At 68.5% G+C, this 41,243-nt stretch carries 37 protein-coding genes and 1 riboswitch; of the genes, 24 read left to right on the forward strand and 13 right to left on the reverse strand.

Translation table 11 applies throughout. The features are described 5' to 3' along the window. The 5 genes from AC1DSO_RS14900 to AC1DSO_RS14920 all read left to right on the forward strand — a co-directional run. Window positions 1-2,775 (forward strand): peptidoglycan-binding protein (locus AC1DSO_RS14900; protein ID WP_477069557.1); only part of this gene is annotated, 2,775 nt, incomplete at its 5' end. 193 nt (window positions 2,776-2,968) lie between these two features. Further along, window positions 2,969-3,892, forward strand: a complete 924-nt coding sequence (locus tag AC1DSO_RS14905; protein ID WP_477069558.1) for a sulfite exporter TauE/SafE family protein — start codon at window positions 2,969-2,971, stop codon at window positions 3,890-3,892. Further along, window positions 3,889-4,665, forward strand: coding sequence for a TIGR02186 family protein (locus AC1DSO_RS14910; RefSeq protein WP_477069559.1), 777 nt, complete (start codon window positions 3,889-3,891; stop codon window positions 4,663-4,665). The genes AC1DSO_RS14905 and AC1DSO_RS14910 overlap by 4 nt, the downstream gene beginning before the upstream one ends. 3 nt (window positions 4,666-4,668) lie before the next feature. After that, window positions 4,669-5,130: a DUF3429 domain-containing protein gene (locus AC1DSO_RS14915; protein ID WP_477069560.1), complete on the forward strand. Its 462-nt coding sequence runs from the start codon at window positions 4,669-4,671 to the stop codon at window positions 5,128-5,130. Window positions 5,131-5,202: 72 nt separating this feature from the next. Beyond that, window positions 5,203-5,544 carry a VOC family protein gene (locus AC1DSO_RS14920; RefSeq protein ID WP_477069561.1) on the forward strand — a complete coding sequence of 114 codons (342 nt, stop codon included), beginning with the start codon at window positions 5,203-5,205 and terminating at the stop codon, window positions 5,542-5,544. Between the two features lie 63 nt (window positions 5,545-5,607). Here the strand turns inward: AC1DSO_RS14920 and pdeM are convergent, their stop codons facing one another. Both pdeM and AC1DSO_RS14930 read right to left on the reverse strand, forming a co-directional pair. Next, on the reverse strand, window positions 5,608-6,315 hold the full coding sequence (gene pdeM, locus AC1DSO_RS14925) for a ligase-associated DNA damage response endonuclease PdeM (RefSeq protein ID WP_477069562.1): 708 nt from the start codon (window positions 6,313-6,315) through the stop codon (window positions 5,608-5,610). Further along, a complete protein-coding gene (locus AC1DSO_RS14930; RefSeq protein ID WP_477069563.1) occupies window positions 6,312-8,867 on the reverse strand; it encodes a ligase-associated DNA damage response DEXH box helicase in 2,556 nt (851 codons plus the stop codon). Before AC1DSO_RS14930 ends, pdeM begins: the two co-directional genes overlap by 4 nt. A 160-nt stretch (window positions 8,868-9,027) precedes the next feature. On the opposite strand from AC1DSO_RS14930, the gene AC1DSO_RS14935 reads away from it, so the two are divergent. From AC1DSO_RS14935 to AC1DSO_RS14950, 4 genes are all read left to right on the forward strand, one after another. Next, window positions 9,028-10,002 (forward strand): tetratricopeptide repeat protein, encoded by a 975-nt coding sequence (locus AC1DSO_RS14935; protein ID WP_477069564.1) that lies wholly within the window; start codon window positions 9,028-9,030, stop codon window positions 10,000-10,002. 67 nt (window positions 10,003-10,069) lie between these two features. After that, window positions 10,070-12,895, forward strand: a complete 2,826-nt coding sequence (locus AC1DSO_RS14940) for an ATP-dependent DNA helicase (protein ID WP_477069565.1) — start codon at window positions 10,070-10,072, stop codon at window positions 12,893-12,895. Between the two features lie 27 nt (window positions 12,896-12,922). Next, entirely contained in the window at window positions 12,923-13,393 is a 471-nt protein-coding gene (locus AC1DSO_RS14945; RefSeq protein ID WP_477069566.1) for a hypothetical protein, read from the forward strand. Window positions 13,394-13,470: 77 nt separating this feature from the next. Next, window positions 13,471-13,734, forward strand: coding sequence for a helix-turn-helix domain-containing protein (locus tag AC1DSO_RS14950; RefSeq protein WP_477069567.1), 264 nt, complete (start codon window positions 13,471-13,473; stop codon window positions 13,732-13,734). Window positions 13,735-13,750: 16 nt separating this feature from the next. Here AC1DSO_RS14950 and AC1DSO_RS14955 read toward each other — a convergent pair whose 3' ends face one another. Then, window positions 13,751-15,379 (reverse strand): pectate lyase, encoded by a 1,629-nt coding sequence (locus AC1DSO_RS14955; protein WP_477069568.1) that lies wholly within the window; start codon window positions 15,377-15,379, stop codon window positions 13,751-13,753. 550 nt (window positions 15,380-15,929) lie between these two features. Here AC1DSO_RS14955 and AC1DSO_RS14960 point away from each other — a divergent pair. After that, window positions 15,930-16,112 (forward strand): hypothetical protein, encoded by a 183-nt coding sequence (locus AC1DSO_RS14960; RefSeq protein WP_477069569.1) that lies wholly within the window; start codon window positions 15,930-15,932, stop codon window positions 16,110-16,112. Here AC1DSO_RS14960 and cuyB read toward each other — a convergent pair. The 3 genes from cuyB to AC1DSO_RS14975 form a co-directional block, all read right to left on the reverse strand. Further along, on the reverse strand, window positions 16,109-16,774 hold the full coding sequence (gene cuyB, locus AC1DSO_RS14965; protein WP_477069570.1) for a cysteate racemase: 666 nt from the start codon (window positions 16,772-16,774) through the stop codon (window positions 16,109-16,111). The genes AC1DSO_RS14960 and cuyB overlap by 4 nt on opposite strands. Before the next feature lie 10 nt (window positions 16,775-16,784). Next, on the reverse strand, window positions 16,785-17,786 hold the full coding sequence (gene cuyA, locus AC1DSO_RS14970) for a D-cysteate sulfo-lyase (protein WP_477069571.1): 1,002 nt from the start codon (window positions 17,784-17,786) through the stop codon (window positions 16,785-16,787). Window positions 17,787-17,861: 75 nt separating this feature from the next. Continuing rightward, the gene (locus tag AC1DSO_RS14975) at window positions 17,862-18,353 is read right to left on the reverse strand and encodes a hypothetical protein (protein ID WP_477069572.1); all 492 of its coding nucleotides are present in this window, start codon (window positions 18,351-18,353) and stop codon (window positions 17,862-17,864) included. Between the two features lie 177 nt (window positions 18,354-18,530). Here AC1DSO_RS14975 and AC1DSO_RS14980 point away from each other — a divergent pair, with 177 nt between their 5' ends. From AC1DSO_RS14980 to ypfJ, 3 genes are read left to right on the forward strand one after another with little or no spacing between them, the layout of a single operon-like run. Further along, on the forward strand, window positions 18,531-19,091 hold the full coding sequence (locus AC1DSO_RS14980; protein WP_477069573.1) for a tetratricopeptide repeat protein: 561 nt from the start codon (window positions 18,531-18,533) through the stop codon (window positions 19,089-19,091). A gap of 42 nt (window positions 19,092-19,133) precedes the next feature. Continuing rightward, complete coding sequence (locus AC1DSO_RS14985; RefSeq protein ID WP_477069574.1) at window positions 19,134-19,547, forward strand: hypothetical protein; 414 nt, start codon at window positions 19,134-19,136, stop codon at window positions 19,545-19,547. A gap of 7 nt (window positions 19,548-19,554) precedes the next feature. Further along, on the forward strand, window positions 19,555-20,403 hold the full coding sequence (gene ypfJ, locus AC1DSO_RS14990) for a KPN_02809 family neutral zinc metallopeptidase (RefSeq protein WP_477069575.1): 849 nt from the start codon (window positions 19,555-19,557) through the stop codon (window positions 20,401-20,403). On the opposite strand, the gene AC1DSO_RS14995 is transcribed toward ypfJ, so the two are convergent. Then, window positions 20,400-22,442 (reverse strand): hypothetical protein, encoded by a 2,043-nt coding sequence (locus AC1DSO_RS14995; RefSeq protein WP_477069576.1) that lies wholly within the window; start codon window positions 22,440-22,442, stop codon window positions 20,400-20,402. The two genes, ypfJ and AC1DSO_RS14995, sit on opposite strands and share 4 nt — an antisense overlap. Window positions 22,443-22,553: 111 nt before the next feature. Next, a riboswitch (TPP riboswitch) is annotated at window positions 22,554-22,659 on the forward strand. 73 nt (window positions 22,660-22,732) lie between these two features. On the opposite strand from AC1DSO_RS14995, the gene thiC reads away from it, so the two are divergent. From thiC to AC1DSO_RS15035, 8 genes are all read left to right on the forward strand, one after another. Beyond that, window positions 22,733-24,571: a phosphomethylpyrimidine synthase ThiC gene (thiC, locus tag AC1DSO_RS15000; RefSeq protein WP_477069577.1), complete on the forward strand. Its 1,839-nt coding sequence runs from the start codon at window positions 22,733-22,735 to the stop codon at window positions 24,569-24,571. Window positions 24,572-24,629: 58 nt separating this feature from the next. Next, window positions 24,630-25,217: a DUF6338 family protein gene (locus AC1DSO_RS15005; protein WP_477069578.1), complete on the forward strand. Its 588-nt coding sequence runs from the start codon at window positions 24,630-24,632 to the stop codon at window positions 25,215-25,217. Window positions 25,218-25,431: 214 nt separating this feature from the next. Beyond that, window positions 25,432-26,829: a S41 family peptidase gene (locus AC1DSO_RS15010; protein ID WP_477069579.1), complete on the forward strand. Its 1,398-nt coding sequence runs from the start codon at window positions 25,432-25,434 to the stop codon at window positions 26,827-26,829. Between the two features lie 38 nt (window positions 26,830-26,867). After that, complete coding sequence (locus tag AC1DSO_RS15015; protein ID WP_477069580.1) at window positions 26,868-27,221, forward strand: DUF1428 domain-containing protein; 354 nt, start codon at window positions 26,868-26,870, stop codon at window positions 27,219-27,221. Between the two features lie 329 nt (window positions 27,222-27,550). Further along, window positions 27,551-30,310: a TonB-dependent receptor gene (locus tag AC1DSO_RS15020; RefSeq protein ID WP_477069581.1), complete on the forward strand. Its 2,760-nt coding sequence runs from the start codon at window positions 27,551-27,553 to the stop codon at window positions 30,308-30,310. Between the two features lie 97 nt (window positions 30,311-30,407). Then, a complete protein-coding gene (locus AC1DSO_RS15025) occupies window positions 30,408-30,794 on the forward strand; it encodes a hypothetical protein (RefSeq protein WP_477069582.1) in 387 nt (128 codons plus the stop codon). Between the two features lie 78 nt (window positions 30,795-30,872). Continuing rightward, window positions 30,873-31,208, forward strand: a complete 336-nt coding sequence (locus AC1DSO_RS15030) for a GIY-YIG nuclease family protein (protein WP_477069583.1) — start codon at window positions 30,873-30,875, stop codon at window positions 31,206-31,208. Next, entirely contained in the window at window positions 31,208-31,813 is a 606-nt protein-coding gene (locus AC1DSO_RS15035; RefSeq protein ID WP_477069584.1) for a DUF2239 family protein, read from the forward strand. Before AC1DSO_RS15030 ends, AC1DSO_RS15035 begins: the two co-directional genes overlap by 1 nt. On the opposite strand, the gene AC1DSO_RS15040 is transcribed toward AC1DSO_RS15035, so the two are convergent. Further along, a complete protein-coding gene (locus AC1DSO_RS15040; RefSeq protein ID WP_477069585.1) occupies window positions 31,768-32,817 on the reverse strand; it encodes a ThuA domain-containing protein in 1,050 nt (349 codons plus the stop codon). The two genes, AC1DSO_RS15035 and AC1DSO_RS15040, sit on opposite strands and share 46 nt — an antisense overlap. 7 nt (window positions 32,818-32,824) lie before the next feature. Then, complete coding sequence (locus AC1DSO_RS15045) at window positions 32,825-33,211, reverse strand: VOC family protein (RefSeq protein ID WP_477069586.1); 387 nt, start codon at window positions 33,209-33,211, stop codon at window positions 32,825-32,827. Window positions 33,212-33,315: 104 nt separating this feature from the next. Here AC1DSO_RS15045 and AC1DSO_RS15050 point away from each other — a divergent pair, with 104 nt between their 5' ends. Then, window positions 33,316-33,816 (forward strand): PepSY domain-containing protein, encoded by a 501-nt coding sequence (locus AC1DSO_RS15050; protein ID WP_477069587.1) that lies wholly within the window; start codon window positions 33,316-33,318, stop codon window positions 33,814-33,816. A 118-nt stretch (window positions 33,817-33,934) separates the two neighbouring features. Here AC1DSO_RS15050 and AC1DSO_RS15055 read toward each other — a convergent pair whose 3' ends face one another. Continuing rightward, window positions 33,935-34,957, reverse strand: a complete 1,023-nt coding sequence (locus AC1DSO_RS15055; RefSeq protein ID WP_477069588.1) for an SDR family oxidoreductase — start codon at window positions 34,955-34,957, stop codon at window positions 33,935-33,937. Between the two features lie 130 nt (window positions 34,958-35,087). Between AC1DSO_RS15055 and AC1DSO_RS15060 the strand changes: the two genes are divergently transcribed. Beyond that, complete coding sequence (locus AC1DSO_RS15060) at window positions 35,088-36,500, forward strand: MATE family efflux transporter (RefSeq protein WP_477069592.1); 1,413 nt, start codon at window positions 35,088-35,090, stop codon at window positions 36,498-36,500. A gap of 87 nt (window positions 36,501-36,587) precedes the next feature. Here AC1DSO_RS15060 and AC1DSO_RS15065 read toward each other — a convergent pair whose 3' ends face one another. After that, a complete protein-coding gene (locus tag AC1DSO_RS15065; RefSeq protein ID WP_477069589.1) occupies window positions 36,588-37,490 on the reverse strand; it encodes a cobalamin biosynthesis protein CbiG in 903 nt (300 codons plus the stop codon). 81 nt (window positions 37,491-37,571) lie between these two features. After that, window positions 37,572-39,563: a glucans biosynthesis glucosyltransferase MdoH gene (mdoH, locus tag AC1DSO_RS15070; protein WP_477069590.1), complete on the reverse strand. Its 1,992-nt coding sequence runs from the start codon at window positions 39,561-39,563 to the stop codon at window positions 37,572-37,574. Window positions 39,564-39,815: 252 nt separating this feature from the next. On the opposite strand from mdoH, the gene AC1DSO_RS15075 reads away from it, so the two are divergent. After that, window positions 39,816-40,196 carry a copper-binding protein gene (locus AC1DSO_RS15075; protein WP_477069591.1) on the forward strand — a complete coding sequence of 127 codons (381 nt, stop codon included), beginning with the start codon at window positions 39,816-39,818 and terminating at the stop codon, window positions 40,194-40,196. Between the two features lie 6 nt (window positions 40,197-40,202). Here AC1DSO_RS15075 and AC1DSO_RS15080 read toward each other — a convergent pair whose 3' ends face one another. Further along, complete coding sequence (locus AC1DSO_RS15080; protein WP_477069593.1) at window positions 40,203-41,228, reverse strand: NADP-dependent oxidoreductase; 1,026 nt, start codon at window positions 41,226-41,228, stop codon at window positions 40,203-40,205. Window positions 41,229-41,243 lie beyond the last annotated feature (15 nt).

Consider the following 41,243-nt stretch of genomic DNA (forward strand, 5'->3'; position numbering starts at 1 on the left):
GGTTCCGACAGCGCGCCGAACCGCGCCTATCTCGAGATCGTCAAGGACGATGCTCCCCCGCGTATCGAAATCGCCGAGCACCCGGCGGACGAGGTCGGCCGCGTGGCCGTGGCCCTGGACCGCCTGACCCAACGCATCGAAGCCGCCGAGGGCCGCAGCGCCGCGGCCATTTCGGGCATCGACCACTCGGTCCGCGACGCGCTCACGCGATTGGGACAGTCGGAGCGTGAACAGATCGCCGTCGCCGCTCGTTTCGAAGGTGCTGTGGACGAGCTTAAGACCGAGCAGGCCCGCGCCGTGGAGCGTGTGCGCCGCATCGAGACCGAGGCGGCTGGGCCGCGTTCGGCGGAAGCTCTGCGCGCCCTGGAAGGCGCCTTGGGCAAGGTCGCCAGCCACCTCTATGACGGCGAGGCCCGCACCCGCGAAGCGATCGCCGCGCTGGAAGCCCGTATCAACGAACAATCGGCGACCCCGGCCGCCGCCCCGCAAGATCCCGCCGCCCTGGTCGACGCCGTCGTGGCGCGGCTGGGCGAGCGCCTGGAAGCCGCCGAAACCCGCACCAGCGAGGCCCTGCGCGAGCTCGGCTCGTCGTTCTCGGCCCTGGACCAGCGCCTGGGCGCCGTCGAAGGCGCCAACCCGACCGCCGGCGTCCAGGAACGCCTGGACAGCCTGGCCGCGGACTTGGCTCAGCGCATGGAAGCCGCGCGCGTCGAGATGGCCGCCAAGCTGCGCGAAAGCGCCGATGGCCGCTTCGACCGCATGGAGCGCAAGCTCGGTGAAATGGCGGCCCACGTTCAGGCCGCCGAGCAACGTTCGGCCCAGGCTATCGAGCGCATGGGCCGCGAGGTCGTTGGCGTCGCCGACGCCTTCAATCGTCGGGTCCACGCCGCCGAGAGCCGCAACGCCGCCGCCATCGAGCAGGTCGGGGGGGAGGTCGCCCGCATCGCCGCCACCGTCGAGCACAAGTTGAACCGCGCCGACAGCGTCCAGGCCCAGGCCTTGGAAAAGCTGGGCGGCGAGATCGCCCGCATCACCGAGAAGCTGGCCGAGCGCATCGGCAGCGCCGAGCGCCGCAACGCCCTGGCCATCGACGATGTCGGCGAACAGGTCGCTCGCGTCACCGAGCGCCTGAACCAGCGCCAAGAACGCTCCAGCCAGGAGCTGGTCGACCGCATCCGCCAGAGCGAGGAGCGCACGCTCCGCATGCTGGAGGAAGCGCGCGAGAAGATCGACACCCGCCTGCACGACGCCCAGCGCAAGCTGGAAACGCCGGCGCCGGTCGCTCCGGCCCCCGCGCCCGTTCGCGCCGCGCCGCCGCCCGTTTCGCCGTTCGAAGACAGCTATTTCGGCCAATCCGCTTCGTTCAGCGGCCATGACACGCACGACGAGGACGATGTCTTCGAGGCCCCGCCGCCGCCTTCGCGCGCGCCGGCCTTCGAGGTCGCCGAGTTCCCGGCCGAAGAGCCGGAAGAGCCTGGCTTCGCCCACGACGACTACGCGATCGCCGACGGCTTCGAGCCCGAAGCGCCGCGCTATGAGGTCGAGTCTGAGGTTTCCGACTTCGCCCCGGCCGAACCGGCGCGCCCGTTGTCGACCCGCGACATCATCGAACAGGCCCGCGCCGCCGCGCGCGCCGCGGCCGCCGCCGACGCCAAGGGCGCCGGCAAGGCCAAGCCGGAAAAGAAGGCCAAGGGCGAAAAGTCCGGTTCGCTATTCAGCGGTTTCGGTGGTTTCGCCGCCAAGAAGCAAAAGCGCCGCCTGGGCGCGACCGTGGCGACCGCCATCACCGTGTTCGGCGCGGCCGGCGCCCTGGGCGCGGGCGTGGGCGGCTTGCTGCTGCTCAATACCGATGGTTCCGGCGCCGCGCCCACCCGCGTGGCCGCCGCCATCGCCGGTCGCCAGGCTGACGTCGAGGTCACCCGTCCCGAAGCCGACACCACGCCGGGCTTGCCGCGCGCCGCCGTCGCCCTGACAGCCGGTCAGGCGATGCCGGTCGACGCCGTGACCCCGGCCCAGCCCGCCGACAACGCCAAGGCGCTGTTCGAGGACGGCGTTCGCAAGATCGAGACCGGCGACCGCTCGGGCCTCGACGCCCTGAAGCAGGCCGCAAATGGCGGCTATCCCGCCGCCCAGTTCTACCTCTCGAAGATGTACGAGAGCGGCAAGGGCGTGAAACAGGACATGCCGGAGGCTCGCCGTTGGAGCGAGCGCGCGGCCAATGGCGGCGACGCGCGCGCCATGCACAACCTGGCGCTCTACTATTTCAAGGGCGAGGGCGGTCCGCGCAACGTGACCACCGCCGCCACCTGGTTCCGCAAGGCCGCCGACCTCGGCCTGGTCGACAGCCAGTTCAACCTGGCCCAGCTCTATGAAGGCGGTTTCGGCGTCAGCCAGAATCCGGCCGAGGCCTACAAGTGGTACGTGATCGCCGGCCGGGCCGGTGACGCCACCGCGCGTGGTCGCGCTCAGGCCCTGCGCGCTCAGCTGACCGCCGAGGCCCAGCAGACCGCCGACCGCTCGGCCCTGGCCTTCCGTCCGCAGACCCAGGTCCAGACGGCCAGCCTGTCGACCTCGACCGCTCCCGCCGCCAACGCCAATCTGGGTCTGGCTCAAAAGGTGCTGTCGCAACTGGGCTACTACCAAGGTCCGCGCGACGGCGTCGCTTCGCCGGCCCTGCGGATGGCCATCGCCGCCTATCAACGCGACCAGGGCCTGCCGGCCTCGGGCGCCATGGACGGCGAGACCCTGAATCGCCTGGCGGTCTACGCCCGGTAAGATGGTCCTCCCCCGCGAGCGGGGGAGGTGGCCCGGAGGGCCGGAGGGGGCCAACTCGGCCTACGTCCAGCTAGCCCCCTCAGTCGCTCCGCGACAGCTCCCCCGCGACGCGGTGGAGCATCTATCGCGTTGACCCCCTGGTCCCCACCCGGCAATCAGGGATCTCCCTGACGCCGCGAAGGCCGCGCGAGCTTTGCACTTCTACCTTCCCATCGCCGAGGTGTCGGTGAACGCGCTGCTGCTGGTGGCGCTGGGCGGGCTCGTGGGCTTCATTTCGGGGCTGTTCGGCATCGGCGGCGGCTTCCTGATGACCCCGGTGCTGGTGTTCATGGGCATCCCGCCGGTCGTGGCCGTGGCCAGTGAGGCCAACCACGTCGCCGCCTCCTCGGTCTCCAGTGTTATCGCCTACAGCAAAAAGCGCGTGGTCGACTTCCGCATGGGCGGTGTCCTGGCCTGCGGCGGGGCGATCGGCTCGTTCGCCGGGGTCGAGGTGTTCCGCTGGCTGCGGCTGATCGGCCAGGCCGATTTCGCGGTCTCGGTCTCGTACCTGGTGTTCCTGGGCGTCATCGGCGGACTGATGCTGACCGAGTCGGTCGGGGCGATCCTGCGCCGCCGCCGGGGCCAGCCGCCCAAGCCGCGCCGCGACCGCCGGCCGCTGCTGTTGTACGCCCTGCCGTTCAAGGTGCGATTTCCGCGCTCGCGCCTCTATATCAGCGTCATTCCGCCGATCCTGCTGGGTGTGTTCGTCGGGATCCTGTCGGCGGTCATGGGCGTCGGCGGCGGCTTCATTCTGGTGCCGGCCATGATCTACCTGCTGCGGATGCCCGCGCCGGTGGTGGTGGGCACCAGCCTGTTCCAGATCGTCATCACCACCTCGCTGACCAGCGTGCTGCAGGCCGGCCGCAACCAGACCGTCGACATCGTGCTGGCGACCCTGCTGCTGATCGGCGGGGTGATCGGGGCCCAGCTGGGAGCGCGCGCCTCGGGCCGCTTCCGCGCCGAGGAGCTGCGGGCGCTGCTGGCCCTGCTGGTGCTGCTGGTCGGCCTGCGCATGGGCGCGGGCCTGTTCCTGAAGCCTGAGGAGGCGTTCGTACTGATGACGGGGACGGTGCGATGACCCCGCCCGCTCAGGTCCCGTTGGTCCAGGCCCCGCCCGCGCCGGCGATCTCGGCCGCCCTGACCGACACCGAGATCCGGGTCAGCTCCGGTTTTCGGGGCGCGCGCATCGTGTTGTACGGCGCGGTCTTCGATCCCAAGGACCGGCCCAGCGACATCGTCGTCATCGTGCGCGGCCCCGAGACCCCGATCCGCATCGCCCGCAAGACCCAGGTCGCGGGCCTGTGGCTGAACAGCCGGCCGGTGGTGTTCCGCGGCGCGCCGGGCTTCTACCGCGTGGCCTCGACCCGGCCGCTGACCGACATCGCCGGCTTCGCCCCGCTGCGCCACCTGGGCGCGGGCCTGGAGCACCTGGCCATCGCTGCGCCGCTGGAGCAGCGGGTCGAGACGACCTATGGCGTGCGCGACGTCGTGGTCAGCCGCCTAGGCGCCGACTACCTCGATTGGCGGCGGGCCGTACTGCGTCTGAAGGAGAAGGCGGGCCTTTACGCCGCCGACCCGCGTGGCGTCCGCTTCGTCGACAAAGGTCTGTTCCGCGCCCAGCTCAACCTTCCCGCCGAGGCCCCGATCGGCCAGTACACCGCCCGCATCGTGTTGTTCCAGGACGGCAAGCCAGTGTCGATCCGCGACCGCGTCCTGGTGGTCGAGAAGGCGGGCGCCGAGCGGGCGCTCTACCTGTTCGCGAAAGATCGTCCGTGGACCTATGGGCTCGTGTCGGTAATAGTCGCGCTCGGGGCAGGGTGGGCGGCTTCGGTCGCCTTCCGAAGGAGTTGAGTCATGAACGAGTCCGCGGCGGGGCGGACGCCGGTGCCACCGGCGGTATGGGTCTTTGGTCTATCGACCCTCATTCCCTTCTTCATAGCATCGGGGCTGTTCTGCTACGGCCCGGTCGGCATTCAGAAGTCGTCGCTGCTGGGCCTGCTGGCCTATTCGGCCGCGATGGTTTCGTATTTCGGCGGCGTGCGCACGGGGCTCGAGATCGAGCACCCCAGCCCGCGCTGGTCGGTGCTGGGCATTTCGCTGCTGTTCCCGCTGGCGGGATTCGGCCTGCTGCTGGGCGAGCTGAAGTTCGAGCCGGCCTGGCAGCTGTCGGGCTTCCTGCTGGTCTTCCTGCTGCAGTGGGTCTGGGACGTGACCGACCACGACGGACCGACCTGGCGTCCGCGCATGCGCACCCTGATGACCGCCGGCGCCGCCATCTCCTTGGCGTTTTCGCTGGAGCAGGCGCTGCATATGTGACCGGCCCGTCGGGCTTGTTAAAATAAATGCGGCCCGCTCTTTGAGGTCCAGGCACCCCTTATCGGAGCGGACATGGACCTCATTCTCAAGCGAATCACCCTCTTTTCCCCCGACGTGACTCGGCTGGCGGCCTTCTATCGCGACGTGATCGGCCTGTCGGTCGTGGGAACGGAGGAGGGGTGGGCCGAGCTGAACGCGGGAGGCTGCAACATCGCCATCCACGCCGGCGCATCCAAGGTCGGCAATCGGCCGCCGAAGATCGTCTTCCATGCCGCCGATGTCGGAACGACGCGGGCCAATCTGATCTTGCGAGGCTTCAAGGGCCTTGGTCCGGTCAAGTCCACGCCCGTCTTCGACATGTGCGACGGCCGCGATCCCGACGGCAACGCTATCCAGATCTCCAGCCGGCCCTAGAGCCTTTCTAGAGCTAGAGCGCGCCCGGGCGGGTTAACCGCACACACTTAACCCTGGCGCGCTCTAGTCCGGCCGCAGCGATTTCCGGCCCACGGCGTGGACCCGCTTGGGTCCTAATGCGCCGGCCAGCAGCGGGCCGGCGAACAGGTTCGAGAACGCTTCGTCCAGGATGTTCAGCCCGCCGGTGAAGGCGCCGAACGCCGGCAGCACCAGCCGCTGGCCATCGGTGACGAAGCAGCGGCGGCGGATCGTGGCGCGACCGCTGGTGACCTTAGCGGCGGGATGCAGGTGACCGGCAACTTCGCCCAGTTGGACGCCGGGCAGGGGCTCGTGGCGCAGGGTCAGGCCGGCGATCACGGCTTCGTCGATGATCTCGCCGGGCAGGACCTTGGGGCCGTCGGAGTCGTGGTTGCCCACCGCCCAGACCAGCTCGCGGCCCACGGCCAGGCCCTCCAGCCGCCGGGCGTCGTCATGCGCCAGCCGCGCCTCGCCGTCGCCGTCGTGGAAGCTGTCGCCCAGGAAGATCAGGCGATCCGGAGTGAGCAGGGCGATCTCGCGATCCAGCCGGTCCAAGGTTTCGCGCGTGTCATAAGGCGGCAGCATCTGGCCGAAGCGGGCGGCGTAGCTGCTGCCCTTCTCGAAGTGCAGGTCGGCGACCACCAGGGTGCGCTCGGCCTCCAGCCACATCGCGCCGGACCAGCGCAGCATCACCTCGACATTGGACAGGGCGATTCGCAGGCCGCCGCAGGCGGAGGGGGAGAAACGCGTCACGACATGGCCTCGGCGATCAGGTCTTCCTCGGCCTCGGCCAGGATCATCTCGCCGGCGGCGTCGCCTGGCGCGCGCTCGCGGCCGATCTCCAGCATGATCGGCACGGCGAGCGGCGAGACACGGTCCAGCGGCATGTGGCGGATGTTTCCGTGCACGCGGGTCAACATGTCGCCCAGTCGGGCGATGTCGAGCATGCCAGTGGCCGCGTCGTGGCGGGCGCAGCGCAGCATCAGGTGGTCGGGTTGGTGTTTGCGCAGCACGTCGTAGATCAGGTCGGTCGAGAAGGTCACTTGCCGCCCGGACTTCTCGGCGCCCGGGTGGCGACGCTCGATCAGCCCAGCGATCAGGGCGCAATGCTTGAAGGCTCGCTTCATCATGAAGCTTTCGTCGAGCCAAGCCTCGAGGTCGTCGCCCAGCATGTCCTGGGCGAACAGTTCGTCGAGATCCAGGTCGTCCATCGGCCGCAGCGACCACAGGTTCAGGGCGTAGTCGTTGCAGACGAAGCCCAGCGGCCCGACGCCCAACCGGTCCAGCCGCCGGGTCAGCAGCATAGCCAGGGTGGTGTGGGCCAGGCGGCCCTCGAACGGGTAGCAGACCATGTGGAACCGCTTTCCGTTCGGAAAGGTCTCCAGCAGCATCTCGCCATCGCCTGGAATGGCCGAGCGGATCTTCTGCCAGGCCAGCCATTCCTGGACGTCGGGGGGCAGGGCGGTCCATTCGCGCTCGTCGTGCATCATCTGGCGTACGCGGCTGGCCAGATAGGTCGACAGCGGGAACTTCGAGCCGCCCCAGCTGGGCATCTTAGGATCGTCGTTTGGCGCAGGGGACACGAAGGCGTCGGCCCCGACCATGCTGTTGTAGCGCCAGACCTGGCCGGCGAAGATGAAGGTGTCGCCCGGCGTCAGCTGCTCGAAATAGCCTTCCTCGGCCTCGCCGATCTTGCGACCTCCCATTGGCCGTCGTCCGCCGCCGATCCGGATGTTGATCATGCCCGGCGAGACGATGGCCCCGACGTTCATCCGGTGTTGCAGGCGGGCCTGGGCGTTGCGGGCGGTCCACAGGCCCTCGGGCGTGTGCACGATGCGGCGGAACTTGTCGTAGGTGCGCAGCGCGTAACCGCCGGTCGAGACGAAATCGACGACCGTTTCGAAGTCCTCCCACGACAGCTCGGCATAGGGACCGGTCGAACGGATTTCCTCGTAGAGGGTGATCAGGTCGAAGGGCTCGGAGCAGGCGCAACCCATGATGTGCTGGGCCAGGGTGTCCAGGGTGCCGATGCGCGGCGGGTCGCCGTCCAGATGGTTTTCCAGGATGGCGTCGGCGGCGGCCCGACACTCCAGCATCTCGAAGCGGCTGGCGGGTACGAACAGGGCCCGACTGGGTTCGTCCAGCCGGTGGTTGGCGCGGCCGATCCGCTGGACCATCCGCGATGCCCCCTTGGGCGCGGCCAGCTGGATGACCAGATCGACGTCGCCCCAGTCGATGCCCATGTCTAGGGTCGAGGTGCAAACCACGGCCCGAAGCGCGCCTTTGGCCATGGCCGCCTCGACCTTGCGGCGCTGTTCGGCCGACAGGCTGCCGTGGTGCAGAGCGATGGGCAGGTCCGCCTCGTTCAGCTCCCACAAGCGCTGGAACGCGAACTCGGCCTGGAACCGGGTGTTGACGAAGATCAGAGCCGTTTTGGACGACTTGATGATCTCATAGACCTCGGCCATGGCGTGCTCGGCCGTATGGCCGGCCCATGGCACCCGGCCGCCAGAGACGAGGACTTCCACCACCGGTTGGGCGCCGCCGGAGCCGAGCACGAGGTCGATGTCATGCGCCGTCGAGCCCCTCCCCCTTGCGGGGAGGGGGTGGGGTGGGGGAGCAAGCTCTGACGCCGCGGGGCTGACACCCCCACCCCCTGCTCCCTCCCCGCAAGGGGGAGGGGAGTTCCATCCCAACCACTTCCGCACCAGGTCCGGATCGTCCACCGTCGCCGACAGGCCCACCCGTCGCATCGTTGGCGCGAACCGTTGCAGCCGCGCCAAGCCCAGCGCCAGGAGGTCGCCGCGCTTGCTTGGCCAGATCGCGTGGGCTTCGTCGATGATCACGCAGCGCAGGTCGACGAAATATTCGCGCGCGCCTTCCCAGGCGCAGAACAGGGCCAGCTGCTCGGGCGTGGTCAGCAGGATGTCCGGCGGCCTGATCTTCTGGCGGGCCTTGCGGGCCTCGCCGGTGTCGCCGGTGCGGCTCTCGGCCACGATCGGGAGACCCATCTCGCGGATGGGAGTGAGCAGGTTGCGCTCGACGTCGACGGCCAGGGCCTTCAGCGGCGAGATATAGAGGGTGTGAACGCCGGCTGGCGTGTTGCGCGGCGGCCGTTCGGTCAGCTCGATCAGGCTGGGCAGAAAGCCGGCCAGGGTCTTGCCGCCGCCTGTCGGGGCGATCAGCAGCGCGCCGCGCCCTTGGCGGGCCTTCTCCAGCATGGCCAGCTGATGTTCGCGCGGGCTCCAGCCGCGGGCGGCGAACCAGTCTCGGAACTTGGGGGGAAGGGCGTCAGCCGCGAGCATTGTCCGCGATATAGCATGTTCCCCTTCTGTTTCACCCGTCTTTTGCGCGCTTCTCCTTTCGCTAGCGCCTCTGGGGCGAGTCCGGTTGCGCATGGTCGAGCTTGCGGTTGTCTGCCTTGACACCCGCCCGTCGAAGCGACGATTGGCGGGCGGTGGGGACATGATGCGGAGCAGGCTGCTACCTGTGCTGGTGGGCTTGGCGCTGTCGATGGGCGGCGCGGCTGGCGCGTGGGCGGACACAGGCGGCGAGGCCAGGGCGACCTTCGAGGCCGCGCTCAGCCAGGCCAAGCGCGGCGACGCCGCCCGTTATGTCGACTTGGCCATGCTGTACCTGGAGGGCGAAGGCGTCGGCCGCGACGTGCCCCAAGCCCTGTTCTGGCTGCGCAAGGGCGTGGCTGGCGGCGACACCGACGCCATGGTCGAACTGGGTAACGTCTATTTCGACGGTACGGATGGCGTGAAGGCCGACCGCCGCGCTGCGCTGAAGCTCTATGCAAGGGCGGCCCAGCTGGGCGATCCGAACGGCATGTACAATGTCGGGGTGACCCACGAAGGCGGCGGCGGGATCGCCGAGACCCCGCGCTTGGCGCTGACCTGGTACCTGAAGGCCGCCGCCGCGGGCTCGGCGCGGGGCGCCTATAGCGCGGGCGAGGCCTATCTCGACGGCTACGGGACCAAGGTCGATCTCGCCCAGGGCGTCCTGATGCTGCGCCGGGCGATCGAGATGGGGTCGGCCGACGCCATGAACGCCATGGGCCGCCTGCACTCGGAAGGCAGCGGCGTGCGGGCCGATCACGCCGAGGCGCTGCGCCTGTACGCCGCCGCCGCCAGCAACGACCTGCCCGCCGGCATGTCGAACCTGGGCGTCGTGCACCACAACGGCGAGGGCGTGCCGGTCAACTACGTCGAGGCGATGCGCTGGTTCCAGCTGGCGGCCGACCGGGGCTATCTCGAGGCCTGGTACGATCTCGGCGTCATGTGCGAGCGCGGCCAGGGCATCAAGGCCGACGATGAGCTGGCTTTGCTGATGTATCGCCGAGCGGCCGAGAGCGAGGACGCCGACCTGCGCCAGAAGGCCCAGAAGGCGGTCAACCGGCTGGAAGGCCTCGACGACGACGAAAGCCCGATCGGCTGAGCCGAAAGTCGTCTCGAAACCGTCTGTTCCCATTCTGTTTCACGGCGGTTTTTGCTAACAGACTCGCGTGACCGCTTTCCCGCCGACTTTGGACCTGGCTCCCGCCCTGGTCGTCCTGCCCGGGCCGCGCGCCGGCATGGCCGACGGCGGCGGCGAAGGCCGAATCCTGCGTGCGCCCGACGCTCGCGACCTGTTCGAGCATGGCCCGGTGCTGGTGGCCCACGCGGCGATGACCGCACGCCGGCTGAACCTGTCGCCGCCCTCGCGCGGACCGCGTCTGTTCGACGTGCTGGAGCTGCACGCCTTCGTCCGCCCGGCCGCCTTTTGCGCGCCGTCGGCGGTGGGCCTGGCCATGGCGCTGGGTCTGGCCGAGCCGCACGGGGCGGCGGAGCAGGCCCAGAGCCTGCGCGAGAGCGCCGACGCCCTGCTGCGCGAGCTGACCCTGACGCCCGTCCCCTCGCGCGAGGAGGCCCTCGCCGTCGCCGAGACCCTGGCCAAGGCCGGCTGGTCGTGGGGCTCGGCCGTGATCGGCGCCCTGCGCTCGGTCCAGGCTGGTAACCAGTTCCGGGGTTCGGGCCTGGATGTCTGGGCTCGATTGCCGGAGTGGGAGGATCAGGCCCCGCCCGGCGAGGCCGGCTCGCGGCCGATCGATCCGGAACGAGTCGGCGAGCGCCTGACCGAGCTGCTGCAGCGCTCGGGCCTGGAGGAGGTGCGCGAGGCGCAGATGACCTTCGCCAAGGAGGCCGCCTACGCCTTCCAGCCGCGCGAGCGCGAGGGCGAGCCGCGCATGATGCTGGCCGAGGCTGRCACCGGCGTCGGCAAGACCCTGGGCTATCTGGCCCCGGCGTCGCTGTGGGCCGAGGCGAACGGTCCGGCGGTCTGGGTCAGCACCTACACCCGCGCCCTGCAGCGCCAGATCGAGCGCGAGAGCCGTTCGATCTATCCCGACCTCAAGGAACGCGCCCGCAAGGCGGTCGTGCGCAAGGGCCGCGAGAACTATCTGTGCCTGCTGAACTTCCAGGAGCAGATCAACGGCGCCCAGCTGGGCAACGGCGACCTAGTCGGCCTGGCCCTGACCGCCCGCTGGGCTCGGGCCACGCGTGACGGCGACATGACCGGCGGCGACTTCCCGGCCTGGCTGCCGACGCTGTCCGCCGTGCCGCCCTCTGCCCAGGCCAGTCCTTCGAACCTGGTCGATCGGCGGGGCGAGTGCATCCACGCCGGCTGCCAGCACTATCGCATCTGCTACATCGAAAAGGCCGTGCGGGCGTCCAAGCGCGCCGACATCGTCATCGCCAACCACGCCCTGGTGCTGACCCAGGCCGCCTTCGACGGCGCGCGGACGGCGCGGGGCCTGAAGGGCGACAACGAGACCACCAGCCTCAAGCGCATCGTCTTCGACGAAGGCCACCATTTGTTCGAGGCGGCCGACAGCGCCTTTTCCGCGGCCCTGTCGGGCGCAGAAGCCGCGGAGTTGCGTCGCTGGATCCGGGGACCCGAAGGTCGTGGACGGCGCGGGCGCGGGCTGGAGGCGCGCCTGCTCGACATCCTGGGCGACCGCGAGGGCGCGCGGGGCGCCATGACCCAGGCCATCCACGCCGCCGCCGCCCTGCCGGGCGAGGGCTGGTCGGGGCGGGTCGCGCCGCCCGACGGCCAGATCAATCCGATCGGCCCGATCGAGAACTTCCTGGTCGCGGTCATCGAGCAGCTGCGCGCCCGCACCAGCGACCGCGGCGGGGCGGATCTGGGCCTGCAATGCGACGCCCGGCCGGCCACTGAACTCGTCCGCGAACGCGCGCCCGAGGCCGCCAAGGCCCTGGCCGCCATCGAGGCGCCGCTGCTGGCCTTGGCCCGCGCCTTGGAGGATACGCTGGACGAGGAGGCCGAACACCTGGCCCCGTCCGAACGCGCCCGGATCGAAGGGGCGTTGCGCGGTCTCGACCGCCGCGCCCGCATGACCTTGCCGGCCTGGCGCTCGATCCTGAAGGCGGTCGAGGACGACGACGTCGATCCGACCGCGACCGATCCGGACTTCGTCGACTGGTTCGAGGCGACCTTCCTCTATGGCCGGGTCGTCGACGCCRCCTGCCGCCGCCACTGGGTGGATCCGACCGAGCCGCTGCGCGCGGCGGTGCTGTCACCGGCCCACGGGGTGCTGGTGACCAGCGCCACCCTGGTTGACCCGGCCCTCGAGGACCCGTTCGCCCTGGCCGAGATGCGCACCGGCGCGGCGCGCCTGCCGACCGCGCCCAAGGTGCTGCGCCTGGTGTCGCCGTTCGACTACGCGAACCACGCCAAGGCCTATGTCGTCACCGACGTGAACAAGGAAGATCCGCGCCAGGTCTCGGCCGCCATGCGCGAGCTGTTCCTGGCCGCCGGCGGCGGGGGGCTGGGCCTGTTCACCGCCATCCGCCGGCTGAAGGCGGTGCACGAGCAGATCGCCGCGCCGCTGGCCGACCAGGGCCTGGCGCTCTACGCCCAGCACGTCGACCCGCTGGAGGTCGGCGCCCTGGTCGACATCTTCCGGGCCGAGGAGGACGCGTGCCTGCTGGGCACCGACGCCATCCGCGACGGGGTGGACGTGCCGGGGCGGTCCTTGCGGCTGCTGGTGTTCGACCGCGTGCCGTGGCCGCGCCCCGACGTGCTGCACAAGGCCCGGCGGCTGCGCTTCGGCGGCAAGGGCTATGACGACGCCGTGGCTCGCGCCCGCATCAGCCAGGCCTTTGGCCGCCTGATCCGCCGCGCGGACGACCAGGGCGTCTTCGTCATGCTGGACGCGGCCGCGCCGACGCGGCTGTTCTCCAGTCTTCCGGAAGGGGTGACCATCGAGCGGGTCGGACTTGTCGACGCTATCGAGGCCACCGCCGCATTTTTGTCGAAGACGCAGACTTAACAACGCTTCAGTTCCTCTGGAGAAGCCTTGTTGGTTCGTCTCGCCAATTCCGTTCTCGTAGCGCCGATCCTTGCTGCGGCTCTGCTGGTCGCCGGCGCCGCCGACGCTCAGGACTTCGTTCGTGAGGACTGCCGGGCGTTTGTCACGCCCAGCGAGGGTCTGACCTATGACACACCCCTCCATGCCCGCTGGTACAAGCGCTTCTGGACCGGAACCTGCGACCACCTGCCGTTCTGTTTCGCGGGATCGCCGAACTGGAACGACATCGTCGGCAAGCTGATGATCAAGGGCGGCGCCAAGGAGCAGCCGGCCCTGCTGCCCAAGGCGTGCCGGCTGGGCCAACTGATCGGTCTGGAATGGTCGCGCGACAAGAAGATCCGACACATCACGACCAATGACCTTCGGGCCTTCAACCGCATGCTGGAGGCGTCGGGCGATCCGCTGCGCGGTGTCGAGGAGGTCGAGGCCAAGGCGCGGGCCATGGCGACGCAGCGTTGACTCAAAGCCGTCGAATTTCTGCAATCGATGCGGTCTAGAAGACCCTCGAGGGGTGGCCAGTGCCCAGGAGCGTACCGATGATGACCCGACCCGCCGACCCCGCGATCGACGAAGCCGCCACGCCCGCCCGCTCGCGATCCGCCCGCGCCCTGGTCCAGGCCGTCCGCTGGCGCACCGGCCTTTCCCAGGCCGAGTTCGCCGACGCCTTCCGCATCGACCTGACGCTGCTGGAGGACCTGGAGCGCGGCGACGCCCGACCGGACGCTGCCCTGACCGCCTATCTGCGGGTCATTGACCACGCGCCCGAAGTGGTGCGCGCGGCGCTGGGGCGCGCCTCCTAGAAGACGTTCGCCTGACCTAGGCCGTCACATACTTGATCAGCGCCGACATGTTCTCGACGAACGCGCCCGTCGAGATGCCGATCTTGGGCGTGTCGGTGATGTAGGGCGAGGTGTCGGTCGCGTCGCCGACCCGGGTCTGGCTGAAGTCGCCGGGCGCGGGCGTGGGCGAGCCGTCGCTGATATAGGGGTTGCTGGTCGCCTTCAGCTCGGTCGGCCACCAGCCTTCGCCGTTCAGGGCCGCGATCAGGCCGGCGGCCTTGTCGGGCGCGGCTTGGCCGGCGTCAGCCTTCAGCACGCCGACGTTCAGGTCCGAGACCGAGATGTCGCCGGTGGTGAAGTACTTGGGCAGCGCCTTGCGGCCGCCCTTCAGCGGCGAGTCCTTGCTGGCGACCTCGGGCGGCGTCGCCTTCAGCTTGGCCAGGCGCTTGCGCAGGCCCTCGACGTTCACGCTCCGGAACGACGAGTAGTGGATGACCGTCTTCTCGGGGTTCTGGTCGTTGTAATACGCGCCGTTGACGACGTTGCTGCCGCGGCGGTGGATGTATAGCGGCTTGCCCGTGCCGATCTCGATGAAGGTCGGGTAGGGGCGGCCCTTCTGGATCTCGGGCGTGATCTTGACGCTGTCCAGCCAGTCCAGGGCCTCGCCCAGGCGCGCCAGATATTTCGGGTCGCCGGTCAGTTCATAGAAGTCCATGCACGCGGCGATGTTGGCGCCGGTGGTGTGCGAGGCGAAGGCCTCCGGCTCATAGGTGCGGGCGCCGGCCGGCTTCAGCGTGTCGACATGGTGCTGCAGGCCCCAGGCGGGCTGCGGCTGGGGCTGCTGGCAGACCACGAAACAGTCCATGGCCTTCTTGATCGCGGGCAGGGTGCGCGGATCGCCCAGCGCCTGCCAGACCATGATCAGGAACTTGATGTTCTCGCCGGCGACGTCGTCGTTGAAGGTGATGAAGCCGGTGTAGTCCTCGTGGCCGTGGTGGTGGAATTCGTTCTTCAGCGGAAAGCGCTGCGGCCAGCCGCCGACCGGATACTGACTGTCGAGGACGAACTGCAGGGCCTTGTCCAAGGCCGGCTTGAAGCGCTTGTCCTTCTTCTCGACGTACAGGCGCAGCAGGAATTGCGAGCTCTCGGCCGTGCCGGCGTCGTCGAAGGTGGCGTTGCCGTAGTAGTGCTGGAATTCCTCGAGCCGCCAGCCGTTCTTGCCGATGGTGTCGTACCATTTGCGGATCGAGGCCTCGCCGGCCAGGTCGCCCAGGTAGTTCCAGCCGCCGGCCGGGTGCTGGATGGCGATCAGGGCCTCGGCGGCCTTGCAGGCGGCGTCGTAGTAATAGTCGTCGCCGGTGGCGTGATAGGCGTCCAGGAACAGGTGGCCCATGGTGCCGGTGCCCGGCGGTTGGACCCAGATCATGGTCGGGAAGGCTTCCATCTCGCCCCAGCGGCGCGAGAAGTCGGGCAGGTAGCTCCAGACGTAGCCGCCTTTGTAAGCCGCCTTCTCCACCATGAAGCGGGCAGCCTTCTTCATCGTGTCCAGGGCCTGCGCCTTGCTGGGGGCGGCCAGGGCCTTCAGCGGGGTCAGGGCGCTGGCTGCGGCGAAGGCGGCGGCCGAGGTGGCCATCAGGCGGCGGCGAGAGATCGGGCTGAGCGGCATATGGGACTCCGGGCGACGCGAGGCGGTCGTCGAGCCGGAAGGGGCGTGTCTTGGATCCTCCCGGGCTTGCGAGGGCCCTGTCGTCTTGCAGTGACGATTTTCCCTAACTTGCTACCGGTGTCATCGATTTGGCCATCCATTTTTGCGACCGGTCCCATTTCTGGGCCGATCGCCTGCGGCCGCTCGTCGCGGGCTATGGAGCCTCTCTGGATGAGCCCGTTGATCGCAAACGTTTTCTAGCTTGGCCTTATCCCCGAAATGGGGCCTGCGACAGGCGGACGCGTTGCCTGTCGATCCCCGTTCGGCGAAAGGAGGGTCATCAGTTTTGAGGCGACGCCGCCGCGCTCGAGTTTCAGCGCAGCCGACGCCGTCCTGTTGGGGAACAGGACGACACCCCCGGACCAGCAGGTCCGGGGGTGTTTTCATTTTCCGCTATATTCTGACTTTAACAATCTGTGACAATTGGGCGCGCGGTATTCCTCGAACAACGTGCGGTGTGCGTCCAGCGGTCACATGGCGGGCGCGTTCATCTCCTGTAAACGATTGCGCCATGGGCAGCCGCAACGACCATCTCTATGAAGCGGAGCATCTCGAGYGCCAGGCCGARATCGCCGACAACGCGCATGCGCGCGCGGCGCTGCTCCGCATGGCCCAGGCCTCGCGCAGCGCGGCGGCCCTGATGGGGATGTTCGACGCCTGCCACGACGAAGCGCGGCCGACGCTGACCCGCTAGGTTAGGCAGACGGCCACGCAGCGCCGGGCCAGCTCTTCCGTCGCGTCCAGGAACGGGACCGAYAGGTCCGCCGCGCCCAGCACCAGCGGCACTTCCGTACAGCCCGCCACCACGCTCTGCGCGCCCTTGCCGACCAGGCGATGGGCCAGGGCGGCCATGGTCTCGCGCGAGGCCTCGCCGACATCGCCCTGCTTGATGCGATAGAGCAGGGCCATGAACTCGACCTGCTCATGGTCGTCCAGTGTCACCACCTCCAGCCCCATGGTCGAGAAGCGGTCGCGATAGAGGCCTAGCGCCAGGCTGGTGCCCAGCACGCCGACGATCGTCGCGCCCTTGGCCTTGGCGGCCAGGCCCGCCGTTTCCAGCATGTCGACCAGAGGCAGGCCGCTAGCCCGAACGTCCTCCGCATAGGCATGGGCGGTGTTGCAGGCGATCGCCAGGACCTGCGCCCCGCCGTCGCGCAGGCCGGCCGCCATGGCCGCCAGCACTGGGCCCGGATCCGAGTCGCCGAGGTTTCGGTCGGGAACCTTGGGATTGATGTCGACCAGCACCCGCAGATGGTCCTGCTCGCGTTTGGCCGGCGTCGACGCCTGCAGCTTGGCCAGGAAGTCCAGGGTGGCGGCCGGGCCCATGCCGCCGAGGACGCCGAGAACCTTGCTCATGACTGCTCCTTCAGGCCAGCGCCGGTTCCAGCACGCTCTGATAGCCGAACAGGCCCTGAGCGCCGCCGGTGTGCAGGAAGACCACCCGCTGGCCCATGAAGGCGCCTTTGCGGGCCTGGTCGATCAGGCCCTTCATCGCCTTGCCCGAATAGACCGGGTCCAGCAGCAGGCCCTCGGTGCGGGCGGCCAGGGCCAGGGCGTCGATCACGGCCTGGTCGACCAGGCCATAGCCTTCGCCGACATAGTCGCAATCGGCTGCCACCATCTTGCGCGTCACGCGGCCGGCCGCGCCGATCGTCTCGGCGGTGGCGACGGCCAGGTTGAAGACGTTTTCCTCCTGCTTGGCCTGGGGCGCGCGCACGCCGAAGCCCAGGATCGGGATATCCACGGAGAGGGCGGCAAAGCCCGCGACCAGGCCGGCATGGGTGCCGGCGCTGCCGGTGGCCGTGACCAGGCGGTCGATCTTCAGGTCCATCTGGTCGGCCTGGACCATCAGTTCGCGGGCGCAGTCGACATAGCCCAACGCCCCGACCGTGTTCGAGCCGCCGCCGGGAATGACATAGGGTTTGCCGCCGCGCTGGCGGACGCTCTCGGCGGTGACCTCCAGCTCGGCGACCATGTCGCTGCCGCCGGATACGTAGCGGATCGCCGCGCCCATCAGCTTGTCGAGCAGCACATTGCCGTTGCCCATGTAGTCCGACGTCTTGGAGCCGGTGCGCTCTTCCAAGATCACCTCGGTCTTCAGACCGAAACGGGCGCCGGCGGCGATGGTCTGGCGTACGTGGTTGGACTGCACCGCGCCCTGGGTCACCAGGGTGTCCGCGCCCTGCGCCAGGGCCTCGCCGAGCAGGAACTCCAGCTTGCGGGTCTTGTTGCCGCCGCCGGCCAGGCCGGTGCAGTCGTCGCGCTTGACCCAGAGGTCGATGCCCAGCTCGGCGCCCAGGCGGGGCAGCGGCTCCAAGGGCGTCGGCAGGTGAGCGAAGCGGGCGCGGGGAAAGCGGGCGAGGTGCATTTGGCGACGGTCCCTGACAGAGTCGCCGCCTCTGTTAGCACGGTCAGCGCCCGTCGCGATCGGGAAGGCGCGTGTCTAAGGGTTCGAGGTCAGCGGGTCCGCTGGCGAGCGCGCGGGGGCGAGGCGCGTCTTGGCCCGCTGAGCGGCTTGGGCGCGGGCCGCGGGGCTGCGATAACGGTCCTTGATCATCTCGATCAGTTCGTAGGGCGCGGCCCCAACCCTGGCGCCGACCTCATCGCCGCCGCGCGAACTGTGCTTGAGGGTGGCGATGACGTCACGGACCTGGCCCTCCTTGCCTCGGCCGGTCTCGAAATCGTACCAGCCGCGCAAGGTCTTGCAGGTCTCGTGGGGCAGCCGCGAGCCTCCTCGAACAAGGCGGACGCAGATCACCTTCTCCGGCTGGTCCTTCAGCATAAGGTCAAGCTGCCGTTCGATCTCCAGGTCCGAGGGAACGGCGCCGCCCCGACCCTTGCGCGGCTGGATGATCGCCGGGGCAACCTCGTTGGTCTGGAAGGTCTCCTGCGGCGTCGCCGCGACGGCCAGAGCAAATGCGGCGAACAGGATCATGGGCCACATCCAAATGTGAAGCTGTCGGAATGTTGAGGGCGGTCGGCTCGCTCTGCAACCTTGAATTTCGCGACTAAGTGATCGCGCGCCGGCCGTCTGCGCGCGTGAGCATTGGAGGCGGTGGTGGTATGATGGGCGTAGAGGGCCGGCGGATATGATCGGCCCAGGGAGGAAGACATGACCCGAACCATCCCGCTCGCCGCCCTATGCGCGGCGGCTCTGCTGGGCGCCGCCGGAACGGCTGGCGCCTCGACCCTGGTGATCGGCAGCGGCTCGGCCCAGGAATGCTCCGACGCCGCCTTGAAGGGCCGCACCGACGATCGCGCCGTGCTGGCCTGCACGACGGCGCTGGAGGTCGAGAACCTGAACTTTCGCGACCGCGCCCGCACCTATGTGAACCGCGGCGTCCTGCAGCTTCGGCAGCGACAGTTCTCGGCCGCGCGGGCTGATTTCGACCAGGCCGCCAACATCGATCCGAACCTGGGCGAGGCCTATGTGAACCGCGGCGCGACCTTCGTCGGCGAGGAGCGCTATCAGGAAGGCGTCGAGCAGATCGACAAGGGCCTGACCCTGGGCGTCAAGGATCCGGAAAAGGCCTGGTTCAACCGTGGCCTGGCCAACGAGGGCCTGGGTGACGTGAAGTCGGCCTATAAGGACTATTCGAAGGCCGCCGAGCTGAAGCCCGACTGGCCGGCGCCGAAGACCGAGCTCGCGCGTTTCACGATCAAGCGGCCCTAGGCGCCTGGCGCGTCGTCGGTCGTTCCTGTTGAGGAGTTTCCGATGACGCGCGCGGTTCTTCTGCTGTCGGTCAGCCTGGCGGCGCTGGGCGTCGCCGGCGCGCACGCCCAGGACCTGCGCGACATCCAGGCCCGCAACGCCGCCGCCCACGCGGTGGAGGACGCGCGGCGCGACCTGCTGTCCAACCAGATCGAAATGTCCAACGCCAATGAGCGGGCGCGGACCCAGGCGGCCCTGCGCGATCTGGACGCCCAGCGCGCGGGGACGCCGAATCTGCGGCCGCTGACCGCGCCGCCCGTCCGGCCGATCGACGAGCCGGCCCGGCGAGAGGCCGAGCTCTCGAGGTCCATGGACCGGATGGAGCGCTTGACGCAGGATGCGCTGGCGCAAAGCAATGCTCGCATGCTGGCCATCAGGCCCGCCAGCGAACCCAAACAACCCGGCAAGAAGGATTGAGGATCTCATGGAGTGGGAAGGCGGTCGCCGGTCCGGCAACATCGAGGATCGGCGCGGGCTCGGGCCGGTCGGTATCGCCGGCGGCGGCGTCGGCGCGGTGGTGCTGGCCGCCATCGGCTATTTCGTGTTCGGCATCGATCCGCGCACCACGATGGAGGCGACCCAAGGCCTGCAGCAGCCGGCCCAGCAGGAGGGCGCGCGCGGCGAGGTCTCCGACAAGGAAGGCCAGTTCGTCGATGTAATCGAGACCTCGAACCGCGAGGTCTGGGGGCCGATCTTCCAGCGCGAGGGCGTCGACTACCGGCCGCCCCAGGCGATCGTGCTCTACAAACAGGCCACCGGCACCGGCTGCGGCACGGGCCAGTCGGCCATGGGGCCGTTCTATTGCCCGGCCGACCAGAAGGTCTATCTGGACCTGTCGTTCTGGAGCGAGCTGGAGGGACGGTTCGGGGCCCAGGGCGAGTTCGCCCGCGCCTATGTGATCAGCCACGAGATCGGCCACCACGTGCAGCACCTGCTCGGCGCCGACCAGCAGGCCCGCCGCCTGGGCGCGCGAGGCGAGGAGAGCGGCTCGGTGCGGCTGGAGTTGCAGGCCGACTGCTATGCCGGCGTCTGGGCTTCGCATGCGAACGAGGCCTCGGGCGGCCGGATCGTCATCAACCGCGCTGACATCAAGGACGGCCTGGGCGCGGCGGCGGCGGTCGGCRACGACACCATCCAGAAGCAGACCCAAGGCCAGGTCGTGCCCGACAGCTTCACCCACGGCAGCGCCGCCCAGCGCATGCGCTGGTTCACGCGCGGCTACGACCAGGGCGACCCGTCGGTTTGCGACACGTTCTCGGCGTCGCGACTCTAGGGCGTCTTCGGTGTGGCGCCGTCTTTCATGGCGGCGGTTCGGCGTTTGAGCGTTTCCCGCGCGGTTCCCCAGATGTCTTGAGCGAACACCGCTCCGATGAAGCAGGCCAGCAGGAGGCCGACCGCGCTAGTCTCCCCGCCGTCCGACAGGAGCTGGACGCCGGCCTCGCCAACCAGGAAGACAGTGAATGCAGCGCCCAGTCCGTGGACCACAACGCGGGCTGGCGCGCCGCTGATCGTGTACTCGGTGGCGCGTTCGCCCGTCTGGGCGTTGGTCACGGCGCGTCCGACGACGATGCTATTGCGGTCGTCCACTAGCGCCCGCCGCTTTGTGTCCAGCATGGTCTGGGCGGCCTCGTGACGCCGGGCCGCCTCGGCGAGCTTGGCCTCTTCGCCTCGCGCGAAGGCGTCCTTCTCGGTCGCCAGTTTTTCCGCCTGCTCCACCGCGCCGGCCCCGGGCGGAGTGTTGCTTTCCTTGAGCGCCTTGAGGGTTGCGTTGGCCTTGTCGGCTTCTTCGCGAGCGACCTTCGCCTCCCTTCGGCTGTTCTCAACCTCCCTTAGATTGCGGTTGACGTTGTCCTCGTCGGCGATGAGGTCCGTGAAGTCGTAGGGCGCCTCGTCAGGACGGCCCATCATGCTGATGGCCGCGCCGAAGAGGCCAAAGCCGATCAGGCCGACGATGCGGACCGCCGCCGGAGGCGCGTTGGAGAGCCAGCCGTACATGCCGGCGTAGAATGCCTTTTGTGGCTTGGCGACACGGCCGCCAGCCTCATCGTTGCCAGGCAGCGGCATCTTCGTCGCGTCGTCGCATTGCTTCTTCGCCCTGGCGATCAGCGAAGCGGTGTCGGGCTGGGTTTTGGAGGTCACGGCGTTGGTGTTGAGGACGCCAATGTCGCCGAGGGTCTGAAGGCACGTTCGTATTGCGGTTCGGTTCTTGACGATCGTCGAGGAGAGCTGGCTTCCGAGGAGGTTCGCGTAGTTCTGGAACTCTCCCGCGGTAGTGTCCTTCTTGTTGTCCTCCGCGACCTGGACCGCCAGGTCCTTGTAACCCGCGCGCCAGGCCTCCAGGCGCGTGAGGGCGGCGCGAGCGCTTACGACCGCCGATTCGAAATCGTCTTTCGCCGTATTGTCCTTGGCGCCGAGCGGCGGCTGGAACCCGGCGACCAAGCTGGTCGTGTTGATGTCGACCGGTGGAGAAAGGCCAAGGGCGCTGGCCTCGTCCCGGTCGAGGGTCTGCCGCAAGGCGTCCAATCCGCTTTCATGCCTGTCCAGGCTCAGGAACAGCAGGGAGCCGATCGCACAGTAAGTGGCCGGCGCTAGGATCGCGGCATATACGCAGGCGGCGACCCATTTGGGATAGGGAATGATCGCGAACGGCTCGCCCTTCCGCTTGGCGATCATGGCGGCCCGCGCCTCGGCCAGGGCGCGCGACAACAACAACGAACCAGTGCCGATGATGACGAACCAGAAGCCGTTGCCGCCGGTTGTGGGTAGGGTCCGCGCCACGCATCGGCCATCCTCGATTGGATAGCAGCCGTTCGAGGGAATAGTCGTCTTGCCGGTGGTCAGGAAATTGTAGACGGTGGTCACTGCGGTCGCGCGCCGACGCAGCGTGTCGGCGATGGCGGGCGATCGGGTCGGGTTTTCCAGGCCGGTCACCGCCTGAGGCGTGACGACAAAAGCGCCTTCCAGCACGCGCCCGACGACGGCCGTGGCGTTACCGACGGCGTAGGGCACGCAAATGCAAGCCACCAGCAGCGAGATACAGACCGCGACCGTGCGGTAGTAGGGCAGATGCCGGTTCTTGCGGCCCACCATCGCTAGGGCCAGCCGACCCAGGCTGATCAGGCAAAGCCCAGCGATCGCGAAGAAGGCGAGCCACGCGCCAAAAATCTGTAACGAGAGGCTGGAGACGAGCCCATAGAGGAGAAAGCCGACCATCGCGGCCATGCACGCGATAGTCGCTGTGATCACGTACGGCCTGCGCTTGAGGATCCGATAGAGACGACCCGGAAACGCATAGGCAACCACCCTCGCCATCGACCCACCTCCACCCTCTTGTATTGTATTAAGTATCAATACAACTAAAAAGGCAAAGCTTCTGAGCGCCGCTCACCCTTGACCTGCCCGTCAACCGGCCTAGTGTCCGCCTTCTGTTCACCGGGGGGTCGCTCGCGCGGCTGAGATTGGGCTTTGGCCCTGACCCGTAGAACCTGATCCGGGTCATGCCGGCGAAGGGAGGGAACGCGGACGGAGCTTGGTTTTCCGTCCGTCAGACCGATCCAAGCACGACACGTCCGGGTCTCCTTATCGCTTGAGGAGCGCCCGATATGAACGTCCAGACCACCATCAAGGCCGTCGCCGAGACCATCTCGACCGGCCCCGTCCCCGGCTCGCGCAAGGTCTATCAGGCCGGCGAACTGTTCCCCGAGCTGCGCGTGCCGTTCCGCGAGGTGGCCGTCCACCCGTCGGCCAACGAGCCGCCCGTGACCATCTACGACCCGTCCGGCCCCTATACCGATCCGTCGGTGGCCATCGACATCGAGAAGGGCCTGCCGCGCACCCGCGAGGCCTTCGTCGTGGCCCGCGGCGACGTCGAGATCGTCGCCGATCCCCGCCAGGTGAAGCCCGAGGACAACGGCTTCGCCCAGGGCAAGCACCTGGCTCCCCAATTCCCGGACACCAGCCGCACGATCTACCGGTCCAAGCCGGGCAAGCTGGTCACCCAGCTGGAATACGCCCGCGCCGGGATCATCACGGCCGAGATGGAATATGTCGCTATCCGCGAGAACCTGCGCCGCGAGCAGGACCGCCCGTGCGTCCGCGACGGCGAGGACTTCGGCGCCTCGATCCCCGACTTCGTGACCCCCGAGTTCGTGCGTCAGGAAATCGCCCGCGGCCGGGCTATCATCCCGGCCAACATCAACCACGGCGAGCTGGAGCCGATGGCGATCGGCCGCAACTTCCTGGTCAAGATCAACGCCAACATCGGCAATTCGGCGGTGCTATCGACCGTCGCCGACGAGGTCGACAAGCTGGTCTGGGCCACGCGCTGGGGCGCCGACACGGTCATGGATCTGTCGACCGGCCGCAACATCCACAACATCCGCGACTGGATCATCCGCAACTCGAGCGTCCCGATCGGCACGGTGCCGATCTACCAGGCGCTGGAGAAGGTCAACGGCGTGGCCGAGGACCTGAACTGGGAAGTGTTCCGCGACACCCTGATCGAGCAGTGCGAACAGGGCGTCGACTACTTCACCATCCACGCCGGCGTGCGCCTGCCGTTCATCCCGATGACGGCCAAGCGCGTCACCGGCATCGTCTCGCGCGGTGGCTCGATCATGGCCAAGTGGTGCCTGGCGCACCACAAGGAGAACTTCCTCTACGAGCGCTTCGAGGACATCTGCGAGATCATGCGCGCCTATGACGTGTCGTTCTCGTTGGGCGATGGCCTGCGCCCGGGCTCGACCGCCGACGCCAATGACGAGGCCCAGTTCTCGGAGCTGCGCACCCTGGGCGAACTGACCAAGGTGGCGTGGAAGCACGGCGTCCAGGTGATGATCGAAGGGCCGGGCCACGTGGCCATGCACAAGATCAAGGCCAACATGGACGAGCAGCTGAAGCACTGCCACGAGGCCCCGTTCTACACCCTCGGCCCGTTGACCACGGACATCGCGCCTGGCTACGACCACATCACCTCGGCGATCGGCGCGGCGATGATCGGCTGGTTCGGCACGGCCATGCTCTGCTACGTCACGCCCAAGGAGCACCTGGGCCTGCCGGACCGCGACGACGTCAAGACCGGCGTCATCACCTACAAGCTGGCCGCCCACGCCGCCGACCTCGCCAAGGGCCACCCCGGCGCGGCGATGTGGGACGACGCCATCAGCCGCGCGCGGTTCGAGTTCCGCTGGGAGGACCAGTTCAACCTAGGTCTCGACCCAGAGACGGCCCGCAAGTTCCACGACGAGACCCTGCCGAAGGAAGCGCACAAGACCGCCCACTTCTGCTCGATGTGCGGTCCCAAGTTCTGCTCGATGAAGATCAGCCACGAGGTCCGCGACTTCGCGGCCGGCCTCGCGCCGAACAACGCCGAACTGGGCATGGCCGAGATGAGCGAGAAGTTCCGCGAGCAGGGCTCGGAGATCTACCTGAAGACCGAGTAGAGTTGCGAGTTCCCTCAAAGGCTGTGTAGCCTGCGTGCGCACAGCTTTTGGGGAAATTGTGGACGGCATTCCAGACACGGAAAAGCTGAAAGCCCTGGCCAGTCTTCTGGCGCCGGGGTTGATAATCCTGACGGTGCGCTCTTCCGTTCAAAGCGGTCCGAAGCCCGGCTTCAAGGACCGTATCGTCCACTACGCGGCGCTTTCCGCGATCTACTATGCGGTCGCCTTTCCGCTCTTCAATTGGAAAGGCGGCGTTGAGATCGACATAAGTCTGTGGCGGATTTTGCAGTATTGCCTCGTCCCTTTGGCGATCGGGTTGATCCTGGCCTATGAGGCGCAAGGCGAGTGGCTTTCTCGCTTGGCGGGTCTCGCAGGACTCACGCTCGCGCATCCCACCGCGGCGGCGTGGGATTTCGCGTTCGAGAAGATAGAGAGCGGGACTTTTGTCCTGGTCACCTTGAATGACAATTTAGAAGTCGCGGGTCTGATTGGCGCATCGTCCTTCGCCTCCTCCAGCAGAGAGGAGCGGGATATATTGATCGAACGCGTCTGGTCCATCGATGCGAATGGGCAATGGAGTCAGGCGACGCCAGCGCGCAGTATCCTGCTGTGTGGTAAGGACATACGCCACGTCGAGATTTTCTAGGAGCTCTCATGGCCGAAGAAACCGGAAGAAGGACGGTCGCTATGGATGGCCACAAGCCGCGTCCGGCCAACAGCGGACCGGCGAAGGTCCAGGGCGGATATAAGCCAACGACCAGCCAGCATGGCGCCCCGCCTTCGGGCGGCAGCGCGGTACGGCCGAAGCCCTAACCGCGATTTCGCTGGCGTGGCGGTGGGGAGCGCTTCACCGTCGCGCCATGAAACGCTTGAGTCTCCTGGCGGCGGTCGCCGTTCTCGCCGTCGCCACGCCAGTTCTGGCCGAAAGCCCGTTCTGGCCCGTGCAAGCCAAGGGCGGCGCGGTGGCGACGGAGCTGCGCGGCGCCTGGAAGTCGCGCGGCTACGGCTGGATCGTGCAGTTCGGATCGGACGGCTCGCAGCTGTTCCACACCACCGGCGAGGCCTGCTATCCCGATCCGCGGCCGCAGTCCGATCCCGACGAGATCCTGAAGGTCTGGCGTTCGGAGGGGCAGGGGACGATCACCCTGGCCGGCGATGCCTCCGCCACGCGCTACCTGTTCGACCGCCTGCCCAACCTCCCCACCGCCTGCATCGGCGCGGCCGCCTGGACGCCCGACCGGATCGTCGCCTTCGCCGCCGACACCTTCGCCGAGCTCTATCCGCGTTCGGCCGAACGCGGCCTGGACTGGAAGGCGCGCAAGGCCGCGGCCCTGGCCCAGGTCGGCCCGACCGCGACCGACGTTCAGCTATGGACGGGGCTGTCGGGCCTGATCGCGGGCCTGGATGATCCTCATGTCGAGCTGCACGGCATGGTCGGTGGCGCGCAACGTGATCTCGAGCCCGGCGCTTCGCCCACCCTGGCCCGCGTCGCCGCCGCCGATCCGGTCGGCGGTGAGAAGGCCTGGCTGCAGGCCTATCGCGAGGGGGTCCTGACCCAGATCCTGGCGGGGCGGGGCCGTCAGGCCGCCAACAACCGGATCTTCTGGGGGCGGAACGAGGACATCGGCTATCTGAACCTCGTGACCATGGGCGGCTTCGCCCGCAACGCCGCGCCGGATGATCCCCGGCCGCTGGACGCGGTGCTGGACGAGGCGATGACGGCCTTCGCCGGCGCGCGGGCGGTGATCGTCGACGTCAGCAACAACCGCGGCGGCTACGACACCATCAGCCAGCGCATCGCTAGCCGCTTCGCCGAGCAGCCGGTCCTGGCCTATTCGAAGGTCGGTGTCGGGGCCAAGGCGCCGCTTCAGCCGGTCCGCGTCGAGCCAGCCAGCGGCGCGCGCTTCACCGGACCGGTCTATCTGGTCACCAGCGACGTCACGGTCAGCGCCGGCGAGACCTTCACCCTGATGATGAAGGCTCTGCCGAACGTCCGCCAGGTGGGCGGGACGACCCATGGGGCGTTCTCGGACCAGCTGCCCAAGCCGCTGCCGAATGGCTGGGCACTGGCCTTGCCGGCCGAGCTCTACAAGGGGCCGAAGGGCGAGGACCTGGAGGGCCGTGGCCTGGTCCCTGATGTTCCGATGACGATCTTCCCGGACGGCGACCTGGCTGGCGGCCACGCCAAGGCCGTTCTGGAGCTGATGAAGGAAATTCGCGGCGGCGCGATCGCGGCTGTCGGAACATCGAGCCGCTGAACGTCCTTGTGTCGTCAACGACGAACAAGGAGGACGTCATGGCCTATGTCGATGGTTTCGTGGTTCCCGTGCCCAAGGACAAGCTGGAGGCCTACAAGGCCTTGGCCAAAAAGGGCGGCGACATCTGGATGGAGCACGGGGCGCTGTCTTATGTGGAGTGCGTCGCTGACGACGTACCCTACGGCGAGCTCACCTCTTTCCCACGCGCGGTGCAGGCGACCGACGACGAGGTCGTGATCTTCTCGTGGGTCACCTATACGGACCGCGCCAGCCGCGACGCGGTGATGGCCAAGGTGATGGCCGATGAACGCATGAAGGCCGACATGGCCAGCATGCCGTTCGACGGCAAGCGGATGATCTTCGGCGGCTTCCAAGCCTTCATCGAGCGCTGACGCTCTAAGGTTGTGTCGCTCGCGCGAGCGACCGCCGAGCGGCGCGGAATCCCGTCATTTGGGATGGGCCGCGCCGCGTGTGCGAGCTTTGTTTCCGGCTCGCAACATCGTTTCCGGCGCCACACGCCCACGTCGAAAATGTGACGTAATTTCAATGGTCGAGCGGTCTAGAAGCGCTCAAACACACACCCGTGTGCGGTTTATGCCGCATTGCCTTTTCTTAATTCCTGGGAGCGTTGCGGTGAAGCTCGGGGGCCCGTAAGGAGGATCAACCCAGCGTTGGCGCCGCGAAGCGTCGGCGTCCCGCCACTCCGCTTCCGTGGGCCTGCATGACCCTTTCGACCCTGCTTCTGTACGGCTTGACCGCTGTCGCGTTCGACCCGGTGACGGCCGGCGCGGCCGCGCCGCTCGCGTCGCCGACCGAGGCGGTCGCCGAGGACGACCAGAAGACGTCGCGGGTCAAGGACGAGGCTCCGACCGAGGTCGACAGCCTCGTCATCGAGGCCGAGAAGCGCGGCAAGGTCGACAGCGACATCCCGCCGGACCTGGAACTGAGCGCCGAGGAGATCCAGGGCCTCGGCGCGGCGAACATCGCCGAGCTGATGACCATCCTGGCCCCCCAGACCACCAGTACGCGCGGCCGCGACGGCGGCGGCGGTCCGGTGATGCTGATCAACGGTCGGCGCATGTCGGGCTTCCAGGAAATGCAGGGCATCCCGCCCGAGGCGATCGAGAAGTGGCAGGTGTTCCCCGAGGAGGTCGCGCTCAGCTACGGCTACAAGGCCGACCAGCGGGTCGTGAACATCATCCTGAAGAAGAACTACAACGCCCTGATGGCCCAGGCGGCGGCCACGGTCGCCACCGACGGCGGCCGGGTGGTACCCAACCTCAACGGCAACCGCCTAAATATCAACGGCGACAAGCGCTGGAACATCGACGTCTCGCTGCAGCATGACCCGTACCTGCTGGAGACCGACCGCGACATCGTCCGCACGCCCAACGGCCAGCCGTTCGACCGGCTCGGCAACATCAGCGGCGTGGGCGGGACCGAGATCGACCCGGCGCTGTCCGCCCTGGCGGGGAGCACGGTCACCTTCGCCGGCGCGCCGAGCTCGGCCCTGGTCGGCCGAGCCAGCCTGGCCGACTTCGCCTCGGGGGCGGGGCGCTACAACACCGGTGACCTGACCGCGTCGCGCACGCTGATGAACAAGGTGGACCGCGGCACGCTGCGCGGCTCGGTGACCCGCGACATCAACAAGAAGATCCAGCTGACCCTGACCGGCAATCTCGAGGACACCAGCAGCCGGGGGCTGCTGGGCCTGCCGGGGGTGGCCTTCACCCTGCCGGCGGGTAGCCCGTTCTCGCCGTTCTCGAAGGCCGTGACCGGCTATCGCTACATCGACGCGCCGGGGGCCATGACCCGCGACGTCGACGTGCTGCGCACCCAGGCCAGCATGGCGGCCAACGGCCGGATCAGCGACTGGCGCTGGAACTTCACGGGCGACGTCGACCGCATCAAGACCGACACGACGACCGGGCGCGGCCTGGACGCCTCGGCCTTCCAGGCCGCGGTGGCGGCCGGCGATCCGACCGTCAATCCGTTCGGGGTGATCCCGGCCAACCTGTACAAGCCCGCCGCAGCCGATACGGCCCATTCGGTCTCGACCTCGGCCAGCGCCGAGGTCGTCCTGAGCGGCGCCCTGTTCCAGTTGCCCGCCGGCGGCTTGCAGACGACACTGAAGGTCGGGGCCGACACACGCACGCTCGACTCCAGGACCGTCCGTTCGGGCGTGACCACGACGCGCGACATCACCCGCAACCGCGAGAGCGTTCAGACCAGTTTCAACCTGCCGATCACCAGCACGCGGCAGAACTTCCTGGCCAAGGCGGGCGACCTCTCGGCCAACGTCAATCTCGGCTACGAGGACCTATCGGACCTGGGCGGGCTGACCACCCTGGGCGGCGGGCTCAACTGGTCGCCGTTCAAGCCGATCAGCTTTATCGTCAGCTACACCGAGGAAGAGGGCGCGCCCTCGACCAACCAGGTCAACGATCCGGTGGTGGTGACCCCAAACGTCTCGGTGTTCGACTTCACGACCGGCCAGACGGTGATCATCTCCCGCACCGACGGCGGCAACGCCGCGTTGCGCAACGACAACCGCCAGGTCCAAAGGCTGGGCGTGAACTACAAGCCGTTCGAGAAGGTCGAGCTGACGTTCAACGCCACCTACACGCGGGCCCAGACCAAGAACATGATCGCCTCGTTCCCGTCGATCACGCCGGACCTGGAAGCCGCGTTCCCGGATCGCTTCACGCGCGACGCCACCGGGCGCCTGCTGTCGATCAACGCGCGGCCGGTCAACTTCGCCAGGGCGGAGTCCGAGAACATTCGCTGGGGTTTCAACCTATTCAAGCCGGTCGGCACGCCGACCCCCGGCGCCGTGGGCGGTCCCGGCGGCGGTCGCCCCGGCGGCGGACCCGGTGGGAGTGGTCCGGGCGGCGGCGGGATGATGCGCTTCGGCGGACCGGGCGGTGGCCCCGGCGGCGGCGGGCCTGGCGGACCGGGTGGCGGAGCTCCGTCCTTCAGGGTCCAGCCCGGTCAGGGCATATTGCAGCTGTCCGTCTATCATACCTGGCGCCTGACCGACGAGATCACCGTCCGCAAGGGCCTGCCGGTCCTCGACCAGCTGGACGGCTCGGCGATTGGCGCGCGCGGCGGCCAGGCGCGCCACGAGGTGCAGGTCAACGGCAGCTACTTCAAGAACGGCCTTGGGGCGCGCGTCAACGCCGCCTGGAAGGCCTCGACCTGGGTCAACGGCGGCGCGACCGGCGGCCAGACCCTGTACTTCTCGGACCTGGCCGTCGTCGGCGTGAACGTCTTCGCCAATTTCGGCGTCCCGGCCCGCAAGAAGGCGGTCGAGCGGTTCCCGATCCTGAAGGGCGCGCAGGTGTCGCTGGGCTTCGACAACCTGCTCGACGCCAAGCAGACGGTCCGCGACCAGAACGGCGTGACGCCTCAGGCCTACCAGCGCGACTACCTTGACCCGCTGGGCCGCACGGTGCGCTTCAGCTTCCGCAAGCTGATGTAGGGCTCGGCTCCCCACCGCATCATCCTAAACCCGTCCTTAAGCTGTGAGGCGCACGCTCCTTATCGAGCGGCCGCTATCGGCCGGATCGGAGGCCGTCATGGCGATCATGACTTCCAGCACCCGCCGCACCGGCGATCACTTCGAACCCAACGACGGCGATCCCCAGGTCCAGCGCCGGCTGCGCGGCTATCTGGAGCAGATCGACTACACCGCCTTCGCCTCGAACAAGGCGGTGCTGGGCGCGACCGTGCCCCATATCGACGGCGAGCGCTTCCAGCGCCTGGCCGTCGCGGTCGCCACCGCGCGCGCCAAGTGGGTGGCGGAGGCGGCGTCGATCGCCGACGCGGGCGCCAGCCTGTCCGAGGCCCAAGTCGCCCAGCTGACCCATCTGCGCTCGGCCTTCGAGGAGCTATCGGCGGTCTATGAGGCCATGCGGCGAATGGTCGAGCGCGACTACGTGGCCTATCGGCCCAGTCAAGGGTAATTTACCCGGATATTATTGACTTCAGATTTCATCCGGGTAAAAGGCGCGCCGGGAGGTTCGCCCCCAGAGGAGATTTGCATGTCCGAACGCAAGGCGCTGCTGCGCACCTACAAGGAACGCAAGGTCGAGGCCGGTGTCTACGCCGTGCGCTGCGCGGCGACCGGCCAAGTGTGGGTCGGCGCGACGCCGGACCTCTCCACCCGCCAAAACGGCGTCTGGTTCTCGCTGCGCCTGGGCTCGCACCGGGAGCCGACCCTGCAGGCGGCTTGGAACGCCCATGGCGCCGACGCCTTCGCCTTCGAGCCGGTCGAGACAATCGACGCCGACGGGCTGGACCGCTTCGGCCGCGCCGCGCGGTTGAAGGATCGCCGCAACCACTGGATCGAAACATTGAACGCCAAGGGGCTGAACTGATGGCGGGCGACGAAGGCGAGACCGGTTATGTGGTCTTCCACGGTCCCGCGCGCGTGGCGGCGGGATCGCGGCTCGACGCGGCCCTGGCGGCCCAAGCGCTGGCGGGCGAAGGCGGGGTGCTGATCTTCGGCCCAGACGGCCGCTCGGTCGATTTCGACCTCAGCGGCGGCCCGGAGGCTTTGGCCCGGCGCCTGTCGCCGCCGACCGAGGCCCCACGCGGTCGTGGCCGGCCCAAGCTGGGCGTGGTGGCGCGCGAAGTCACCCTGCTGCCGCGCCACTGGGACTGGCTGGCGAGCCAGCCGGGCGGGGCCTCGGTGGCGCTGCGCAAGCTGGTCGAGGCCGCCCGCCGGGCCGGCGAGGGGCCAGACCGCATCCGCGCGGCCCGCGAGGCGGCCTACCGGTTCGCCTCGGCGATCGGCGGAGACCTGCCTGGCTTCGAGGAGGCCATGCGGGCTCTGTTCGCCGGCGACGACACGGGCTTCGAGGCGCGGATCCAGGGCTGGCCGGACGATATCGCCGCCCAGCTGAGGACCTACGCCGCCGAGGCCTTTGGTCCGGATCAGCCGCCGGACTTGGCCAGCACCTCGGCCAGCACCGCCGTGTAGGCCGCCTCGAACGGCGCCTTGTCGCTGTCCGGCTTGGCGGGCCACAGCGAACGCAGGGCGGCGGTGCGGACGGCGGCGTCGCGCAGCCAGGCGGAGTCGGCCTTGGCCAGCTTGGCGACGCGGGCCTCGACCTCGGCCTTGGGGCGACCGTCATAAGCCAGCAGCGAACGCAGCGCCCACGAGGCCTGTTCGTCCGGATTGGGCTTGGCCGTCCCCGGGGCCCGGTGGGCGGTCCAGCGCACCGCCTCGACGATCTGGGCGCGATAGCGCGGGTCGTCCCAGGTGCTGGGCGTGTGGCCCAGATTGGTGAAGAACATCCGGCCCTGGCCGATCTGGCGCGTCCAGGTGATCGGCACGAACCACGGGCGCTTCAACGCCATGTCGGAGAAGTCCAGGGCCTGCAGCACGCGGACCTTGGCCGGGTCGTAGTCCGAGTACTGATAGATCTCCTCGGCATAGGCGAACCGCGCCGGCCAAGCCTTGTTGACCGGGTCCTTGCCGCCCAGCGCCTGGACCGTGATCGGCGTGCCTTGCGTCCACGGATGGCCGGCGAACTTGCCGTTGATGAAGGCGGTGTAGGTCTGGCCGGGGCCCGCATAGTCCCAGTGGGTGTCGGTGGCGCTGTGCAGGCCGACAAAGCCGCCCTTGCCGCTTTCGATCCATTTTTGGATCGCCGCCCAGGTCTCGGCCGGGATCGGCAGCTCGCCGGTCGTGTAGAAGGCGAGGACGTCGATGTCCTTCAACTTTTCGGGCGTGATCGTGCGGGCGTCCTGGGTCGACTCGACGGTGAAACCGGACTTCGCGCCGATCTCGGCCAGGGCGAGCTCCGACTGCGTCGGACCGTTGCTGTTCTTGGGCCGGGTGACCGGCGCGTGCCGCCAGCCGACCGACTGGTCGAGATAGAGCACCCGGATCTTGGCCGGCGCCGCCTGCGCGGCGGGCGAGGCCAAGGCGGCTAAGGAGAGCGCGGTCATGGCCGCGATGAGGGTCAGCAGGCGGGCCATGTCGGTCTCAGGTCTTGGGTTGCAGCAGGTCCCAGCGATTGCCGGAAAGGTCCTCGAACACCGCCACGGTCCCGTAGGCCTCGTGGCGCGGCGCTTCCAGGAAGGTCACCCCGGCGGCGGTCATACGCGCGTGGTCGCCCTCGAAGTCGTCCGTGTGCAGAAACAGCCAGACGCGACCGCCGCCCTGGCGGCCGATCGCCTCGGCCTGGTCGCCCGTCGCGCGGGCTAGCAGGAAGTTGGTCCCCTCGGTTCCGGGCGAGACCACGACCCAGCGCTTGCCACCGCCCATGTCGGTGTCCTCGACCAGGGCGAAGCCCAGCTTGCCGACATAGAAGGTGATCGCCTCGTCATAGTCGGCGACCAGCAGTGAGACGAGCGCGACGCGGCGGGCCATGGGCGACTCCGTTGGCGGAGACGATGGCATAGCACGCGTCAGGCGGTTGTCAGCGTCGGGGTTCTAGAACCGCGCCATCCTTTCCGAAGTTCAAGGAGACCGCGATGAACCGCTCTCTCGCCCTGACCCTCGTCCTGGCCCTGTCGCCGCTGCCGGCCCTGGCCGACGGACCGAAGACCAAGATCACCGAGGTCGCGCCCAAGGACCTGCCGGCCGCCGTGGTCGCCGTCGTCAAGGCCACGGCGCCGGCCATGACCATCACGGAGGCCGAACTGAAGGCGCGCGCCGACCGCCGCTACTACGACGTCGAGGGGGTGATGCCGGACGGCTCTGAGATCGAGTTCGACCTGCTGGAGAAGAACGGTGGTTGGGAGATCGTCGAGACCCAGCGCGACATCGCCTGGGCGACCGCGCCCAAGCGGGTCCGCGACACCGCCGCCGCCTCAGGCAAGGCGATTACGCCGGTGCGGGTCATCGAGAGCAAGCAGACCGACGGCAGGGTGATCTACGAGCTGTTCGCCGCCGGCAAGCCCGACGAGCCGTCGATGGAGGTCAGCCTGAAGGACGGCAAGGCCAAGGTGCTGGCAGAGGTCTGGCCGCATTGACTGTAAAACCTGTCATCCCGGACAAGCGCGAAGCGCGCCGATCCGGGACCGTCGGAAGCTCAGCGTTTCCGGCGGTCCCGGCTCTCCGCTTCGCTGCGGCCGGGATGACAACGAGGGCTCACCCCCCGCTGTAACCCCCGATGATCGGCAGGATCTCGCCGGTGATGTAGCTGGACGTCTGGGGCGACGCCAAGAACACATAGGCCGGCGCGATCTCCTCGGGTTGCGCCGCCCGTTTCATCGGGGTCTTGGCCCCGAACTGGGCCACCTGGGGCCCGAGCTTGTCGGCCGGGTTCAAGGGTGTCCAAACCGGGCCCGGGGCAACGGCGTTCACGCGGATGCCTTTCTCGACCAGATGGGTGGCCAGCGAGCGGGTGAAGGCGTGGATGCCGCCCTTGGTCATCGAATAGTCCAGCAGGTCCTTGTTGCCGAGCAGGCCGGTGACCGAACCGGTGTTGATGATCGACCCGCCGTTCGGCAGGTGTTTCACCGCCGCCTTGGCCATGTGGAAATAGCCGTAGAGATTGGTCCGCAGCGTGCGGTCGAAATGCTCCTCGGTCAGGTCCTCGAAGTCGGTGACGTGCTCCTGAAAGGCGGCGTTGTTGACCAGGATGTCGAGGCGGCCCAGCTCGGTCACCGTCTTCTCGACCGCCGCCTTGGCGTAGGCCGGATCGGCGACGTCGCCGGGCAGCAGGATGGCGCGGCGTCCCTCCTTCTCGACGGCGGCCTTGGTCTCCTGGGCGTCCTTGTCCTCGCTGAGATAGGCGATGGCCACGTCCGCGCCTTCGCGGGCGAACAGCACGGCCACGGCTCGGCCGATGCCGCTGTCGGCGCCGGTGATCAGGGCCACCTTGTGCTCCAGCTTGCCCGAGCCCTTGTAGAACGGCGCGTCGTACATCGGGGCCGGGTCGAGTTTGTACTCCTCACCCGGCTTGGCCTGGTGCTGCTCGGGGAAGGGCGGGGCCGGATAGGGGCGGGCGCCGGCCTGCATGGCCGGGCTCTTCTTCTCGTCCTTCGGTTGGCCCTCCTGGGACTTGAACGATCGCTCCTCCTTGGCGTCCAGCGGCGCCTGGATGTCGCGCTCGGCGTCGGCCACGCGGTCGGCGCCCTGCTCGAATTGCGGGGTCTGGGTCTCGGCCATGGGCTTGCTCCTGGGCTGAGCCCCCAAAACCGCTGGGGCGGAGCGATGTTCCAACCGTGACTGAATGCGGGTTGCCGGAAAAACCGGCATGGGCCACCTTGCCGGCCTTCTTTGAAATTTGGTGACCACCATGCCGCGCGACGCGGCCGGAACGGCGCTTCCTCCGAAGCGGCCGCGCGGCCCCATCATGACCGATCTGATCGAGCTGCTCCGCCTGTCGGGGCCGGTCGTGCTGTCGCGCCTGGGCATCATGGTCATGGGCCTGACCGACGCCATCGTCGTCGGCCACTTCTCGGCCCGCCAGCTGGGCTTCCACGCCATGGCCTGGGCGCCGTCGTCGGTGTTCGTGACCATGACCGTGGGTCTGCTGGTCGGGGTGCAGGTGATGACGGCCCGCGCCATGGGCGGCGGGCGGCCGCACGAGACCGGCGCGGTGCTGCGGCGGGGGCTGGTCTATGCCAGCTGGATCGGAGGGACGACGGCGGTCCTCCTGGCCGCGTTCGGGCCGCTGTTCCTGCATAGCCTGGGCTTGAAGGACGGGTTGGCCGACGGCGCGACCGCGCCGCTGATCGTCTTCTCGCTGTCGCTGCCCCTGTACGCCGTGTCGGTGGCCCTGACCTTCTGGCTCGAGGGCCTGTCGCGGCCCGGACCGGTGACGATCATCATGTGGCTGGCCAACCTGGTGAACCTGTTGGCCAACCTGGTGCTGGTGCCGGGGACCTTCGGCCTACCTGCCCTCGGCGCCGTGGGCGGCGCCTGGTCGACCTTCATCGCCCGCAGCTTCATGACCGTGGCCATGGTGATCTTCGTGCTGCGCATGAAGGAGGCCCGGGCGCTGGGCGTGTTCGACAAACCCGCGCCGGACAAGACGGCCGAGATCGCCCAGCGCCGCATCGGCTATGGGGCCGGCGCGTCCAACTTCTTCGAGGTCTCGGCCTTCGCCGGCATGAACCTGGTGGCCGGCTGGATCGGCGGACTGGCCGTCGCCGCCTGGGCGGTGGTGCTGAACGTGGCGGCGGTGATCTTCATGATCCCGCTGGGCGTCGCCTCGGCCACGGCCGTGCAGGTCGGACGAGCCTATGGCGCGCGCGATCCGGCGGGCATGACCCGCGCGGGCTGGATCGCCTTCGCGGTGATCGGGGTGGTCGGCGTCCTGGCTGGGCTGCTGCTCTATCCCACCAAGCACTGGGTCGCTTTGGCCTGCACCACCGACCCGGCGGCGCTGCACCTGATCCTGCCGGCCCTGGTGCTGACCTGCTTCTTCCTGGCCCCGGACGCGGTGCAGGTGGTGACGGCCCAGGCCTTGCGAGCGCGGGGCGAGGTGTGGGTCCCGACCATCACCCACCTGATCAGCTACGCCCTGGTCATGGGGCCGCTGGCCTGGTGGCTGGCCATCCCGCGCGGCATGGGCCTGAACGGGGTGGTGACGTCGGTAATCGTCACCAGCTTCCTGGCGGCGGGGTTCCTGCTGGCGCGGTTCCGGATCTTGGACAGGCGGGATCGGAAGCTGGCGGAAGACCAAAACCTGTCATCCCGGGCGTAGCGCAGCGAAGACCCGGGACCGCAAAAGGTTCAGTGTTTCCTGCGGTCCCGGATCGGCGCGCTTCGCGCTTGTCCGGGATGACAGCTTTTAAGCCCCCAGGATCCAGCCCTCTTCGGCCTGCGCCGCCTCCAGCACCTCTTCCGGCACGCCCTTCGGCGCGGCGAAGGCGGCGGCCAGCTTGCCGGTCTCGTCCAACTTGGCGAAGTGCTCGGCCAGGTTCCGCACCTGGGCCAGGTCCTTGATCTCGCCGGCCGCCGGAACGGTCTTGAGCATCGAGGGATAGACCTCGGCCACCACCACCGCGACGCCGTCCAGGTCGGCCTCGTTCAGGGCCTTGAAGCCGGTCTCGAACGGCCAGACCCGCACGGCCGCGCCGCGCGCGTCCTTCAGGCGACGCACGGCCGGGATGCCGACGATCGCCTGACCGCCGACCGAGCCGTTGTAATAGAGCTTCCAGATCGAGTGCGCGCCCTTGGCGTTGGCGGCCTCGTCGGCGTGGCGGTACTCGGGCAGGTCGTCCGGACCATGTTCGCGCGGGCGCTTGGGCTGCAGGGTGGTCAGGGCGTCCTTGGGCGGGCAGCCCCAGAAGGGGAACGGGCCGCCGGTCAGGCGCCGGTTGATCTCCGAGCCGACGCCGAAGCGGTTGTTGGTGTTGTCGGCCTTGTCCTTGACCATCTTGGCCAGCTGATCCCAGACCGCGCGCCACGGCGTTTCGCCGGGCAGGGACAGCGCCTTGGACAAGCCGCGCGGGAAGCCCAGCGGGAAGTCGAACCCCACCAAGGCGCGCTCGCCGCGCTTCTTCAGGTCGTCGAGCACGGCCGCCAGCTTCGCCTCGGCTTCGCCGCGGGTGGCGGGATTGTAGCTCTCGAAGGTCAGCCGGAAGCGTACGTCGCGCTTGAGCACGCCGATCCAGATGGAATCCGCGCCTGTGGTCGGCTTGGCCGCGGCGCTCCAGTCGACGATCACATAGGCGCTGAACAGACGCGACACGGCACGCGGCTCCTTGGCGGATAAGGAAGCCGCGCTTCTACTCCCGTCCGGCGCGAGGGGCCAGACGGTAGCGGGAAGATATCAGGCCGCGTCGCGGATCTTGGTCGTCGGGCCGATCGGACGGCCGTTGCGGGCGAACCAGCGGATCGGCGGTTCGCACGATTGGCCGAGCGCGGCGCGGACGATGGCCGGCGGGCGGCGCTCTTCCGGGGTCATGAACAGGCCATTGGTCTTCAGCTTCAGGCCGGCGACCTTGTGGGCGCCCAGCATGGTCAGCGGCACGGCCAGGATCAGGCCCAGCAGGATGGGGGCGGTCGAGGTGAACAGGTCCGGCGTGAACCAGAAGGTCGCGCCCAGGATCAGGCCGGTGGCGCTGATCCAGCCCATGGCGGCCGAGGCTTCTTTGAAGTCGACCTTGTCGGCGTCGCGGCGCTGGGTGGCCCAGCCGCCGACCTTGCCGGCCAGGATCTCGACGATGGCCCGGGTCTGGGTGAACATCAGCATCGGGGCGACCAGGGCCGAGAGCAGCATTTCGACGGCCAGGCCGGCGGCGACGCGGCGCTTGCCGCCGAAGCCCTTGATCTCGCTCTTGCGCGAGAAGACCAGGATCGAACCCAGAATCTTGGGGCCGAACAGCAGGACGAAGGTGATGATCATGGCCCAGGCGGTGGCCTGGATCTCGCGCCAGTCGATCAGGGCGTGGGCGGCGGCCTGCAGATCGGCCATGGTGAAGGCGGCCTTCTTCAGCTCGGGCATCAGGGCGCGCGAGGTGATGCCGGCCGACAGGGCGATGAACCACAGCGGCGACAGGGCGTAGCTCAGCACGCCGATCACCAGGTGCAGGCGGCTCATCCAGTGCAGGCCGGGCAGGGCGATCAGCGGCACGTGCTGGACGTTGCCGCGGCACCAGCGACGGTCACGGGTGGCGAAGTCCAGCAGGTTCGAGGGGCTCTCCTCGTACGAGCCTTCCAGGTAGGGGGCCAAGTGGACGCTCCAGCCGCCGCGGCGCAGCAGGGCGCTTTCCAGGGCGTCGTGGCTCATCACCTCGCCGCCGAACGGTTTGGGGCCGGCCAGGTGCGGCAGGCCGCAGGTCTCGGCGAAGGCGCGGGTGCGGACGATGGCGTTGTGGCCCCAGAACGAGCTCTCCGAGCCCGACCACCAGGCCAGGCCCGTCCAGGCGACGCGACCGTACAGGCGCGTGGCGAACTGTAGGGTGCGGGCGAAGATCGTCTGGCCGTTGATGATCGTCGGCATGGTCTGGATCAGGCCGGCGCCGGGGTGACGCTCCATGGCGTCGGCCAGGCGGACCATGGCCTCGCCAGTCATCAGGCTGTCGGCGTCCAGGATCAGCATGTGCTCGTAGGCGCTGCCCCAGCGGCTGACCCAGTCGGCGACGTTGCCGGCCTTGCGGCCGGTGTTTTCCTTGCGGACCCGGTAGTAGACGCTGCTGTGGGCCTCGCGGCGGAAGCGGGCGAAGYAGGCCTGCTCGGCCAGGGCCACCTGGGCGTCGCGGGTGTCGCTGAGCACGAAGATGTCGAAGTGGCGGCTCATGCCGGTCTCGGCGATCGAGGCGTCCATGGCGCGCAGGCGGGCGAAGACGGCGGCGGCGTCCTCGTTGTGCACCGGCATCAGGATGGCGGTGCGAGTGTGCAGCTTGGGCATCGGGGCCTCGCCGTCGATGCCGAGCGGATCCTTGGGCTTGCCCAACAGGATCACGAAACCGGCGACGGCGGTGCAGAACCACAGCGACAGGGCCAGGAAGAGGGGCGCAAGCAGAGCGATGACGACGGCTTCCAGGCGGGTCACGCCGCCCAGGGCCACGGTGTCGAAGGTGGCTTTCCAGCCGGCGAAGCCCATGACGATGGTCGACAGAGCCACCAGCCAGCGGCGCATGGTCATGCTGGCGACCAGGGCGGTGGCGCGGCGCGGGCCGCCTTGCCAGAAGCCCAGCGGCTGGACCGGCATGGCCAGCGGAACCTCGGCCGGGATCTCGACCGTGTCACGGCGAACGACCTGATCGAGGGTCACGCTCGTGGAAGAGCGCACGTCGAAGAGGGCGGAGCGATCGCTCATATCGTCAGATCTCGGACTTTTCCGGCGGACCGGGCTCTCTCCGCGCATTTCGACCCCGGACCCTCTTTCCGCCCCGCCGCGCGTCCGCTAGGGAACGGCCTCGGGGAAGTGTGACGGCGTCATGACGGTCGAAACCGGCGTGGAGAGCCGCCGGTAGGGCCTACAGTAAAACTTCGATCACAAATTCGCTACCAGAAATCACGCGGATTTCGCAGGTGCGAGAAAAAACTTGAAGAACGTGTGAGGCGAGCGGTGCTCGCCGATCCGGGGAATTTCGGTAAGATCATGAAACTACGTAACTTTGCCGCGCTTCTCGCCATGCTGAGCTTGGCCGCCTGCGGAAAAGCTTCACAGGAAGGGCGGTCAATTCCGGGCGTCGTGGAGGCCGTTCCGTCGACGGAATCGCTGCCGGCCTATGACGCGCAGGGTGTGATTTCGAGCCTGGACGGCCAGATTCTCACGCTCGATCACGACGGCGCGAGCGCGGCGGGCCTGAAGCCCGGCCGCGACAAGTTCAAGGTCTATGCGGACGTGATCGCCGAGGCGCCGATCGCGCCGGGCTCGCGGGTCACGTTCCAGTTCAAGAAGACGCCCGCGGGACTCGAGGTGTCGAAGCTCGAGCCCCGCGAGTAGGACCCGCTACCCCAGCTTCACCAGCATCTTGCCCAGGTTCTCGCCCGAGAACAGCTTCAGGAACGCGTCCGGCGCGCGTTCCACACCTTCTTCCACCGTCTCTTTCCAGGTGACCTGGCCGGCCTTGATCCAGGCGCTCATGTCCTGGGCGAACTGCGGATAGAGGTCGTAGTGGTTGGAGACGATGAAGCCCTCCAGCCGCAGGCTCTTGCCGACCGCCAGGATGATGTTGGACGGGCCTTCGGGCTTACCGGTCTCGTTATATTGCGAGATCATCCCGCACAGGGCGAAGCGGGCGAATGGGCGGGCCGAGTTCAGGGCCGCCTCCAGGTGCACGCCGCCGACGTTTTCGAAATAGACGTCGATGCCCTTGGGCGCGACCTTGGCCAGTTCGGCGACGACGTCGGGCGTGGCCTTGTAGTCGATGACGTGGTCGACGCCGATCGACTTCAGGAACGCCACCTTCTCCGGCCCGCCGGCCGAGCCGATCACCGTATGACCCTTCAGCTTGGCGATCTGGCAGACGACCGAGCCCACCGCGCCGGCGGCGGCCGAGACGAAGACCACGTCGCCGTCCTTCAGCGCCGCGACCCGCAGCAGGCCGGCATAGGCGGTCATGCCGGGCATGCCCACGACGCTCAGGAAGGCCTGGGGCGGGACGCCCTGGGTGTCGATCTTGGTGATCGCGCCCATGCCGGCGGCCGCCAGCGACTTGGGATGGGCGTTGAACGCCTCGCGCCAGCCGAACATCGAGTTGACGATGTCGCCCGGCTTGAAGTCCGGGTCGTTGGAGGCGACGACCTCGCCGATCGCGCCGCCCTGCAGGGCCTGGCCGATCTGGAAGGGCGGCACGTAGCTGGGGCGGTCGTACATGCGGCCGCGCATATAGGGGTCGACCGACATCCAGAGATTCTTGACCTGGATCTCGCCGTCGCCCGGCGCCGACAGGTCAACCGTGGCCAGTTCGAAGTCCGAGGCCTTGGGCAGGCCCACGGGACGGCTCTTCAGGCGGATCTCGCGCGAGGTGGTCATGGTGTTCCTCCGATA

The organism is Caulobacter sp. P4_E5 (assembly GCF_056401555.1).

Coding starts and splice junctions, on each gene's coding strand:
- AC1DSO_RS14910 (WP_477069559.1), top strand. CDS start 3,889: ATGACCCCGCCCGCTCAGGTCCCGTTGGTCCAGGCCCCGCCCGCGCCG.
- AC1DSO_RS14915 (WP_477069560.1), top strand. CDS start 4,669: ATGAACGAGTCCGCGGCGGGGCGGACGCCGGTGCCACCGGCGGTATGG.
- AC1DSO_RS14920 (WP_477069561.1), top strand. CDS start 5,203: ATGGACCTCATTCTCAAGCGAATCACCCTCTTTTCCCCCGACGTGACT.
- AC1DSO_RS14930 (WP_477069563.1), bottom strand. CDS start 8,867: ATGCTCGCGGCTGACGCCCTTCCCCCCAAGTTCCGAGACTGGTTCGCC.
- AC1DSO_RS14935 (WP_477069564.1), top strand. CDS start 9,028: ATGATGCGGAGCAGGCTGCTACCTGTGCTGGTGGGCTTGGCGCTGTCG.
- AC1DSO_RS14950 (WP_477069567.1), top strand. CDS start 13,471: ATGATGACCCGACCCGCCGACCCCGCGATCGACGAAGCCGCCACGCCC.
- AC1DSO_RS14955 (WP_477069568.1), bottom strand. CDS start 15,379: ATGCCGCTCAGCCCGATCTCTCGCCGCCGCCTGATGGCCACCTCGGCC.
- cuyA (WP_477069571.1), bottom strand. CDS start 17,786: ATGCACCTCGCCCGCTTTCCCCGCGCCCGCTTCGCTCACCTGCCGACG.
- AC1DSO_RS14975 (WP_477069572.1), bottom strand. CDS start 18,353: ATGATCCTGTTCGCCGCATTTGCTCTGGCCGTCGCGGCGACGCCGCAG.
- AC1DSO_RS14980 (WP_477069573.1), top strand. CDS start 18,531: ATGACCCGAACCATCCCGCTCGCCGCCCTATGCGCGGCGGCTCTGCTG.
- AC1DSO_RS14985 (WP_477069574.1), top strand. CDS start 19,134: ATGACGCGCGCGGTTCTTCTGCTGTCGGTCAGCCTGGCGGCGCTGGGC.
- AC1DSO_RS14995 (WP_477069576.1), bottom strand. CDS start 22,442: ATGGCGAGGGTGGTTGCCTATGCGTTTCCGGGTCGTCTCTATCGGATC.
- thiC (WP_477069577.1), top strand. CDS start 22,733: ATGAACGTCCAGACCACCATCAAGGCCGTCGCCGAGACCATCTCGACC.
- AC1DSO_RS15010 (WP_477069579.1), top strand. CDS start 25,432: ATGAAACGCTTGAGTCTCCTGGCGGCGGTCGCCGTTCTCGCCGTCGCC.
- AC1DSO_RS15015 (WP_477069580.1), top strand. CDS start 26,868: ATGGCCTATGTCGATGGTTTCGTGGTTCCCGTGCCCAAGGACAAGCTG.
- AC1DSO_RS15020 (WP_477069581.1), top strand. CDS start 27,551: ATGACCCTTTCGACCCTGCTTCTGTACGGCTTGACCGCTGTCGCGTTC.
- AC1DSO_RS15025 (WP_477069582.1), top strand. CDS start 30,408: ATGGCGATCATGACTTCCAGCACCCGCCGCACCGGCGATCACTTCGAA.
- AC1DSO_RS15030 (WP_477069583.1), top strand. CDS start 30,873: ATGTCCGAACGCAAGGCGCTGCTGCGCACCTACAAGGAACGCAAGGTC.
- AC1DSO_RS15035 (WP_477069584.1), top strand. CDS start 31,208: ATGGCGGGCGACGAAGGCGAGACCGGTTATGTGGTCTTCCACGGTCCC.
- AC1DSO_RS15040 (WP_477069585.1), bottom strand. CDS start 32,817: ATGGCCCGCCTGCTGACCCTCATCGCGGCCATGACCGCGCTCTCCTTA.
- AC1DSO_RS15045 (WP_477069586.1), bottom strand. CDS start 33,211: ATGGCCCGCCGCGTCGCGCTCGTCTCACTGCTGGTCGCCGACTATGAC.
- AC1DSO_RS15050 (WP_477069587.1), top strand. CDS start 33,316: ATGAACCGCTCTCTCGCCCTGACCCTCGTCCTGGCCCTGTCGCCGCTG.
- AC1DSO_RS15055 (WP_477069588.1), bottom strand. CDS start 34,957: ATGGCCGAGACCCAGACCCCGCAATTCGAGCAGGGCGCCGACCGCGTG.
- AC1DSO_RS15060 (WP_477069592.1), top strand. CDS start 35,088: ATGCCGCGCGACGCGGCCGGAACGGCGCTTCCTCCGAAGCGGCCGCGC.
- AC1DSO_RS15080 (WP_477069593.1), bottom strand. CDS start 41,228: ATGACCACCTCGCGCGAGATCCGCCTGAAGAGCCGTCCCGTGGGCCTG.